Genomic DNA, 57,671 nt, shown 5'->3' with positions numbered 1-57,671 from the left:
GAAGAACAATAAGCATGCCGGAATGCAGGAAAGCGGGGGAATCCTCCCCCGCTTTTTGCGTTTTCCGGAAGACCGCCCCGTCCTTTTTCCGAAATATTTGTACGAACAGGCTTGTCACGCTTGGCTACAAAGAATATATGCCTGCTCCCCTCATATAATGTACCAAACTATCTCGAGTTGGGAGGCGGGAGCGTGCACGATTACATCAAGGAACGGACGATAAAAATCGGTCGATGCATCGTAGAGACGAAAAATACCGTTCGGACCATCGCCAAAGAGTTCGGTGTTTCGAAAAGCACGGTTCATAAGGATTTGACCGAACGGTTGCCGGAAATAAATCCCGATTTGGCGGATCAGGTGAAGCACATTCTCGAGTACCATAAGTCGATTCGCCATTTGAGGGGAGGCGAGGCGACGAAAATCAAATACAAGAAAGCTCCCAACAAAAAACGGGAAGTGCTGACGGCCGGAAAAAGCTGACGAATTTTCTACAAAAATAGAGGAATTTCGCCAAAGGCGGCGAATAATAACGTCAGGTATTTTTTGGGTGGCGGAGATGCGTCGGCCGCGTATCTCACTAATGGTGCTGGAGGACTTACGACATATGCTGAGCAAGGATATCGGAATCGATCTCGGTACGGCTAACGTATCCATTCATGTGAAGGGAAGGGGAGTCGTACTGGATGAGCCATCGGTCGTTGCGATCGAAAGCGATTCGAAGCGGGTGTTGGCGGTCGGAGAAGAAGCTCACCGCATGGTCGGAAGGACTCCCGGCAACATCGTGGCGATTCGGCCGCTTAAGGACGGCGTCATCGCGGATTTTGAAATTACGGAAATGATGCTAAAGGCATTTATCGAACGCGTGGGCGGCCGGACCTGGTTCAGTCGTCCCCGCATTCTGATCTGCGCGCCGACGAACATCACGTCCGTCGAACAGAAGGCGATTCGGGAAGCGGCGGAACGGAGCGGAGCCCGCGAGGTCTATTTGGAGGAGGAGCCGAAGGCGGCCGCCATCGGGGCTGGAATGGATATTTTCCAGCCCAGCGGCAATATGGTGGTCGATATCGGCGGCGGAACGACCGATGTCGCGGTGCTGTCCATGGGCGACGTCGTCACCGCTTCATCCATTAAGGTGGCGGGCAACAAGTTCGACGCCGAAATCATGAAATATATTAAAAATAAGTACAAGCTTCTGATCGGCGAACGCACGAGTGAAGAGATCAAGCTGAAAATCGGCACCGTGTACACGGACGGACGCAAGGAGTCGATGGATATACGCGGCCGCGATATGGTGACGGGCTTGCCGCTGACCGTCAACATTCGCTCGGAAGAAGTGCGGGAAGCGCTATGGGACTCCGTATCGGCGATCGTGCAGGGAGCCAAGGCGGTGCTTGAACGCACGCCGCCGGAGCTGTCGGCGGACATTATCGACCGGGGCGTCATTCTGACCGGCGGCGGAGCGCTGTTGGACGGGCTGGATGCGCTCATGTCTGAGGAATTGCGGGTGCCTGTCGTCGTCGCGGAGGATCCGATACATTGCGTTGTCAAGGGGACGGGAATTATGCTTGACAACCTGGATAAGGTGAGCGGCAAGAAGTTGGGCTGACCGGCCCGGGGGCCGAGCGTTTGGGGGAACGCGTCGGCAGGGCCGGCCGCAGCAAGGGAGGGGCGCCGGACCTATAAATCAAAGGCGCAGCCGAACCGATAAAGTATAGACCGGAATAAATCGGACAAGCGTAAGGAGTAGAGCGATGTTACGCGGACTTTATACCGCCGCGGCGGGGATGATGACCCAACAGCGGAAGCACGATACCGTTACCAACAATATATCCAACGCCAATACGCCTGGCTTTAAGCAGGTAAACGCAATCTCCCGTTCGTTCCCGGACATGCTTCTCGAATTGACGGGCGTCCAGGGAGAGAAGGCCAAACGCATCGGGATCTTGAATACCGGCGTATTCGCGGAGGAAAGCCTTTCGATCCACGCGCAGGGTGATTTGTCCGATACAGGGCGGGCCTCCGACTTTGCCATCATGTCCGACATCGAAGTGCCCGGGCTGACGTTCGACGCTTCCGGCAAAGCGGTAGCCGCGAACGGGGACGTTATGTTCCAGCCGCAGGTTTTCTTTACGGTACAGGACCGGGACGGCGAAGTGAGATATACCCGTGACGGTACGTTCACCTTGAACGAGGAAGGTTTCCTCGTCACTTCCGACGGCTCGAATGTGCTCGGCACGAACAACGCGCGGATTCAATTCGAGCCGGGAACGGCGATTGAAAACCTCACGCTAACGCGCGGCCAGCGGTTCATCGACAGCCGTACCGGGCTCGATACCGGCCGGCAGCTGCTCATGACACTTGTGGAAAATCCGAACAAGCTGGTCCGGGAAGGAAACAGCAAGTTCCGGCTGCAGGACGGGAGCTCTCCGGTAAGGCCGGTTGACGCGAATGACCGGTTCGAGGTGCGCCAAGGCTTTATCGAACGGTCCAATATCGATTCGGCCCAATCGATGGTGGATTTGATCTCCGCATTGCGCGCTTACGAATCCAATCAAAAGATGGTACAATATTACGACGAGAGCTTGAGAAAAGCGGTAACCGAAGTCGGACGCGTCTGATTTCGGTGAGAGAAAGGAGCCGGTTCGATGAACAGCTCGATGATTAATGCGATGGTCTCCATGGGCGGGCTTCAGCAGAAGCTGGACCTGCTCGCCGATAATATCGCCAATGTGAACACGGCGGGCTATAAGCGCAAGGATGCCACCTTCGAAGACCTTCTGACGAATATGAAACAGCAGCAGGAGGCGTTCGAGCAGCCGGTGCGCTTGACTCCGCTGGGCTTCAATCAAGGGTGGGGCTCGCGGATGGTGCTTGTGCAGCCGGACTTGTCGCAAGGGCCGATCCAACGCTCCGACAACGTGAACGACATTGCCATTCAAGGCAGCGCCTTGTTTGAAGTGGCGGTCGACGATTTGGGCAACCGCGCCTTTACGCGCAACGGCGCTTTTCAAATGACGATCAACGAGAATAACGATGCCGTTCTGACGAACGCCGACGGCTATCCGGTAATCGCCGAAACGGCGGCCGGGGAGGGCCGGGTCGTCATCCCCGACGGTTACACGATGCGGATCGATGCTTACGGCAACATTCAAGCCGTCTCGAGAGACGGCTTCGACGTCCGTGATGTCGGACGCCTGAAGCTGGTCCAGCCGATTAAACCGAGCGTGCTTACGCCTGTAGCGGACAACCTGTTTATTGTGGCGCAGGGACTGAACGAAGGCGATGTCGTTCGCCGCGTCGTTCCGGAGGAAGGCAATGACGTCCGGTTGATGCAGGGCTATTTGGAGCAATCGAACGTCGAGCTGGGCAAGGAGATGTCCGAGCTGATCATCGTCCAGCGGGCCTATCAAATGAGCGCAAGGGCATTATCGTCCAGTGACACGATGATGCAGCTGGCGAACAACTTGCGCGCCTGATGAATGCCATGAAGAAGCTGCCTTCGGAAACCGTCGGAGAATCGCAGAAGCCGGCAGGCGACGCTTCGCAAAAAACTGCCCGCCGCCGTCCTGTTGCCCTGCGGATCGTGCTTGGCATCCTGCGTTTCTGTCTCGTGCCCGCGCTTTGCGTTGCCGCTTTGCTCGGGGGGCTGTACGTCGGTTATGTCGTATTTGGCAAAGCGCCCGCCGGCGAGGTTTGGAAATGGGAAACGTGGAAGCATATGTACGACCTTGTTTTTTCCGAATCGTGAGCCTGCCCATAGCCAAATGAATGAGCCGTTCCTTGTTGGAACCGGCTTTTTTATTTGGAAAGAATATGGATGGCGGCCGGGTTGGTCCCCGACCTGCGGCAGTTTTTTTTTTCACAGGGTAGAGGTATAATGGTTGGGGAACTTGGGTAACGGCTCCACACAAAGAAAAAGGGGGAGAGGAGACGTTGAATCTGCCGAATATGCTCACGACCGTGCGCTTTCTGCTGATTCCCGTGTACCTCGCCGTGTTCGCGGGCGGGCATATGATTTCGGCGTTCCTCATTGTTGCGGCTGCGGGTTTGACCGACATTCTGGACGGGTACATCGCGCGTTCGAGAGGATTGATGACGGCGCTGGGAGCGATGCTGGATCCGCTTGCCGACAAAGCGATGCTGATCGCCGTTATCGTTTCCTTGCTCGTCACGGGCCACATTCCGTGGACCGCTGCGGCGGCGCTGTTCGCGAGGGATCTCGGCATGATCGCCGGGTCCGCGTTTTTCCATTTTAAAGGCAAGAAAACCGTGCAAGCCAACGCAATGGGCAAGCTGACCACCGTGTTTTTCTATGTGGCGATTCTGTTCATCTTCTTCGAGCTCGAGGGCGCCCTGGGCGTGCTCTGGTTTGCGATCGGCTTCTCGTTCCTGACCTCTGTCGTTTACATCGTTCAGTTCATGGCGCTCAACCGTGAGCGGATTTCCTGAACGGGGCGGGCCGGCGCGCCGCGCCGAAAAGGAGCCCATCCGCCGGAATGCTTCGATTCCGTCGGACGGGCTCCCTTATCTCAACCTCCATGATCTGCAGCACATGAAGGATGTTATTATGGTTTCTGGATTAAGGCGGTTTTATACCAAGCTGGAGCGAAGGAGCAACCAATCTGTGATGGATATTAACGAAATTCAAACGATTATTCCGCATCGGCAGCCTTTTCTGCTGATCGACCGCATTCTGGAAGCCGAAGCCGGCGTCCGCGCGGTAGGACTTAAAAATGTGACGATGAACGAACCGTTTTTTGCGGGTCATTTTCCGGGCTTCCCGGTGATGCCGGGCGTATTGATCGTCGAAGCGCTGGCGCAGGTCGGCGCGGTGGCGATTCTGATGGTGGAGGCCAATAAAGGCAAGATCGCGATGTTTGCGGGTATAGATAATTGGCGTTTCCGCGGCCAGGTCACGCCGGGCGATACACTGACGCTGTCCGTTGAAATCACCCGCCTGAAAGGGATGATCGGCAAAGGTCAGGCCACGGCCAAGGTCAGCGATAAGGTCGTGTGCGAAGGCGAGATCATGTTCGCGCTTACCGACCCGCAGTAAACGGAACATCATATCATTAGAAGGGGTTGGATGACGAATGGCGATGGAACCTGCCGTAATGAAGCGTTATCAGGCATGGATGGAAGACGCGCTGATCGATGAGGCGACGAAGAAAGAGCTGGCGGGCATTGCCGGCGACGAGAAGGAAATCGCAGACAGATTCTACAAGGAGCTCGAATTCGGTACGGGCGGGCTGCGCGGCGTAATGGGCGCGGGCACGAACCGGATGAACGCCTTTACGGTGGGGAAAGCGACGCAGGGGCTCGCCGATTGGCTGCTTGGACGCAAGGACAAGCCGTCTGTCGTCATCGCGCACGATTCCCGCAATCATTCGCCGGAATTTTCGCTCGTCGCCGCTTCTGTGCTGGCGGCGAACGGCATCACCGCTTATTTGTGGACGAGCCTTCGGCCGACACCGCAGCTTTCGTATGCGGTTCGCGCGCTCGGGGCGGACGGCGGCATCGTCGTGACGGCCAGCCACAACCCGCCGGAGTATAACGGCTACAAGGTATACGGGGCGGACGGCGGGCAGCTCGTGCCGGCGGACGCCGAGCAGGTGATCGCGAGCATCCAGCGGGTCGCGAGCTTTGCGGACGTGCGCCGGATGCCGCAAGAGGAGGCGGAGGCGAAAGGGCTTATCCGCTGGCTCGGCGACAAGGAAGACCAGGCTTATGTCGACGCCGTTGCGGCGGAAAGCCTGAATCCGGAGCTGCTCAAGGGCGGCGCGGGCGACGCGCTCACCGTCGTATACACGCCGCTGCACGGCGCGGGCAATATGCCGGTGCGGAACGTGCTGGCGCAAGCGGGCTTCGGCAACGTGATCGCGGTACCCGAGCAGGAGCGGCCGGACGGGTATTTCCCGACGGTCAAGTCGCCAAATCCGGAGGAGCGGGACGCATTCGCGCTGGCGCTTGAGCTGGCGAGGAAGCATGATGCCGACATCGTGATCGGCACGGACCCGGACTGCGACCGCATGGGGGCCGTCGTGAAAAATCGCGAGGGCGAATATGTGGTGCTGAGCGGCAACCAATCGGGCGCGCTCATGGTCCACTACTTGCTCAGCCAGAGAAAGGAACGCGGGACGCTGCCGTCCGACGGCGTCGTCGTCAAGACGATCGTGACGAGCGAGATGGGCGCCGACATCGCCGTCCATCATGGCGCGGAGGTCGTCAACACGTTAACGGGCTTCAAGTACATCGGCGAGAAAATGACCGAGTATGAGCGGACCGGTTCGCCTACTTTTCTTTTCGGCTATGAGGAAAGCTACGGCTATTTGGCCGGTACGTACGCGCGGGACAAGGACGCGGTGATCGCGTCCATGCTCATCTGCGAAGCGGCGGCCTATTACAAGAGCAAAGGCAAGACATTGTACGAGGTGCTTCTGGAGCTGTACGAGCAATTCGGCACGTACCTGGAGCATCTGGAGTCGCGCACGTTGAAGGGGATCGACGGCGTGCGGCAGATCGGCGCCATCATGGAGGATTGGCGCGGCAACCCGCCGGCGGACGTAGCCGGTGTGAAGGTCGAGCGCATGCTCGATTATTCGCGGGGACTGGACGGTCTGCCGCGCGAGAACGTTCTGAAATTTATTCTGGCGGACGGATCCTGGTTCTGTCTCCGGCCTTCGGGGACGGAGCCGAAAATCAAAGTTTATTTCGCCGTGCGCGGCGATTCGCAGGAAGAAGCGGCCCGGGCCATTGTGAAGCTCACCGGAGAAGTCATGGCGCGCGTAGACAATAGAAGCTAAGGAGTGGACAGCTTGCTTTCGACTTATCGACAATGGAACCGCCGCGCCCGGACTCTCCTCTGGGCGTTGACGGTCATCGGCGCGCTGGCGGCGCTGCCGCTCGGCTTCGCTCGGCACGCGGTGGAGCAAACCTCGCGGGAGGTCGAATTCGTGTTCGACTACCGCGACCTGGTGACGATCGCGGCCTACAAGGCGCGGCCGCAAGATTTTATTCGGGACGAATTGGTGAAAATGAAGGAAAGCGGCATCACGACAATGGCCGTGTATGAAGCCACCTTCGAGGAGCTGAGCTGGGCGGGCCGCCTGACGGTGTACAGCTCGGCGCAAGCCGCGGCGCTGAGCGGGAAACCGGCACCGCTCAATGAGAATTTTACGTATGTGCTGTTTGCGGATGGCGCGAGCCGCGGGGCGATCGAACCGCTCGTGCGGAACGCGTTCGCGAAGATCGATGTGGCCGTGCGGACTTGGTCGTTTGGCGGGCGGGAAGGGCTGGTGCTGGAGACGCCGGTCGAGAACGCGGCCGTCAGGCCGATGATGCCCGATCCCGTCGCGCTGGAGCAGCTGAGCCGCGAGGGGTTTCAAATTTTGCCGCGGCTCTCGGACCGCATGCAGCCTTATAATGCCGCCGAGATGGAAGCGGCAATGGGGCGATTCGCCGAGCTGGGCGTAAAGCGCATCCTGTTCGACGGGGAACAGGTGACGGGATACAACGATCAGGCGAGCCTGAAAAGCCTCGATCATTTTGCCTCGCTGTTGAATAAATACGATATCGGCGTCGCGGCCATCGAAAATATCAGCACCCCGCAATTGGGGTTGAATAAATTGGCTTATCTGACCGATTACAACGCTGTCCGTCTATACTCGCTGTCCGACGCCGACAGCGCGGCCTTGAGTCCCGCGACGATCGCGGACCGTTTCCTGCTGGCCGCGAAGGACCGTAACATCCGGTTGTTCTTCCTGAACGGCGCGCCGATCCGCAGCATTGACAAAGCGGCCGTCGTCGACCCGCTCGACAACCTGTACGAGGCGATAGGCGGCTCGGAGGAGGAGCCGGGGGCGGTCGCGAAGCTGGCCGCAGCCGGCTTTGAGACCGGCTCGGCCAAGCCGTTCGAGTATGCATATGCAAGCTGGCAGAAGGCGCTGAGGGCGGTTGTGACCGCCGGGGCGGTGGCCGTTGTCGCATTGCTGGTCGGCGCGTTTGCGCCCGGCTTGCTTCTGCCGGCCTTCGCGCTCGGCCTTATCGGAAGCGCAGGCTTGTATGTCTTGAACACTGCGCTGCTTGAGCAAGCGCTGGCGCTCGGCGCGGCAATCGCCGCGCCGACGCTGGCCATCATCTGGGCGCTAAGCCGCGTGCGCGCCCATACCGAAGGCAACCGCCGGACGGTCGGCGGCGCTTGGAACACAGCGGAGCCGGCGGATGCCGCCGCCGATCGCTCCGACCGGCTGTTCGGCGGCCGCTGGATGTTCGACGGCCTGCCGGCCGGCAAGCGCCTTGTTTCGGCGCTTGGCCTGTATGCGGTGACCGCCGTTATTTCGCTGCTCGGCGCCGCGCTCGTGTTCGGCCTGCTGAACAATATTACGTATATGCTCAAGCTTCAGCAATTCCGCGGAGTCGGCCTGCTGGCCTTGGCGCCCATGGCGCTTACGGCCGTATACGTATTTTTGTACACGGGTCAATCGGTCCGGGATAATTTCCGGAAATTGCTGCGTCTGCAGATCACGGTATTATGGGTTGCGGCCGCGGCCGTTATCGGCATGGTCGGCCTCTATTATCTGTCGCGTACGGGCAACGCGGGACAGGCGTCGACGCTCGAATTGATGTTCCGCAGCGCGCTGGAAAGCACCTTCGGCGTGCGGCCGAGAACGAAGGAGTTTCTTATCGCCCATCCGCTGTTCCTGCTCGGCCTGTTCCTGTCGCTTCGATACCGGGCGGCGTGGGTATTAATGATTGTAGCTTCCATGGGACAATTGTCGATTGTCGGGACCTTCTCGCATATTCATACGCCGATTGCGATATCCCTCATACGGGTGCTGCTCGGCCTGGGTCTCGGCGCCATCATCGGACTCTGCCTCATTGCGTTTTGGCAGCTTGCGGAAGGAGTATGGAAAGCATGGGCGGTCCGGTCTACGGCCAAACGTTCCGATTAGTTGTTTCGGGCTACTACGGGTTTCGCAACAGCGGGGACGAAGCGGTGCTGAAATCGATTCTGTTCGCGTTGGAGCTGGAGGCGGAGCGGCAGGGCGTGCGGATCGAGCCGGTCGTGCTGTCGATCGATCCCGCGTGGACGGCCGCCATGTACGGCGTCGAGTCGGCGCACCGGATGCGGCCGATGGACGTGCTGCGCGCCATTCGCGGCAGCGACGGGCTGATCAGCGGCGGCGGCAGCCTGCTGCAGGACGCGACAAGCGCCAAAACGATCCCCTACTACACGGGGATTCTGCGGCTCGCGCAGCTGCTGGGCAAGCCGACGTTCATCTATTCGCAGGGCATCGGACCGGTCAACCGGCGATGGATGAACCCGCTGATCCGGGGCGTCATGAAGCGGAGCCGCTATGTATCCGTGCGGGACGCCGAATCCGCGGCGCTGCTCGCGCGGATGGGCGTCGACCGCGGCCGGATCGAGGTCGTGCCCGATCCGGTGATGGGGCTTCCGCTGCCCGAAGGCGCGGAAGCGTCCGCCGTCGCAGGCGGCGCGCCCGCGGCCGAACCGGGCGGCGACCGCGTGCCGGTGGTCGGCGTCTCCTTGCGCGGATGGCGCAAGGATGCGTCCGACCTGGCCCGCGCGGCGTCGGCCTTGGCCGCGCTTGCGCGGCGGCGCCCGGTTCGCCTGCGCTTCCTGCCGTTCCACATGCCCGAAGACGCCGCGGTTTCGCATGCCGTGATGGCCCGTCTGGGCGCGATCGGCGCCAGTACCGCCGAGGTCGCCGCGCCGGGCGACGATCCGCAGCAAATGCTGCTGGAGGTCAGCCGGTGCGACCTCGTATTCGCGATGCGGCTGCACGCGCTCATCTATGCGGCCAATCGGCAGGTGCCGATGCTCGGGCTGTCGTACGACCCGAAGATCGACCGGTTTCTCGGCCGGCTCGGTCTTACGGCGATCGGGACGACCGAATCGCTGGACGATGAGGCTTTTGCCGACGCGGCGGAATCGCTGCTGGACGAGGCCGGCGCCGAGGCGTGGCGGAGCCGCCACAGGGACGCCATCCTGAAGCTGAAGGATGAGGCGGAGCGGCCGGCGAAACAAATTGTTCAATATTTGCGTCAAAAGATAGTGAGGTCGAGGTGACGAATCGTTTCATGAAAGAGACATCAAGGCCGTATCCGACGGTTACCCTGTTCGGGCTTCCGTTCTCCAAAATGAATATGCGCGAGACCGTCGACTATCTGGCCGGCGCAATCGAACGCAGGGAGCCGACGCAAGTGATTACCGGGAACCCCATCATGATCATGGCTGGGCTCGACGATCCGGATTATTACCGGGTAATGGCGGAGGCCGAGCTGATCGTACCGGACGGCGCGGGCGTCGTGTGGGCGGCGGAACGGGCCGGAGACCCCGTTCAGGAGCGCGTGGCGGGCTTCGATCTGCTGCACGAGCTGATGCGGGAGGGCGAACGCCGCAGATGGTCCGTTTATCTGCTGGGCACGACGCAGGAGACGATCGAAGAAGCGGCGCGCAGGCTGCAGGAAAGCTACCCGCTTGCCCGGCTTGCCGGTTGCCGCAACGGCTATTTCGGGCCGGATGAGGACGCGTCCGTCGTCGAGGGGATTCGCTCGGCCGCGCCGGATATGCTCTTTGTGGCCAGGGCGCTTACGACCCAGGAGCCGTGGATCGGCCGGTACAAGCAAGAGCTCGGCGTTCCCGTAATGATGGGCGTGGGAGGCAGCTTCGACGTCATCGCAGGCAAAACGAAACGGGCGCCGCTGCTTTTTCAAAGGCTCGGGCTCGAGTGGTTCTACAGGCTGATGAAGCAGCCCACACGGGCCGCCCGAATGCTTGCGCTGCCGAAATTCGCAGTGAAAGTGGTTCGCGCCGGAGAAAACCTTGCAAAACGCCCGCCCAGACCGTGAAAAATTCGTCTAAATCGTGAAAATCGAATGAAAACGGGGTTGGCGATTCCTTTTCGATCGGAGTATAATCAATCCGGTATGAACTTAAGGGGAGTGTCCAAATGCCAGTCAGCTTATATTACATCATCGGCTTTACTATTTCATTGATGATCGCGCTTTTGATGACACCGGCGGTTAAGAAGCTCGCGTTCAAAGTAGGCGCCATTGACAAGCCGAACGCAAGGAAAGTCCATTCGCGGATCATGCCGAGGCTTGGAGGCCTGGCGATTTATCTGGCTTTCGTCGCCGCGTTTCTGCTCTTGTTTCCGTTCCTGCCCGACGGGTTGTTGAACCGTTACGACATGAACCTGATCAAAGGCCTTCTGGTCGGCGGCACGATGATCGTGCTGATCGGCGCGCTCGACGACCGTTTCGAGCTGTCGGCCAAAGTGAAGCTGCTCGGCCAGATCGCGGCCGCGGCCGTCGTCGTTTTCGGCTTCGACGTTCAAATCAACCTGCTGAATATTCCTTTCGGAGAGTCTATGCAGCCTGTTGCGGAGTGGCTTTCCATTCCGCTCACGATTTTCTGGATCGTCGGCTGTACGAACGCCATCAATCTGATCGACGGTCTGGACGGACTCGCCGCGGGCGTTTCCGGCATCGCGATCGGCACCATACTGGTGATGGCCGGCCTGATGGGATCTGAACCGGTTATTCTGATGAGCACACTGCTGCTCGGCGGCATTATCGGCTTCCTGGTGTTCAACTTCCATCCGGCGAAAATATTCATGGGCGATTCCGGATCGCTGTTTCTCGGCTTCAGCCTCGCGGTTCTGTCGATGTTCGGCTTCAAGCAGGTGGCGATCGTCTCGTTCGTAACGCCGCTTCTGATTATCGGCGTTCCGATGGCCGACACATTCTTCGCGATCGTGCGCCGCATGGTCAACCGGAAACCGATTTTCGCGCCAGACAAAGGCCATTTGCATCACTGCCTGCGCGAGCTCGGCTACAGCCACCGCCGCACCGTTCTTATTATTTACGGGATCGCCGCCTTTTTCGGCGTGAGCGCCATCATCCAATCAACCGTCATTCAATCGTCCGCGGCCAACTGGGTCACCTTCGTAGTCATCGCCGTCCTGGTGTTTTTTATGCAGATCGGCGCGGAGCTTATCGGTCTTGTCGACAAATCGAAACGGCCGGTGCTGGACTTCATTCAGCGCTTGCGGATGAAGCTTATTGCGCAGTCGAGGGGCAAGTAAGCATCCCGCAAAAAAAATCACAAAACCCGAGAGCCTTACTCCCCCAAGGGATCGAGGCTCTTTTTCATTCCTCCGCCACTAAATTTTCGGATGCGGCCGGCCGATAACAATGGTACGGAAACTGTCGGTCACCATACATAAGACTGCGGTAAAAGTCAAGTTTTTTGACGAAAAAGTTTGAAGGGGTGATGCGCGAAATATAGATTTGAAGTGCCTTTGTAAGCATTCCAAACAGACCTAACTGTTTCAATAGGTAGTATGCTGAATATTCAGATTTATCTACTGATTACGCTGTTGGTGACGTAACGTTTTTGCTTGACTTGTGCTCCGTTTTTTCTTACATTGGATACAAGTGAAGTGTGTTACGAGCTGACTGCGTGTTCCTTCGGATGTTGAGTCCGTTGTGTTCCAGCCCTTTGTCGCGTAGACGACGTTGCGGCAGCCGTACCCTTCGCTTTTTTGTGTTCTTTTTTTGGAATAGGCTGTGGGATTGCAGTCGTGTTACCCACGGTATCCATAGTATCCACAAGCGGGGTTTCGGTAACGGAAACATTGTCCACAGGTGCAGGGGCGTTCGTCTGGTTATCCACCTCCTTGTTTCGCTTCATGCGTTCTTCCGGTGTCATGTAAAGTTGGTTTGTGGATAACATGGCATGGACGAGACGCACCAGCTTACGGGCTGTGAGCGACAGCGCTCGTTTGTGAGCATGGCGAGTGGCTTCTTTGAACTTCCGTTGGTAATAGTCGTTGTATTCGTCATTATGGTTGACCATACTCTGGGCTGCGATCATGAGTCCGCGTCGCAGATAGACATTGCCGGTTTTGGTCATAAAGGTTTCTTCTGCACGGAAGTTGCCGGACTGTTTGGTCCTCCAAGTAAGACCGGCATATTTAGCTAATTTGGATTCGACCTCGAATCGTGAAATATCACCGATCTCCGCGATGATGAGTGCGGCAGACACGGGTCCGATGCCAGGGATGGAGAGCAACGGATGCTTAATCCCTTTCATCGCTTTCTCGATCTGCTTCATAAGGCGATTCAAGTGTTTGTCCAATAGATCGAGCTGCTGCAAGGTTTGCTTAATGAGCAGATGGACGGAGTCGACAAGCCCTTGCGGAACAACAAAGGAATCCTGGACCATTTGAAGGACATCTTCCGCTTTCTGCTTCGGGTCCCGGAAGTGATTCTTACTGAAGTCCTTCAATAGGGTCTGCAGCTCGTCAGCGGTCACCTCGGCCATCTCTTCCGCCGATTTGTACTTCTTCATTAATCGGCAAGCGGTAGCTCCGTAACGGTCGGAGAAGGGCTTACAGCGAATCCATTCACTAAAGGTCAAATACAGGAAGGAACTCGCATAGTTTTTCAGATCTGTTTGCTGCTGAATCAGATGGACATAAAATCGCGTCAGGCGCTGCAACCCTAAAAATTGCTCATTGTGGATATGCTGAGGGGCAATGCCTCGTCCAAATCGAACACGGTCTGCAATGATCAACGCATCGACCTTGTCGGTTTTATCCACATCTGGATAAGCATGACGGAAACTCTCCACCAACTTAGGATTCATGGCCAGCAGTTGCGTGTTCCACTGCGCAATACGCTCATTCTGTTGGAGCGCATGGAACAAGGGAAACCAGTACAGTCCTGTGGCTTCCATGCCTAACGTTACGGAAGTCGCTTCCTGCTTGTGGATATGCACATCTAGATGCTCGACAAGCTGCTCCATGCCGGGGACATTGTTAGAAAACCGTTTCGGTTTGCCAATGGGATTTCCATCCCCGTCCATTGCATGAAAATGAAACTCTTTTAAACCGATGTCAATACCGCCGTATAACTTGCTCATGAGGTTCACCACCTGAATGAAGAATCGTATGATTTCGAAACGTTGCAGGATATAGAAATCCCTGAACTCTGGCTAGGTCAACAACCTCGCTGATACATGAACTCGAAGGAACAAACTGCGCGTTAGAAGTACATGCCAGAGAAGGGAACGCATTCTTAAAAAGAAGTCACCGAAGTGCAACAAGGAGGAGGTGCGTTTCCCCTATACCCGCTCGGGATATTATTCATGAATTTCACGGATCCTGCAAGTTCGAATTCAATTTTCAAAGAGATGTAAAGCCTTGTGGCGCAAGGGCCTAGGCCCTTGTTTAACGCTAAATCTATTTTAGTACGAGGAGGAGAATTTGTGGCAACCATGTGGAAAAGAAAGATCAGTCTCGTTCTCATCATCGCGCTGTTCGTCACGCTGGCACCCTGGAGCAAACCGGCGTCCGCGGCGTCCGACTCGCTATACTTCCAGTTCAACAATCTGGGGAGCAGCCAGGCGTCGGCGCCCGAGGTGGTCGCCAACCGGATCACCATCTCGGGATCGTTCACCGGCGTATCGTCGAACAGCATTTCTTATAAAATCGAGAAAATCGTCAACGGCGTGGCGGAAGAATCTTCGGTCGGCACAACCGCCCCGATCATCTCGAACGGCCAGAGCTTCTCGTTTCCGAACGTGCAAATTTTCGACGGCATGAACAAAATTACTGTAATCGGCAAGAACGATGCGGGGAACACGGTCGAAGGAAGCGGCTATGTTTTTTTCGGCAACAACCCGATGATCACACAGGTCAAGCTGTCGGACAACCGGGTTCTCGCGAGCGGCAAGCCGCTTATCGTGGGGACGGCCAGTCCGGGCGTTATCATTTCGGCCAGCAACGCGACGGAAGTGACCGTCAACGGCACGCAGGCGTTCAGCGGCAGCTCCGGAACGTATACAAGCACGACGCTCAACCTGACGCCGGGCCATAATTACCTGGTTATCGTAGCGAGCAACAACGGCAAAACCTATACGCTGACCCGGGAGCTCATTTACTACGCGAATGCGCCTACGGCATACGGTTTGACGGCAGGATCGTTCAGTCTGGACGGAAGCCCGACACTGTACATCACGGGTTCGCAGACGATTTCGGGCAAGCTGTCTTTTGTGAGACCGTCGCCTTCGCCGAGCACGGCACCGACGGTTATGCTTGAGGTTTCCAAAGGATCGACTTTGCTGTCGACATTGACCACAACGGTCAGCGCGGCCGTTTATTCGAATCCGGGCTATGTGGACTTTCCTTTCAGTTCCACGGCTCCATTCAATTTCACCTCCGGCGGCCAGGGCGTGTACAGCATTCGTGTAAAAAGCGACCCTTGGGGCTCGCAAAGCGCCGCCAACTTCCCGGTGACGTTCACAAACTCGGATCCGAACGCTCCTTATATCTCAAGCATCAGGCAATTATACGGGGTTACGGAATCAAGTCCGAACGTGACCTATACGGACAGTCCGATTTTCGCCGACAACATGACCGTGCTTCAAACGCCGCTTTATTTGATGATGCAGACGGTCAACGGTGTCGGAACACCGACATTGAAGGCTTTCGCCGACGGTGCGGAACTGACGTCCGCGACATTCAGCGCGACGCCGTTCACCTCTTCGCCGGGCAGCTACACGGTTTACCGGATCGATAAAATACCGGCTGGCGAAGTGCGGCTGGAGTTTTCCGTAAACGGTTCGTTAACGACGAAGTCGGTTACGTTCAATTTCTTGCCCGCTCCATCGATCCAAATCACCAATCTGACCAACGGCAAAGTGTTTACGAGCTCGGGTGCTCTGGCGCTTGCGGGCGGGGTACAAGGCAAGCTGGTGAACTTCAACACAACCGCCGGATCGCCGGACCTGACCGGCGTGAGCATTACGGTAAACGGCAAAACGGCTCCGATTCCGATATCCGCTTTGCCGGCTGCTCCGACTTTCGCTTATACGGACGCGACGAATCTCGCGCTCGTTGCAGGCCCGAACACGATTACGCTCTCGGGCACGGCCAACGGAGTGCCGGTCTCAACGGCGATAACGGTTTACTACTTGTCCGCGGATGAACCGTCGATCTTCGGTATCTTGCCGGTGCCGAGGAATGTGCCGCCGCAGGCGCCTAACAACGCGGATTCGGAAGACAAAATCGTTCAGCAAGGCAGCACCCAGCAATATACGACGGAAGAGCTCAACCTCGACATTCTGTTCGATGCGACCAAGGTGACCGACCTGACCATTCAAGAGGACGGCAATGTAAAAACGACCGCCAAGGATACCGGATCGGGCATGACGAGCATGGATACAAGCTATCTGATCGTTGAAGACAGCTCCGATACCGACGGCGATGCATACAGGCTGCGCGTGCTTGTAAGCCTGCCCGCTACCGGCGGCTCCAAAAGCATCACGATTTCCGGCAGAATCGGCACGGTAAGCGTCTCCCAGACGGTAACGATCTCGCGGGTGATTCCGCCTTACCGGATATTGTCGCCGAAGCTGCCGGAAGAAGCGGTTATCAACCAGAACTTCCTGGACGTGGTCATTCGGGCGGAAGGCGCCGACAGCATCGACATCGGCAAAGAGAGAATGGCGAAGGATCCGAACGATTATATATTCCGTTACCAGGTCACCAAGCTCAAAGCAGGCAAGAATAAGGTTGATTTCACGGTCAACCGGGGCAACCAGAAGGTCAAAGGGACCTTCGACGTCAATTACGCCGCCGACGATTCCGTCGGGGCGCAATTAATGGCGGAGCTTACGGCATCCGGCAAAATTTCCGCTTTCAAAGGCAATCTCACCTTGTCTTTTCCGAAAAATACGTTCCTGGCGCCCGCCAAAAAAGGGCTGAACGTAGACGGGTTGTTCGACTCGCAGAAGATCATGTTCGGTATCGCCGGACGCGACGGCCGAACGATCAAGACGGAGAATATCAACGGTACGATAACGCCGATCAGCACGAACCCGAGCGCGCAGAATTTGCTTACGCCCGTTGCGCAATTCGGATTGATGTCGGAGATGTACTGGATTGATCCCGGATACGTGAATATGGCGTCCCTGAACAATTACCAATTCGTCAAAGGCGAGCATCCGTATAAAGCGGGCGGAAACAATTTGCCGTTCTACGGACGCAACGAACCGGATTATTGGCTGGTCCCGTCCCAGCGGGGAACGATTACGATCAAATATGACGGAGCCCTTCGCAACGACGCGGCAAGCAATCTGGGCATCTGGCGGTTTGACGGCGTTCAGTGGATCAATCTCGGCGGCAAAGTGGACACCGGCAAGAAAACGGTCACGACCGACTTCGACGGCTTCGGCTTCTATGCCGTTCAGACGCTGCGCTACAGCCAGAACGATGTCGTGAGCCATGAATTCGCCCGCAACTCGCTTGAGCTCATGTTCGCCCGCGGCATCATGAACAAGAAGAGCGACAACGAATTCGGCGTATACGACAACATCACACGCGGGGAGTTCGCGCAGCTGATGGTCAAAATGCTGAAAATCCCGCTCGATTACGACGATAGCAATCTGACCTTCGACGATGTGCCGAATCTGGCAATCCCGGGCGCGCTGTGGGATTACAGGTACATCGAGACGGCTGTCCGCAAGGGCATCGTCCGGGGACGCGGACCGAGAATCTTCCTCCCCAACGAGCCGCTGACACGCGAAGAGGCCGCAATCATGATCGCGAGGGCGACGAACCTGCTGAAAGGCAAGGAAGATCCGAATAAAGACAAAGCGGCGCTCCAGAAGCTGTTCACGGATGCGAACCTGATCAATTATTATTCGATCAGCTCCGTGCTCGCCATCAACAAGGCGGGGTATATTACGGGCATTCCGAACCCGGTCAGCGGCGGCGCGAAGCCGACCTTCCGGTTCGACCCGCTGACGAACATGAAACGGGCGGAAGCCGCGGTGATCGTCGAGCGCGTGATGAAGAAAGCGAAGCTTCTATAATTAGTAAGAACCGAGTAAGCTAGAAGAAGATGAGCCGGCTGGAGAAGCCAGGCTCTTCTTCTTTTTTCTTGGAAAATGTTTCGCGTCGACGACGAGGGAGGACACAGGCTATACTAATCAAGCGACGGGAAAACGGACCGGCTCTGGAAGGCTTCGGATTTCGGCTGAACGGCGCAAACCTTTTTAAAACTTTTTTCCGCGGCTCGCAACTTTTTCGAGTAACATGCGTTTATATACATGTAACTCGAAACGGGAAGCGGAAACGAGGAGAAGGCATACATAGAACTTTCTCTTTACGGTAGAATTTGCCCATTGTATAATGTTAAAGTGTCGGGTCGAATCTACCAGATTTTTCTTCTTGGTTTTACGAGTTTCTGCGACATGTTCTTACATAGGGTTTAACATGTACGCAGACACATTCTATATGTATCGCGCTCTACTCTGGGAAGGGGGTGAATCGGCCGATGAGGGAAACGAGCCATCACATTTTTCATCAAAACTCTCAACAACCGAAGGATTTTAGAGGAGGAGAAAAAAAGGTTATGAAGAAAAGTTTATCCCTGCTCGTAGCCATCGCTATGGTGTTCTCGATGTTCGCATCCGTAGCGGCTGCAGCCACGGACACGCAAGGCAATTATGATGTACTTAAAGAGGCAGGCATCTTTACGGGCTTCCCGGACGGATCCGCAGGTCTCGACAAGCAAATGACACGCGCAGAGTTCGCGGCGGTTATCGCTCGCGCAATGAAGCTCGACACGACGGCGAAGGCTTCTTTCGCTGATGTTCGCACAGCTTACTGGGCATCCGAGGAAATCGCGGCAGTTGCTAAAGCGGGCTACATGGAAGGCGTCGGCGCCAACAAGTTCAACCCGACTGCCCAAGTATCCGTTGAGCAAATGGCAACGATCGCCGCTCGCCTGGTGGGTCTGGAGAAATCCGACGCAGCAGTAGAAGGCAAAGTAAGCGGTTGGGCTAAAGGCTGGGTAGCAGCAGCTGTTGAAGCGAAGCTGATCCCTGCTTCCACGAACTACACGGTTATCGCAACGCGCGGCCAACTGGTTGACGCTACGTTCGCTGTAGTAAGCCAATCGGGCGCACTGATCTCCGTAACGGGCTACAAAGTCGTTGACGCGAAGAACGTTGAAGTATCGTTCTCCGACAAAGAAACGGAGAAAGTAGCTCTGACGGAAGCGCTGAAAGCAGGCGACAACACGATCAAAGTTACGCACAAAGGCAAAGAGTACAGCGTAACGGTCAAGTTTGAAGGTCTGGCGATCTCCAAAGCCGAGCAAACGAACAACCGTGAAATCACGGTAACGTTCAACCGCGCTCTGACGGATGCCGACAAAACTGGTCTGACTTACGAAGTAAAGAACGGCCTGGTAACGTACACGGTTACGCCTACCTGGTCCGCTGACAACACCTCCGTAGCTCTGGCTTCGAACTTCCTGCCGGCAGCTGAGTACGACGTGACGGTTAAAGGCTTTGCACCTGTTAAAGTCAAGGTTGAAGACGAGAAAGCCGCGAAAGTTGAAATCACGGCTACCTCGCTGCAAAAAGCAAACAATCAGGATCTTGGCGTGAAACTGTTCAACCAGTTCGGTAAAGAAATCGCCAACCCTGGTCTGAGCATCTCGGTTTACAACGCTACTCAAGGCAAGACGATTGCAGCTGACGCTGACGGCAAGTACGACCTGGCTCTTGACGCAGACGCAAAAGTAGACGACAACTTCGTTGTTACGGCTACGCATGCTTCCTCCGGCCTGAGCGCAACGAAGACGTTCAAAATCGTGGCAGGCAGCGCAGCAACGAAAATCGTTCTGGGCACTGTAGCGCCTTTGAAAGACAAAGTCCGCATTTCCGCCGGTGAAGACGGTCTGGTTCTTCCGATCGAACTGACGGATCAATACGGGACGAAAATCAAGCTGACTCAAATGGCGAAACAAACGCTTTCCGCAAATACGTTTACGCTGGACGGCATCACGTTCATGCTGAGCGAAGCCGGCGTAATCGACGCAGTTGAAGTCGACAAAGACGGCGTTCTGAAAATCGACGTTGCAAAAGCGGCTACGCTGGTAGTTAACGCAGTTAACCCTTCCACGGGCGCAGTAGGCAGCACGACTATTAAAGTTGAAGGTCCGGCTGTTGTCAAGACGCTCCAACTGAGCAACCCTGGTATCGTAGTTGTTGCAGGCGAAGAAGTTAAGATTCCTTTCGCAGCAGTTGACAACTTCGGTGGTCAAGTAGCAGGCAAAGACGTTAAACTGGGTGCTGGTACGGACCAAGTTAACATCACTTCCAATGTAGCATTCGAAGCTGGTTACCCGCGCATCAACGGCAAAGGCGAACTGCTTGTTAAGTTCAACAGCACCCTGGCTGCAAAAACGACCGCTTACATCTACGCCTATGTTAACGGCGGCCAAGTTGGCTCCCTGCAACTGACGGTTGAAAAGAAAGCTACGGATGTTAAAATCAACGGCATCAAAGACGTTCAAGTAAACCTGGCTAAAGGCGCGAAGGTTGACTTCGACCAAGACAACATCACTAAACTCGATAGCTACAACCGTACGACGACTGTCGCTGCAGCCACGTACTCGGTAACCTCGAGCAACGCTGCAATTGTGAACTATGTTGGCGGTCAATTGGTCGGCTTATCGGAAGGTACTGCCGAAATCACGGTTAACTTCGCAACTGGCGGAACGACTGACACGGCTTACAAGTTCAACGTAACTGTTGTGAAAGCTGACGACATCAAAACGTACGCAATCAAAACGATCAACACGATTTACGCTAAATCTGATCTGAATGCTTCTTCCGCTCATGCTGTAACTGTACAACTGGTTGGTAAACTTTCCAGCGGCACGGAAGTAGCATTGGATCAAGCTACTGCATTCAGCTTTGTGACAACTTCCGACAGCACGAAGATCGGTGTTGGTACGGGCGCAGACGCGAAGAAAATCTTTGGTCTTGACGAAGGTAAAGCAACTATCGCAGCTTATAGTACAGCTGGCGTAAAACTTGCCGAACAAGAAGTAACGGCATCCAAAGCTGCACCTGTAGCGGCTAAGGTAGAATTCGCAAAATCCGAGTACGCTGTTGTTGACGGCAATACGATTACGTTTACTGTCAACTCGGGTACGGACAACAAGATCTCCGTTAAAGACCAATACGGTGTAGACATCAACCCGTCGGCATTCTTGACGTCTGGCGACGCTAAGATCGCAATGGTTGGCGCCGGTACGCTGGTTGTAACGGCTGTTGATCCTGGTCAAGTAACGCTGACCTACATCACGGCTAACAACGTTACCGGTTCCACTACACTGGTAGTTAGCGCTACGTAATTTATGCTCTTAACGAGAACGGACAGGAGTTTACTCCTGTCCGTTCTTTCTTTTTATCATTTTTCCTTCTGGGGGAACTTCTTATACCTATTTCCGAAACAAATATGGAAAAACCATCGTCTAATACAGTATAAAGAAACCAGGAGGAGTCATCGTGAATCGGAAGCTCATCAAACAAGGTATTATAGCGGCGACATCATTAACATTATTGCTCCATCCCTCAATCGCAGGCATGCCATATCATTCAACTGTTTCGGCGGCTCCTGAGGTTAATACGTCTTTGGTAAATAAAGTTGTTCGATTGAATCCGGCCAGTACGCTTTCTATCCGTGATGCCAAATTACTGATGCAAGATAAAGGCCTTTTGCTGGCCTATACTGTCGCGATTACGAACAATGGAAACTCTACTTTGGATATTCTAGATTATTGGATTCGGGTAAAAGGTAAAAACGGTAAAACGTTCAGTACTCTCCTGTCAGAAACGGACAAACAAAAAACGAAGGTCGCGCCAAAGACAACCGTCAATATTACATATTATACGACCGTCGATAGCTCTACCAAGCTTTCCGACCTATCATTTGATGTAGTGAAATGGGACTTCTCTGCGCCTAATTATGAACGCAAACTGGGCACAGTGAAATACCCGGCTAATTCGACCGGTAAAACGCCTGCTTTTCAAGGCAGTGTAATGATTTTCAACAACACGAAGATCAAAGGCGCCCTGAAGCAGTATTATATTACGCAAGACCAGAGTGCGATGTATCTCACGGTCAGCTTTTTGCTTGAGAATGTCGGTTACAGCAGTGCCAGTATGGCCAACATGGGTTTCGCCATACAAACCGACAGCTACTCCGTATATGATGTGAATGCCGCTGCGTTGGCCCAAATGACCATTCAGCCGAAGGAGCGCAGAATTATAACGATGCAGGCCAAGCTCCCGATGGCCGTCGCCGGCAAGAGCGTTGCCATTGTTCCTTATACAAAGGATGACACGAACAAAGTCAAGCTGCCGAACGGTTCTTTTGCCATCCCGCCGTTGAAACCAGCGGTGGCCGCGCCCGCAGGGGCAGCAAAAAGTGTGTACATGGAAGGCCAACCGGTTGAAACGACTGCCGGTCAGGCGATTCTCAATGAAAATGACGGAAGCACTGATGTAAGCATGGAGTTTGTGCTGAAAAATTCGGGGCTATCGGCATTGAAACTTCCGGGGCTCGAATTCACCATTCGAACAAAAGATGATATTTCGTATCCGCTTGGCTACACAAAAGAAGAGAATGCCGTTATTTTGCCGAAAATTCAGAAAACATTGGATCTAACCGGCTCGATTCCTTCCGCCGTCGACGGAAATACTTCCGAGTTGATCGTTAAAACCGTCGCCACAGAGGGACAGGAAGGGTATGTAATCGGTAAATATAAGATACAAGCAGCCAACCAGCAAGGCAGTGTCGGCGGATCCTTCAGTTATAACAAGGATTACCGCATACAGCTGCGATCGATCCAACGACAGCCGCTGGAGAGCGATGACGTTATTATGGCCGAACTCAATATCGTCAATATAAGCAATTCTTCCAAAAAAACACCGATTAACCTTAACGGGTACTTTCTGATCAACGGCGTGAAAGTGGAAGCGCAGAGTACGGCGGTCGGACTGGACCAGATTATAAATATCGCGCCAAACGGGACTTATCAGATGGTCGTATATACCAAAATCCCTTATACGACTACTGTCGACAGGATCGCTTTCGTTTTGACGGAAGGCGAGAAAGATAAGCCTGCCAAAACCCTATTCCAGTTTTCCGGACAAAGCTTGAGCCCATACACGGCTTATTCGCTGCGAGAAGGGTATGCGGTCACAAATATCGGCGGAAAAGCCGGTATAAAGCTTTTAAAGAGCAATATTTTCAATGGTGACAAAACGAGTTACTTCTATACGGAATTCGAAGCAATTAATTTAGAAACACGTGCAGCAGATCTGGTTAAGCTTGGCGGTTACTTGCTGGACGATCAAGGTCAGACAGCTCCGCTCAAAGTGGCTGAATTCAAAGAAAAAGTGATGTCGAACGGCAAGGTGCTTATTTCAGCGACTGCGGAAATCGGCAAGTCGTTCAACATGCAAAATTATCAATTGATTTTCGGACAGTCGGTGGTTTCAGCCGGGGCCGCGCCGGATACCAAGCCTGAGACTGTAGTTGTGAAGCCAGTGGCTTACAAGATGGCAAACGCAGAAACAGCGGTTGAAAACAAACTGACCGATATTCGTTTCTCGGCTTATACGTTGTCGCTGAAAAATGTGACCTCGCAGCTCAGCGTTTCGGGCCAGTTCAATGTCGAAGGCGTTAAATTGTACCTGGATTATGATTTGGCGGTAAATAAAAGCTATGATTATATCGCAGGCGAGCACAAGGTGCTGCTGGAATTCGTCGATCAGGAAACAACGAAAGCTACTTATTCGAAAGAGTTTGCTTTAATTAAAGCGGCAGAGAACCAGACAGCACTTAAGGAAGGGAAAATGATCCCGCTCGAAATCGTTTATAACGATACAGATATTCAAAACAAGGTGCGTGACTATAAAACGTATAAGTTGAATGTATATGATGTGGTTGACAATGCGAAAGTTCTGGTTGCGTCCAAAGAGTTGAGGTGGTTCACAAGGGAGCCTTGAGACTATGGTGGTGCTATCGCTCTAAATCTAGTATGCTTACCTCATAAGTACCAGCGAGAGGAGAAACACGACAATTGAAATTAAAAATTAAAAAAACGGCCGCGGCGGCCGGTTTAGTCGCTGTCGGCGTGTCGCTCGGTTCGATGTGGTTGTCTAATACGGCTTTATGGGCTGAGTCCGACGCCACCCCCGGCTCCATCGACGACCCAGTCGTGACCAAAAGCTATGTCGACAAGCTGGTTGGCGGCGGGAGCAGCGACAGCGCACAGAAGGAATTGCAGGCCATGATGGACGCCTTCAAGAAAGAACTGGAGGCGGGCAAAGCCGGAACCTCGTCCGAAGTCGTCATCGTGAAACCCGGACAGACATTGATGGCTGCGGCAGGCGCGCAGTTCGTGCTTCGCGCCGGCAAAGGCGTCGCGTACAGCTCGGACGTGAACGGTATTTCCAACGTCACCGCGGGCACCGATATCAAAAGCGGCCAAGCGGTCCCGAACAACCACCTGATCATTTTCCCTCGCGAAGGTCGGGGCGTGATGCCCGATCCGAACCAAACGGGTCCTCTGACGGTGCTGGTGCTGGGCGGCTATGAGCTGAAATAAACGACGGTGTCATCATAATTCTTCCCTGTCTGACAACAAGTGATACGCTTCAAAGCGAAAAAGCCTCGGCATACTAAGACCACTAATCCACAGGAGGTGCACAGTATGCCGAGAAGATCGCGTAACATCAAAGTCGTACCGGAATCGAAGCAGGCGCTGGAGCAGATGAAGTATGAGATTGCAGCAGAGTTGGGGCTTGTCACGCCGGGCATGAGCGGTGCCGATCACGGCTCCGAATTTGCCGGCGAACTGGGAGCAGGCACGGCAGTGGCAGGCGCAGGGCAAGTGCAGTGGCCGAACCTGGCGACCCGCGATGCGGGGGCGGTCGGCGGTACGATCACCCGTCGGCTGATCCAACAGGCCGAGCAGCTGCTTGGACGTTTGTAGCCGCTTGGCGTTTACATTGACATCATCCGACATATCCGGTATCATACTGTCCTAGAAGCGTTGTCTAACAACCTTTTCCACCTCGGAAAAGGTTCATTTTTTGTCTAGAGCAACCGACATTATTTCATACTATGCTTATAGGAGGTCGATACGGAATGGCGACGACAGGTCGGCACTTGTTTACGTCGGAATCGGTTACGGAGGGGCACCCCGATAAAATATGCGATCAGATTTCCGATGCGGTTCTTGATGCGTTTCTGGAGGTGGATCCCCATGCGCGCGTAGCATGCGAGGTTTCCGTTGCGACAGGCCTGGTGCTTGTCATCGGCGAAATCAGCAGCCGCGCGGATTATGTCGATATCCCCGCCATCGTGCGGCGCACGATCAAGGACATCGGCTATACCCGCGCCAAATACGGCTTTGACTCGAGCACTTGCGCGGTGCTGACTTCTTTGAACGAGCAGTCCGCAGACATTGCGCAAGGCGTCAACGCAGCGCTGGAATCGCGTGAGGGCAAAGACGTGCATCAGGAAAACGAAGACATCGGCGCGGGCGACCAGGGGCTGATGTTCGGATTTGCGGCGAATGAAACGCCGGAGCTTATGCCGCTTCCGATCGCGCTGGCGCACCGCATCTCCCGCCGACTCTCGGAAGTCCGCAAGGACGGCACGCTGGATTATCTTCGTCCGGACGGCAAAACCCAGGTGACGATCGAATATGTGGACGGCAAGCCGGTACGCGTCGATGCGATCGTCGTTTCAACCCAGCACGCCGAAGAGGTTGCGTTGGAGCAGATTCAGAAGGATATCCGCGAACAGGTTATCGCGCCGGTCGTACCGCAGGAATGGCTCGATTCCGAAACCAAATATTATATCAATCCGACCGGCCGATTCGTCATCGGCGGACCGCAAGGCGACGCCGGACTGACCGGCCGTAAAATCATCGTCGACACCTACGGCGGATACGCCCGCCACGGCGGCGGCGCTTTCTCGGGCAAGGATCCGACGAAGGTGGATCGTTCCGCGGCATATGCGGCGCGTTACGTCGCCAAAAACATTGTGGCCGCGGGCCTTGCCGACAAGTGCGAGATCCAGCTGGCTTATGCGATCGGCGTCGCGAATCCGGTATCGATCAACGTCGATACATACGGAACCGGCAAAGTAAGCGAAGACAAGCTTGTGGAAGTGATCCGCAGCAATTTCGACTTGCGTCCGGCGGGCATTATCAAGATGCTTGACCTGCGCCGTCCGATTTACAGCAAAACGGCCGCTTACGGTCATTTTGGCCGCACAGACATCGATCTGCCTTGGGAGCGTGTGGACAAGGCGGATAAGCTGAAAGCCGATGCGCTTGCCTAAATCATTGCAGCCATAGGGTTTCCGGCATTCATCAAGCCTGCTGAGGAGCGTTTGCTCTTCGGCAGGCTTTTTGCTTGAGCACTAAACTTCACCGCCGATTGAACCGAAAACTATGGTAGGACTGCATAGATTAGGGAGTGGTACTTCTCATGACCCGGAGACGAAAAGGCATTATTCTTCTTCTCGCGACTGTACTTCTGATTCAACCGGCTTTCGCCGGACTGCAAACCGGCATTCGTCCGGTGCATGCCGCACCCGGCGGACCGCTGCTGATCGGCTACTCGCCGGCCGATAACGCCGCGTCCGTCGGGCCTAGCGCCAATTTGGCGCTGACTTTCGATGAGAATGTTATAAAAGGAACGGGCTCGGCCGCCGTCACCATTTACAAAGTAGCGGACAATACGGCGGTCGAATCGTTCGTCGTCTCAAGCAGCAGCCGCGTAACCATTAACGGTACGGCGAAAAATATCGTGACGATCGATCCGGCGGCCGATTTCATTGCCGGGACCAGCTATTATGTTTTGATCGACGCGGGTGCTTTCAGAAGTGAAACGGAGGGAGCCAACTATGGCGGCTTGTCGAGCGCGACGGGTTGGAATTTCACGGCGGCCGCTTCGGACACGACAGCGCCCGTCATGGTGGGCCGTTCAACATCGGTTGACGTCGGACAGCCGGTTTCGCTGACGTTCGACGAACCGGTATATGCGGCAAACGGAACGGTCACTTTTACCAATACGAGCGATGCAAGCGACACTCAGGCCGTCAGCGTGGTCTCCCCGCAGGTAACGGGAAGCGGTACGCCTTCGATTCTGGTCAACCCGGGCACGCCGCTTCGCGCAAGCGGTACATACATCGTAACCGTGTCTAACGGCGCTTTGCAGGATTTCGGCGGCACCGGCTTCCCCGGCGTTTCGTCGGGATGGACGCTGACCGTGAATGCGCCTCCGATGGCGATGCCCTCCTTCGCTCCGGCCGACAACAGCTCCGGGGTCCCCTTGAACGGGAGCTTCACGATGACGTTCGGCATGAACGTGCTGCCGGGAGGTTCCGACAAGCAAATCCGGATCAAGAAAATCTCGGACAACAGCACCGTGCAATCAATCCCGGTTACGAGCGGCGCGGTCTCAGTCACAGGGGCGACGGTTAACGTCACATATTCTGGGGCTTTAGCCGCCGACACCGGCTATTATATTCTTGTCGACCAGGGCGCATTCAAGGATGCGGCTAGCGGAAACGTCTGGTTTCAGGGCATCACGGATGCGTCCACCTGGAACATCTCCACATCTTCCGGATCCGACAGCGTGAATCCGACGGTTACGGAACTTGTGCCGGCGGCCAATGGAATCCTTAACGCGTTATCGTTTCCGCTGGAGATGACATTTTCGGAACCGGTCTATCCGGGTACAGGCAATGTCGTGATCCGCAACACGCAGAACGACATGTTATTCGAAACGATTCCGGTCACTTCGTCCCAGGTTGTCGGCGGAGGCACGGCCAAAATTAAAATTACGCCGTCCGGAACTTTCGTCAATAATTCCACTTATTATGTGCAAATCGGAAACCAGGCATTCCGCGATTCGGCTGGCAACCGCTACGCCGGCATTGCGGATACGGACAAAACGAGCTGGCGCTTCACGGCGACCCAGGATACCGCCGTGCCTACCATAGCGTCCCTGTCGCCGGCGAACAACACGCAAAGCGTGCCGCTCAGCGGCGGTACCTTTGCGGTGACGTTCAGCGAGCCGGTCAGGCTTGGCGCGGGCGCGATCGTCATCCGCAGGGCGGGGTTGCCGGCAGCGGCAATTGCGACGACGGCCGCTGTGGATAGTGCGGACAGCAGGAGGCTGGTTATAACGCCGACGTCGCCGCTCGTCAGCGCAGCCTCATACTATATGGAAATTCCGGCAGGCGCGGTGGAAGATCTGGCCGGCAACGATTTCGGCGGCATTCTGAACGAATACGGCTGGGCATTCAAAACGCTCGGTTCCGACACCACCGCTCCGGCATTGTCGGGCGCGGCCATGTCGGGAAGCGGCAAAATCGTATTGAATTACAGCGAAGCGCTCGATACGGAATCGGTGCCGGCACCCGGCAGCTTTTACGTGACGGCAAGCGATTCTGCCAGGGCGGTCACGAATGTCGCCGTCAGCGGGCAGACCGTGACGCTGACCTTGCAAAGCGGCATTGTTTTCGGCCAGGCCGTCAAGCTGTATTATTCACAAGGCACGGCGCCGATTCGGGATTTATCGCTTAACAAGGCGGCGAATCTGACGGCTTACACCGTTGCGAACTCGTCCGGCTCGGCGCTCCCGGCGCCTACTTCCGGCAGCGTGGCCGGCAATGTCGTCACCTTGATCTTCAGTGAGCAGCTGCAGCCGGTGCCGGCAAACGCCTATAACCAGTTTGTCGTCAACGCCGGCGGCAGCTCTTATCAGGCGACCGGCTCGACGAGCAGCGGGGACAGCCTGTTCCTGACGATCGGGACGGCGGTGACGGCCGGACAAACGGTATCGGTCAGCTACTCGCCGGGATCGTATCCGCTCAAGGATAGGTTCAACAATGCGGTCTCGGCCTTCAGCGGTTATTACGTGCGCAACACGTTGGATGCGACCGCTCCTGTTCTGCAAACGGCCACGGTATTCGGCAGCACGCTGACGTTGAGCTATAACGAGGGGCTGCGTACGACCGCGACACCGGCTTCTTCCCAGTTTGCCGTTGCCGCGGCGGGCGCGGCGAGAACGGTTACGGCGGTGACCGTCGCCAATACGCAGGTAACGCTTACGCTGGGTTCCGCGGTTACGGCGGGGCAAACGGTGACGGTCAGTTATTTGGGCGGGACGCCGGCATTGGCCGACCTGTCCGGAAATCCGGCGCCGGCTTTCAGCGGCACGCCGGTGACGAACGTCTCCACCGCCAACGGAGCGAGCATAACGTCGGCGACCGTCAAAGGCACTGCGCTTACCCTCTCGTTCAACCAGACGCTCAGAACAACCGCCGTCCCGTTGTCGGGCCAATTCAGCGTAAAAGAAAACGGGACCGTTCGATCGGTCACCGGGGTGAGCATCGACGGCTCCGGGGTAAAGCTGCAGCTGTTCCAGGCGGCCGGCATCGGCGCGACGGTGACGGTCAGCTATTTCAATAGCGCCGGTACGGCTCTGCTGACGGCCGCAGGGGAAACGGTTCAGCCGTTTACGGATTATCCGGCCTCCAATCAAACGGCCTGGACGGACGGCCTCGGAGGCGACTTCGAGGCCGCGGCGGGCGGAGGGATCAATTTGAAGACCGGCTCGACGGCTTCGACCTCGCGGGCCACCTCTTCCGGCGGTTTATCCGTGAATCAATATTCGTTGTACGGCGACAAGATAACCGCGGCTTACAATGCATTTCGGACGAGCGGCGCCGACGGCAGTCCACGGGTTGTATTTACCGTACCGTCGTCCGAGTCCGCCGCGATCGTATCCGTGCCGGTGACGACGCTGGATAACGTCGGCAGGCAGACGACGAACGCTTCCTTTGCCGTTAAGCACAAAGACGTGACGTATGAAATTCCGCTGAACGCCATCGATTATTCGGCAATGGGGCAGTTGGTTCTGGCCGGCGGAGGCCAAGGCAATCTGGCGGTTGAAATCGACAGCGGCTCGAACGGAACGACGGCCCAGCTTCAATCCGCGATCGCATCGAAGGGCTTGCAGATGCAGGGTGCGCCCGTCGATTTTCAGGTGTCGTTAATCAGCGGCAGCACAAAGACGGCTATTAATTCCTTCGACAAGTATGCGACCCGGACGATCTCCACCGCCGCGGATCTCGACCCGAGGCAAACGGCGGTCGTATGGCTCGATCCGCAAACCGGGATGCTGTCGTATGTGCCGACCCGGGTGACCAAGGCGAACGGCATCACCACGGTAGCCTTCCGGCGTAAAGGAAACAGCGCATATGCGATTGTTAAAGGAAATATCGGATATAACGACGTCGATAAGCATTGGGCCCGCAACGACATTCTTCTGCTGGTGAACAAGCTGATCGCAGAAGGGCGGTCCGCCGCTGCGTTCGAGCCGGCGAAGCCGATTACGCGCGGCGAATTCGCCGTTTATATCGCCCGGGGCCTCGGGCTTGGCGGCAGCAAGCAGGACGCCGCCAAGTTCAAGGATGTGAGCTCGTCAACCGCGATGGGCGCCTATATCGGCGCAGCGTCGGCGGCAGGCATCGTTACCGGCATGCCGGACGGCACGTTCAAGCCGAACAGCCCGGTTACGCGGGAACAGATGGCGGCGATGCTGATTCGGGCGGTCAAGGCGGCCGAAGCCGACGTTCTGCCGTCGCAGAGCCAGGCCGGCTACCTTGCCCGTTTCAAGGACAGCGCCAGAATCTCCGGATGGGCGCGTACGGACGTGGCGAAAGCGGTCGAAGCGAAGATAATCAACGGCGGAACGAACGGCAATTTCAGTCCGGGGTCCAACGCGACGCGGGCCGAGGCGGTCGTCATGATCAAGAGGCTGCTCGTTTACGTCAAGTTTATGGATGAATAGATGGTTGATGGGACGGCGGCGGAGCTTTGGGACGCGTGCTCCCTGATGCGAATTCGGCAGGGATGTGACCAGGTCGAAACTTAGTCCGAATGGGATTTTAATATGATATAATTAAGGCAACAAAATTCTGTTCGGAGGTGGCGATATGCGTTGGGAAGAAGTGCGGGAACAATTTCCTGATGAATGGGTCGTTTGCGAAGCTTTGGCCTTACGTTCCGAAGATGGTTACTGCTTCATTGATGAAGTAGCTGTTATTGACCGATTTGACGATTCTAAAGTCGCCATGAAGCGATACTACGAGTTGCATCGGGAGAAACCGAACAGGGAGTATGGTTTTTTTCATACTTCCCGAGTAACGCTGCAACTACGCGAGAAATGGGCCGGGGTGCGCGGGCCTAGATGAATATAGATTTGAGATGCGGATTGCCCTTTGTTACTTTAACCGTCTGTTACCGAGACAGAGAGCTTCTGCTGAAGCATGTACTGCTTGATACAGGTTCGGCAGGGACGATTTTTAATGCAGATGTTGTAAATGAGATTGACGTTCGGGTAGAACCAGGAGATTTTCTGAATAGGATTAGAGGGGTAGGCGGTGTGGAGATCGTTTATTCGAAGCGCTTTGATTTTGTACGAATCGGGGAAGCTTCGCTGGAGGGATTTGAAGTGGAGATTGGTGATATGAACTATGGAATGCAAATCGATGGGATTCTGGGATTTGATTTTATTCGCGCCGCCAATCTGATTATAGACTCCAAGGATTTGCGAATTACAGTGCAGGGGTGACAGTGCGGAACCGCCCCAAATTCAGAGCAGCACGGATCTGCGAATTGTGGATTTGCCGCATCGCGTTTTGCCTCCCTAAATAAGACCCCGACCACACGTGGTTGGGGTCTTATTACATGTGCCTCCCAACGCTCGCCGCACACTCTTCGACAGCAGCAATCTTAAGATATTCTCATTTTCCGTAACTTTTCGACCTGTCTAGGAGTCTATTACTAGTAGACTTTCAGATGGGAGAGATCATAGAACGATGCGCAGAACGATTCACGGCAACCGGAAAACCGGACGAACGGGACGAGCGAACGATCGTCGTCCGCTGAGAAACGTGCTGGTATGGGTCATTGGGGGCACGCTGCTGCTGCAGCCTGCGGCCATGGGAAAGGCTTGGGCGAGCGGGGACGGCGGCGCGGGCGCGGCGGCGGCTGTAGCGGCCGCTAATGCGGAGGAGTCGAAGCTGACGGCGGTATCCGAAAATATCATCACATCCGGGGCGGTACGAAGGGACTACTTGTGGTCCGGGGTGCGGGGCGGCACGCCGGTCACCTCGCTCGTGCATGCCATCGAGATCGATTTGACGAATCCTTATATTTCATTGAATGCGATGAACGGCAATGGAGGCACGCTGCCGGGCAAGGCGCCGGTGTCCTCCATGGTGAAGGAAACGGGGGCGGTAGCCGGCATTAACGCCGACTTCTTCGATACGGCAAGCGCGGAGGCGGTGCCTTTCGGCGCGGAAATCATGAGCGGAGAACTGATAAAGAGCCCGAGACAGCTGGGGGGCATGTTCATGTTCGCCGTGACGGCCGACCGGACGCCGATGATCGACCGGTTTACGGTGGAAGGCTCGGTAAGGACGGCCGGCGGGGCGGAATTCAAGCTGGCGGGGCTTAATGAAGCGGCTTACCGCACGGAACCGGACGGCGGCTACAGCCATGTGAATGCATTACATATGTACACCGATGCATGGACGGCGGCCGAGCGGCCGAACACGGCGAGCAGCGCCAGCACGCCCACCGAAGCGCTTGTCGTGGACGGCGTGGTGACGCAAGTTGCCGACAACGCGACGCTGAACGTGCAGCCGCCGGCGAACGGATATATTTTGCGCGGACATGGAACGGCGGCGGCGTTCATTCGCGAACAGTTGACGGTCGGCACGGCCATAACCTCGGACCTGCAATTGAAATCGGCCGCCTCGGGCCAAACGTTCGCTCCGTCATCGTTCCGGATGATGGTCGGCGGCCATACGATACTGGTCAACGAGGGCAAGCCGTCTTCATTCTCGCGCAATACGGGCAGCCTGAGCCCCTCATCCGGCAGAGCGCGTACGGCGGTCGGCTATTCGAAGGACAACAAGACCGCTTACCTGATCACGGTGGAGGACAGCAGCGTCAGCGCGGGCATGACGCTTGCCGAGCTGCAGCGGACGATGGCGTCGCTGGGCGTCTGGAAAGGCATCAATCTGGATGGCGGCGGCTCTACGACGATGGTCGACCGGCCGCTTGGCGAATTCGACGCGAAGCTGTCCCACCCGACTGAGGACGGAAGCGCCGGCACCTATCAACGTCCGGTCGTGAATGGGATCGGCGTTTATACGAACGCTCCGCAAGGCACGCTCAAAGGCATTAAAGCGAGCGGGAAAGGCGTCCTTTTCATCGGCGAGCAGACCGAATACGCCTTGAAGGCATACGATACGTATTTCAATCCGATCGATCCGGCAGGGATCGCGGCGCAATGGAGCCTGGACAAGCCGGCGGTCGGCAAGCTGTCGGGCGGCGTTCTGACGGCGGCCGCGCCGGGGCGGGCGACGCTGACGGTCAAGTCCGGTCCAGGCTCGGACAAGCTGCCGATCGAGATTATCGGAGAGAGCAGAATCGTGAAAATGAGCATCGAAGCGGGCCCTGCCGAGCTGAAGGCGGGCACGGTTGTGGATGTTCCCGTGAAAGCGACGCTTAACGACGGCTCGGCCTATACGATTCCGGCCGGCTCCGTCGATTGGGAGCTTCGCGGATTCACGGGCAGCGTGCAGAACGGCTCCATTCGCGTCGATGCGGTGACGGCCGGCGCGACGGCCGGCTATGCGATTGCGCGATACGACGGATACTCGGCGGTGCTTCCTTTTGCGACAGGCAGCATTGACAAGGCGTTCGAGCGCTTCGAGACCCTGGCTTACGGCATTACGGCTTCCACCGTTCCGGCAGCGGTGACGGGCACAGTGGATATTGTCGGCGGCCTGCCCGGCGGCGACGGCTCCAATGCCCTGCAGCTGCGTTACGATTTCTCGACGAGCGCCGAGAACCGGACGAAAGCGGCCTATGCCGTATTCAACGGCACCGGCGTCGCTTTGCCGGACAATCCGACCGGGATGACGCTGGATGTGTACGGCGACGGCGGCCGCAACCTGCTGCGCGCGACCGTGGTCGATGCGGCGGGCAAGGAATTTATGGTCGATTTGGCGAAGTCGGTCGACTGGACCGGATGGAAGACGGTCAAGGCCGATTTTACGGCGTATGCCATGAACTATCCGATCAAGCTGAAAAGCTTGTACATCGCCACCCTCAAGGAAGGACAGGACGAGCGGGCACTGTCCGGCGAGCTGGCGTTCGACAATCTGACGCTGCAAACCGCGGCCCCGGCCGCGCCGGCGAGCAATGCCGAAATCGTGCTGACGCTGGGCCGCAAGTCGGCTGTTGTCGACGGCGCAGCGGTTAAGCTTGACGTGGCCCCGCTCGCGTTGAACGGTGTAACCTATCTGCCGTTCCGTTTCGTGGCCGACGCGATGGGCGGCCAAGTCGGCTGGGATCAGACCGCCAAGCGCGTGACCGCGCTGCGCGGCGGCAAGCTGCTCGACATGTGGCTCGGCCGCGGCGACCTCGTGCTGAACGGGGAACGCAAGCCGGTAACGGCGGCGCCTATCGTGCGCGGCGGCCGGACACTGGTCCCGCTGCGGCTCGTCTCTGAGCAATTGGGCCTGGATGTCGCATGGGACGGAAAAACTAAAACAATTACCATTCGATGAGTAAGGCGGCTTTGTTTTGTTTTATGATATAGTAGTGGTTAGTTAGTGAACGCTGATTCGGGTGGTGTGGCTGATTCCGTGGATTATCGAGTAAACGACATCGACCGCGTCATCAAAAACGCGATTAACGTGATGGAAGAAAGCAAATATCAAATCTTTGAAATCGCGGAATCCGCGCGCGAGGAATTGCTGAAGATCAGCCGGGAGCTGGAATCGGTCATGAAGGAGACGGCCGAGACGATCGACAAAGTCGATCAGCTGGAGCTCGATTACCGCCGCGCTCGGATCCGCCTTACCGAAGTGAGCAAGGATTTCATCCGTTACAAGGAAGCAGACATCAAATCGGCGTACGAGACGGCGACACAGCTTCAACTCGACCTGATGGTATTCCGCGAGAAGGAAGCGTATTTAAAGGCGCGCCGCGACGATTTGCAGAAAAGGGTCAAAAATGTCGAGCTTTCGATCGAGAGGGCGGAAACGATCAGCTCTCAGATCAATGTCGTGCTGGATTATTTATCGGGCGATTTGAACCAGGTGACCCGTATTCTCGAATCCGCCAAAAACCGCCAGTTGATCGGGCTCAAGATTATTTTGGCGCAAGAGGAAGAAAGGAAGCGGATTGCGCGGGAAATACACGACGGTCCCGCCCAATCGCTTGCCAACTTAGTGCTTAGGACGGAAATTGCCGAAAGAATGCTGGCCAAGCAGGAATTCAGATTGGTGCAGGACGAATTAATAGATTTGAAAAGGCAAGTCCGCAAAGGCCTCGAGGAAATCAGGAAAATTATTTTCAATCTGCGACCGATGGCCTTGGACGATCTGGGACTTGTGCCCACGCTCCGCAAATATGTGCAGGACTTTGAAGAAAAAACGAGAATCCGCACCCTATTCGAGACGGTCGGACGGGAAATCCGCCTGCCCTCCGCCATGGAAGCGGGGATCTACCGGTTGGTGCAGGAAGCCTATACGAATGCGATGAAGCACGCCGATCCTACTTTCGTCTCATTGGAAATCACGTACCAGCCGGATAGGGTCAAAATCGTTGTTCACGACAACGGTGCCGGTTTTCATGCCGACTTGATCGAAGCCAAGGCGAAGGACAGCTCCCATTTCGGCTTGATCGGAATGCGCGAGCGGGTGGAGCTGTTGGAAGGGAGGATGGAGATCGAATCGACAATCGGAGAGGGAACGAAGATCGCGATTCATATTCCCGTCAACGCTGAGCAGCGAAAGGAGTAGATGACGAGATGGACCAAAAGCCTGCAGGCAATCGTAAAATCAAGGTGCTGATCGCCGACGACCATCAGCTTTTCCGTGAAGGCTTGAAGCGAATTTTAAATATGGAAGACGACCTGGAGGTTATCGGCGAGTGCGGCGACGGCATCCAGGTGCTTGAATTCTGCAATCATACGAAGCCGGAAGTCGTGCTGATGGACATCAACATGCCGATCGAGAACGGCGTTGCGGCGACCGAGCGGCTGCGCGATATTTTCCCGGAAGTGAAGGTGCTTATTTTATCGATTCACGACGATGAAAGCTATGTTTTCGAGACGCTGCGCAAAGGCGCTTCGGGCTACCTGCTGAAAGATATGGAGGCGGAGTCGCTGGTTAACGCCATTCGCTCGGTTGTGAGCGGGCACGCTTATATCCACCCGAAGGTGACGGGCAAGCTCATCAACCAGCTGCGCCGAATGACCTACCTGGATGAAATCGGCGTCGTGTCCGGCGCCGCCGCCACGAAGGAGGCCGGCGTGAAATTCATCGCGGGCGACAACAATCCGCTTACGCGGCGCGAGGCGGATGTGCTTCGTTTGATGGCGGAGGGCAAGAGCAACAAGACGATCGGGGAATACCTGTATATCAGCGAGAAAACGGTCAAAAACCATGTCAGCAGCATCCTGCAGAAAATGGAAGTGGACGACCGGACGCAAGCGGTCATCCATTCGATCAAGAACGGATGGGTCACGCTGTAACGGTTGTTTAGGTAAAATGGTGAATGCGGATCGGGAACCGTCACCTCCTCTTCGGGGAGGGACGGTTTCAAACTCATGGTGTGTGAAGGATGCCACGATTTGAAAATGGTACCGTACAAGTCCCTGCTGTGCCGCCGCAGTTCACGTGCGAAGCCTGTGGAGGTTCCATGTACCCGGAGCACTACAACGGTGTCCACGGATACGAGTACAACATTTCAGATGTGCGCAAAACGTAAAAGGACCGTCAGGGCGTTGTTTCCCTGACGGTTTTTCTTAAAACGTGACTGTGGGTAGTTGGACATCCGAGCAACATCTCATCGGCTTCTGGATATTGGTTAGGGTAACTGTTCCGAACTTCATGCCATAGCATCGTATCCACACCCGATCAAGACATTTTACGCTTTCTTATTTTGCCGCACATGTTTGAGCGCTGTAATTGTATATGTTGTACCATCCTTAGAAGGTCGGAATGAAACAATGAATTGATCGATATAAACGATAAAGGTGTCTTTATAATGGCGAGATTTGAAAATGGTTCCCGTGCGCAGTATTTTTTCTTCAATCCGCTTAACTAAATTGATCTTGTATTCATCAGTTTCCTCATTTGAAAAATACTTGCTCTTAATTTGAGAAATGCGCTTAAGGGCAGGAACCGTCCATTCGACATTCATTAGATTTCTCCGTTTTTTATCATCTCAATCACTTGTTTTGTCGAGAAAACCCGACCCTTCTCAATCGCTCGTTCGGACTCTTCCATCATCTGCCGAATCTCCGGGTCAACATCAAAATCGGCTATGAGGGCAGACATGAAATTGTTGTCATTATCGTTGTCGGAGGGCTCAATAATTTCGTATTCTTTATCATTCAGTCTAATGACCGGTTTTTGGTCAGCATTAATAAAAGGACTAATGATATTGCCATTTTGGTCTTTAAGTTTAAAATGCATGTTACTTCAACCTCCTGTTCAAGCTTTATATTTACAATTATACCCTACAAGTGAACTAATGGGTACTGCCAAGGGCGTACGAAATGCATTATTGAATACTTGTATCAACCGTTATCGGTGTCTTGGTTTACATGTTAAAATCGTTTCAAATTTGTTAGCAGCAGCTTATCAGCAGATTGGAGAGCAAACCCAATCCTGGAACCTGAGTCGGTAAGGGAATCACTGAAAAATCAGTTAAGTGAATGGAACCAGATGTATAAATAGAAATTGATTGAGGCCCCTTATGGGGCTTTCTTTATTATACGGGCTTGTCGGCCGATGCCCGTAACGCATGGGCGTCCGGCGGCATATAGTGACACAAAACGTTGATCGAAACGAAGGAAGGAGGCGGCCTCGGTGATTTCCATACTGCTGTTGGTCGTTTGTTGTTATTTCCTTGCCGCCTTGACGGTTTATGCGATTCGCCGCATGTCGGCTTCACGGAAGCGTAACCGGAGGCATTATTTTTTGCTGGCCGGGAATGGGCAGGATCATTTGGAGTGGGTGATCCGCTCCATCCGGCGTTATGCCAGCCGCACAGGGACCGAGGTAACGGTGACCGTCATTGATTGCGGTTCAAGGGATGAAACGATGTCGATTGCAGCCTGCCTCGCCAAGCGGGACGAGAGCATCCGGATCTCGCAGCGGGCGGCGGATGCAGAGGAGGAGCCGTGGGGCGGTATAGGGGAGGCGGCCGGTGAGCGGGGCGGATCGGCGGTGATGCTCGATTTGCGGAGCCCGGACCGAAGCTGGAAGCTTAAACTATAGCAAATGGCTGCGGCTTGCCGTAACCGATATGTTCATGCGGATGGTATCGATTGAAAACATGTCGGTATTGCTGCCGGTAAAGCCTCGAAAAAAGTTGTGCGTTATGCGGGGTTTTGTTACGATATAGGCAAGGTTAACCTGCTTGAGCGGTCGGAGTGATGAAAATCCGGCTGCGGCTGATAGGTGGAAATTCCGGCGTGAAGCACACCCGGACGGCGATGGACCGCCGTCTTGGCGTGCTTTTTTGTCGTTGTGCCGGTGTACGAGTTGAGATGGGAGGGGAATGCCATGAAGGCTTGTTTGTATACGGCGCTTACGGCCGGCGGGGCGCAAACGTTCGTGTCGATCGATCGGGATACCGATTGCCTGTTTTGGCTGGATGCCGATTATCGGGAGGGAGTCAGGCGCGCAATGGGACATGCAGGTGCGGGGCAGTGGGGCGGGGAAGGATGCGGGACGGGAGATGGGATTGCGGGGCCGACAGCGGAAGGGCTCCTTATGTGGCCTGAGCCGCTGCCCCTGGGGCTGGCACTTGAGGCGGCCGGTTTGTGGGGGGCCGCGGGAGGCAGCCGCGCGCGGGGCATAGCCGACGCCGCCGACGCGCTCGCTCGCTGCGTTGGTCGCGCGTTGGCCGGCGCAGGGGAGGTCGCCGCGGATTGCGCCGATGCGGGCGCAGGAAAGGGAGGTGCGGGCCGCGCACGGATCGGCGGCGAGGAGGGGGCTCCGGGCGGCGCACGGGTCAGCGCGGAGAGACGGGGTGGCGAAGGGGCGCGCCGCCCGGTGTGGGTGACCGGCTTCGGCGTGAGCGGGTTGCGTTGCGCGCCGGAGCCGGCGGCAGAGGCGGCGGCCTGTGCCGAGCGGATCGCCGCCGCCCTGAAGGGCCGTGCGCTGCTGCTGCCGGAAGCGCAGGCCTTGTTTGCCGCTGCCGGCGAGGGCCGGTCAGGCGAGGCAAGCTGGACCGCCCCGCTCCAGCTTGCCTCGCTGCTTGGCCTGGTTCGCCTGGCGAGCGGCGTCGCCGCCGAGCTGCGGCCGCGTCTGCTGCGCCGGCCGCACCGGCAATGCCGCTGCCTGCGCTGCGGCAGCGGCGAAGAGCGTTTGCGCCGCTCGCCATGCGCGGCATGCGGACGGCAAGCCTGCGCCTATTGCGAGGCTTGCTTGACGATGGGGCGCAGCCGCGAGTGCGAGCTGCTGGCGCTTGGCGCGCCTGAAACCGGTGCCCGCGCCGCAGGCTCCCGCCCGTTCCCGCTCCCTGCGCCGCAGCTTCGCCTCGCCCGTTGGGGACTTAGCCCCGCGCAGCGGGAGGCGTCTTTAGCGGCTTTGCGGTATGTCGAATCGGAGCTGCCTAACCAGCCGCCTCCACTTAAGTCCAAGCGGGAGATGCTGATTTGGGCCGTTACGGGAGCCGGCAAAACCGAGATGCTGTTCCCGCTCCTCGAATCCGTTTGCGGGAGGGGCGGGAAGGCGCTGATCGCAACCCCGCGCCGCGATGTCGTGCTGGAGCTGGATCCCCGAATCCGCAAAGCTTTTCCGGAGCTTTCGGTCGTTACCCTCTACGGCGGAAGCGGGCAGCGCTGGGAGAAAGGGGACATTACGATCGCGACCACTCACCAGCTGCTGCGGTTTCAGCAGGCGTTCCGGCTTGTCGTGATCGACGAGCTGGACGCCTACCCGTTCCACGGCGACCCTATCCTGCACTATGCCGCTGATCGGGCGGCCGCTCCGGGCGGAACGACCGTGCTGCTGTCGGCCACACCGCCCAAGGACATGCAGCGGCGGGCCGGAAGAGGGAAGCTGGCCCATGTCCGTGTGCCTGTCCGCTACCACAGGCATCCGCTGCCGGTGCCGCAGCTGCTTCGCGCGCCAGCCGTCAAAGACATGCTGCGCCGCAAGCGCATACCGCCGGCACTGCGCCGGGAGCTGCAGCGGTCGCTAAGCAGAGGGGCGCAAATTTTCGTGTTTGTCCCGTTCATCAAATATGCCGAGCCTATGGCCGGCTTGCTTGGAACGCTTTTTCCCGGCATGTCGATTGAAAGCACTTCATCCGCGGACGCGGGACGCAAGGATAAGGTAGACGTTTTCCGGAGCGGCGAGATCCGGATGCTGGTGACGACGACCATTCTGGAGAGGGGCGTCACGATCCCCCGAAGCGATGTCGTCGTCCTGGATGCGGACGCGCCGCTGTTCGACGAAGCCTCGCTGGTGCAGATGGCGGGCCGGGCGGGACGCTCGGCGGACGATCCGGCCGGCCGCGTCGTCTTTTGCGGCCGATCCCGGAATCGTCCGCAAATCGCGGCCGTTCGGCACATTCGCAAGATGAACCGGCTGGCCGTCCGGAACGGCTATCTGTTGCGGAGGAGGCTGTAAGTGTCCTGGCGCAACTTAGCGGGGGAGCGGGAGGTCGTGAGGGAAGCCATGACGAGTATGGGAGGCTCGGGAATGCGGCAATGGATTCGGGGCGTGAAGCGGATACTTGCGGGTAGCATGAACCTTTTGAACCAGCGGGAAGCCGGCTGTTTGCTCTGCGGCAAATCTATCGTCAATGCTGCCGGAAGGCGGTTCCATTCAGGCCGTATACGTGACATTGAAACGTTATGCCGGGATTGCTCGGCGTCCGTTCCTTGGATCACCGCCGTCAAATGCGCGGTATGCGGAAGGGCCGAGGCTTGCGGAGACTGCGCCAGGCGCGCAAGCACCCTGTTTGCGTGCAACCGCAGCGCAGTAAGGTACGATCCGTTCATGAAGCGGATGCTGGCCCTTTATAAATACCGCGGACACGAGAGGCTGGAGCCGGCGCTGGTCGATATGCTGTCCGCCGCTTATGAAGCGTTGACCGACGAAGTGCTCGCGAAATCCGAACGGCCGCGGTCCGTCCGCAAGCATCCGTGGGACGGCGTTACCTACGTTCCGGTCAGCGAGGAGCGGGCGGCGGAAAGAGGCTTCAATCAAGCGGAAAGGCTGGCAGCGGGACTCGCCCGCCGCTACGGCCTTCCCTTGGCGCCGCTGCTTGTCCGCACAAAGCACGGCGCGAAGCAAAGCTTTAAAACAAGAGCGCAGCGGATTCGGGATATGCGGCACGTATTTGATGCGGACGAGGAAGGCATGGCAAAGCTTCGGTTGATGATTAACATGGACGGCGGAGCGGAAGGACGGGGCGGGCGCGCGCTGCAACTGCTGCTGGTCGACGATATTTATACGACAGGCAGCACGGCGCAGGCTTGCGCCCGCATACTCACCGGCCGCCTGGGAGCGGGCACGGTTGTGTATGTCCTGACATGGGCGCGGTCGTGAAAGCTTAGGCGTCGACTTTTTGCATGACGATTCAACAAATATAGTGAAATTTTCGCCAAAATCCGCTAACATAGAGATATTCCAAGTGATGGAAGGGCGGTATTTTTCGATGAAATTGGAGAATTGCCCGCGCTGCGGCAAACTGTTTGCGAAGGGCATCCAAGATCTTTGCCCGGCTTGCATGAAGGATATCGATAAAGAATACGATAAATGCGCTGCCTTTTTGAAAGACAACAGACAGTGCTCGATGCAGGAGCTTTCCGACGGCACAGGCGTGTCCGTCAGGCAGATCACCCGATTTATCCGGGAAGGGCGCATATCGATCGTCAAATTGCCGAACCTGGCCTACGCGTGCGAATCCTGCGGCGCGCCGATCCGCGACAATACGTTGTGCGTTGAATGCCGCAACAGGCTTGCCGCCCAAATGAAGAGCCAAATGAACGAATCCCGCAAGCCGCCGGCGAAGCAGGAGCACCGGTTCGGAGGGTATCAGATCGGCGACCGGATGCATGACCGTCCATGAGGATGATTGGGCTTCCTTCATGCAATCCGCTATAAATAATCCATTTGGGGAAACCGATAATACCTGTAGAAGGTTTATCGGCTTCTTTTTTATGCCGGAATAATGGGGTGATCTCAAGTGAAAATAAGCCATACGAACCGGATCGGCGCAGTCAATTCCTATCAGAAGCAGCATGAACAACGGACGGGCGGAACCGCGAACCCAAAGAAAAAAGACGAAGTCCAGATTTCGGCGGAAGCCCAGGAGCTTCTGTCCACCAGCCGGCTGAATGAGGCGGAGCGGGCGGGAAGAGTCGAACAGCTGAAGGAATCGGTGTCGACGGGCAGCTACTACGTGGACGCCGGGAAAATTGCCGACAAGCTGCTTCCGTATTTGAAATAAAACGATTGAGGACAGGTGGAAATCATGGCACTTGCGGGCATTATCGATACGCTGGAAGAACAGACGAAGCTCTATGAACAACTATTGCATTCGGCGAAAGAAAAGACGCCTGTCCTCGTCCGCAACGATGTCGACAGCTTGAATACGATCCTGCAGCAAGAGAGAAAGCTTCTGGTCCGCGCGGACGAACTGGAGAAAACCCGTCTCGCCCACACCTACCGGTATTTTCACGAAATCGGATACAAAAGCCGGCTGCATAATCTTACGGAATTGATCCGCTCGGTGTATCAACCGCAGGACAAGCAGGCATTGATCGGAAAACAGCAGGAGCTGTCCGGCATGCTGAAGGAGCTTCAGCAGATCAACGAACTGAACCAGCAGCTTATTGCGCAGTCGCTGGCTTTTATCAATTACTCCATCGATCTCGTGGTGGAAGACCCGGCGGAAGATGTCACGTATCAGCATCCGCACAACAAGCCGGGCGGCAGCGGCCGTACCGGTATTTTCGATACAAGGGCATAAGGAGGTGCTTCTGCCGTGAGATCAACATTCCATACGCTGGAGACCGCGAAACGAAGCCTTTTCACGCAACAGGCGGCCATCAATACGGTCGGGAACAACATAGCGAACGCCAACACCAAGGGGTATTCCCGTCAAGTCGTCAATATGGTGGCCGCTCGGCCGATCGAGGCTTACGGTTTGATGCGTTCCAACACGCCCGGGCAGCTGGGAACCGGTGTCGAGTTCACGTCGATCGAGCGGGTGCGGACGACGTTTCTGGACGATCAGTTCCGCAACCAGAATAAATATTTGGGCAGCTGGTCCGTTCAATCCGATACGCTGGATAAGCTCGAAGCGATCGTGAACGAGCCGGGAGATACGGGCATCCGCAAGGTCATCGAGAATTTCTGGAATTCATGGTCCGATCTCAGCAAAGACCCCGATAACGTCACCGGCCGCAAAATTGTCCGCGAGAACGCGCTGGCCCTTGTGGACACGTTCAACCAGACAAGCAGGCAGCTGACGGACTTGAGCGGGGACTTGACCGAGAACATCTCGGTGAAAGCGACGCAGATGAACACGATGATCGACACGATTGCTTCGTTGAACACCGAGATCCGGCGTATCGAAGGATTGGGCGATCAGGCGAACGATTTGCGGGATCAGCGCGACCTGTTGACGGACCAGCTGTCCGAAATCGTCAACATTCAGGTGGTCGAGAATGAGCAGGGCTACAACATTACGATGGGCGGAACCGCGCTCGTCGCGGGACCGACGGGGACTCCCGTCACGGCGGACATACTGACGGCAGCGGCCGCATCGGGCGCGTTGACCGGCGGCGAAGTGTACGGCATGATCGTCTCCCGGGACCGCTACGTCAAGGAATATCAGCAGCAGCTGGATTCGCTTGCGAATACGCTCGCGAACGGCGAACTGGAAGTGATCGTTCCGGCCGGTTCCGTGCTGCCCGGAGAAACGGCGCCGCTGTCGGAGCCCAGGGCGGTCAAGGTCAACGGCATCAACGGCCTGCATAGGCTCGGCTACACCCTGGAAAGCCCGGCAACCACCGGTCAAGATTTCTTCACCTTCGGGGCCGGCGCCGCAGGCATAACGGCGGCAAGCATACAGCTGAATCCGGCCATCGCCGGCGACACGAACAAAATCGCAACCTCTCTGCGCACGGAGACGAGCGGCGGCACGACAACGGTGGTTAAAGGAAACAATACGTTGGCGCTCTTAATGGCAGAGTTGAAGGACATTAAATTTACATTTGACGAGACTGCGATCGGCAAAGGCGTCTCGCAATCGACCGTTTCCGATTATTACAACTCGGTGGTCGGAGCGCTCGGCGTTCAGGCACAGGAAGCGAGCCGCCAATTGCAGAACACCAAGTCGCAGCTCGATCAGGTGGACGCCGGCAGGCAGTCCGTCAGCGGGGTTTCTCTCGATGAGGAAATGTCCAATCTTATCAAATATCAGCAGGCTTACAACGCGGCTGCAAGATTAATGTCGACGTTCGATGAGATGTTGGATAAATTAATCAACGGGACGGCGTAGGCCGGCCGTTGAAACAGAGGGGGATATACAATGGCGCTGCGCGTAACGCCCGGCATGATGCATATGCAGCTCACCCGCAACCTGACCCGTAATTTGAATCAAATGAGCGAGCTTCAGAATCAAGTGACGACGGGACGTAAAATCAACAAGGCGTCCGACGACCCGGTCGGCATTACCTATGCGCTCCGATACCGATCGGAGCTGGCTTCCAACGAGCAGTATCAGAAAAATGTCAACTCCGCGTTGTCGTGGCTCGATTTCAACGACACCGTGCTCTCCCAGGCAACCGACGTGCTGAAGCGGGCGAAGGAGCTGGCCGTGCAAGGCTCGAACGGTACCAATCCTCAGGTGGCGCTGGACAATATCAGGGATGAAATGCAGCAATTGAAAAACCAGCTGTTGGACGTGGGAAACAGCAAGCTGAACGGCAAGTTCGTGTTTAACGGCCAAAAGTTCGATGAAATGCCGTACGATGCGACCAAACCGGGTTTTGATGCCAAAGCGGTCGATACCGACGATGCTCAAGTGAATTATACGGTGGGAGTCGGCGTGACCTTGCCGGTTAACTTATCCGGAAACCAGGCTTTCGGCGACCCCGGCGATGCGGACAATGCGTTCGCGGTTTTGGATCGGGTCATCACCGCCCTGGGTGCGGGGGAGCAGCGGGATGTGGCGGGCGAGCTTGATAATATCGAATCGAGGCTGGACAAGCTCCTTAATGCCAGGTCGGAGATCGGCGCGCGGGTCAATCGGGTGGAGCTTATGCAGAACAGGCTGAAGGATCTGGAGATTAATCTGACCGACCTGCAGTCCAAGACGGAGGACGCCGAGTTCGAGAAGCTTCTGATCGACTCGAAAATCAATGAAAATATCTACCAGGCTTCGTTGTCCGTAGGCGCGAAAGTGATTACCCCTTCGCTCGTCGACTTCCTGCGATAGGGAAAAGCGTCTATGAAGCTGCCGATTCTTAGAGCTGAACAAACTTTCGGTCGGATAGATGTGGAATCGAGTTCGGGGCAGTACCGCATCCAAACCCGTCAGGCCGACCTGCGAATTGCAACGACGTCCGCACAAATCAGCGCGCCTACTCCGCAGCCGACTCTCCATATCGATCAAAGCCGCATGTGGCGCGCCTTTAATGGAGGCAAGACGGTCGAATTCATGTCGAATATTTACTCGCAGATGCCCGCTGTTGCGCTCCGGAGTATTGAGAAGATCGTCCAAAAGGGAAATCGGCTGGGCGATATCCGCGATGGGCAAAATCCGATACCGGAAATGGCGATGCAAGGCATGCTCGACGGGGCGCCGGATATTCAATATTTAGGCCGGCCCTCGTACGACAACGTAGATATCCATTTCAACATCCCCAAGCCCGACGCGCAGATTGAGCCGGGCGGGGTTGATATTGAAGCCCGGATCTATAAGCCGGATATTCAATATCAACGAGGCGGCGTCGATGTATATATGATTCAGAAGCCAGGAATCCGGTTTCAAGTCGCCAATCTGGATGTGCGAGTGTAAACCACAATAAAGCGAAGCTGCTATAGGAAACCGCGCCGGTTCTCTATAGCCTTTTTGTTTCTTATCCACTATGATGGCAATAGAACAGGAGCGTGTGTGGAACAATGATAATCAAGACAGGCCGTTTCGGCGAGCTCGAAGTTTCGGATAGCGAGATTTATACATTTCCTAAAGGGATCCCGGGCTTCGAAGAACAAATGTTGTTTTTCATTGTCTCCCCCGAAGAGGACGAGCCTTTCTCCTTTCTGCAGTCGGTCGCGGACGGTGATTTGGTGTTTGTAATCGCCGATCCGTTTCTCTTTCGGTCGGATTACGATATTGAACTGCCTGAATCGGCGCTTGCCGAGCTGCAAATCGAATCGGCCGATCAGGTATTGCTGCGTTCGATCATTACGATTCGTGAAGATCTGGATAAGGCGACGATCAATCTGGTCGCGCCGATCGTGTTCAACGTCGATACCAAAGTCGGCAAACAGGTGGTGCTGGCCACGTCGTCTTATACGACGAGGCATCCGTTATTTCCCGCAATGGAGAAACGATAAGGGGGAGTGGTTTCGTGCTGGTTCTGTCGCGAAAAAAAGGCGAGTCCATCATATTGCAGGACAATATAGAAATCACGATTCTCGAGGTGAACGCGGATACGATTAAAATCGGCATTAACGCTCCCAAAGACATTGAAATTTTGCGCAAGGAGTTATATGTTTCGATAAAAGAATCGAATCGTGAGTCCGTGGGACCGTCCGTGAGTCTCCAGGATTTGCAAAATAAAATGAAAAAAATCAAAAAAAATGACGGTAAGCTATAAAGCAAATAAAGAATCGAACCGATATTAATAGCATAACCGGTTGAGGGCGGCCGACCTCAAACCGGTAACCACATGGATGTGGGAACTTATATCGTTTCAGGGAGGAAATATCAATGCGTATTAACAACAATATCACGGCTTTGAACACCCAGCGCAACCTGGCTCTGAACAACACCGCAACAGGCAAGTCCATGGAGAAGCTGGCTTCCGGTCTCCGCATCAACCGTGCGGCCGATGACGCTGCAGGCTTGGCGGTATCCGAGAAAATGCGCGGACAAATTCGCGGTCTCGAGCAATCGCAGCGCAACGTGCAGGACGGTATCTCCTTCGTGCAAACGGCAGAAGGCGCGATGAACGAAGTATCCTCGATGTTGACCCGGATGAAAGAGCTGAACGTTCAGAAGCTGAACGGCACTTACGCTTCCGGCGACAAATCGAACATCAACCAAGAGCTTTCCGCTTTGGGATCGCAGATCAACTCCATCCTGACGAACACGAAGTTCAACGGCAAGCTGGTCACGTCCGGCGCCACGATCCAAACGGGCGACGTATCCGGCGTAACGATCTCCATCGGCGCGATCACCAAAACCGGCATTTCCGGTCTTACGGCCAACAGCACGCTGACGCAGATCGAAACGGCGATCACGAACACGTCGACGGAACGCGCCAAGCTGGGTGCTCTGCAGAACCGTCTCGAGTACACTTCGAACAACCTGGGCACGACGATCGAGAACCTGACGGCTTCCGAATCCCGTATTCGCGACACCGACATGGCGAAAGAGATGGTCAACCTCACGAAAAACAACATCCTGCTTCAAGCTTCGCAAGCGATGCTGGCGCAAGCCAACTCGCAGCCGCAAGGCGTACTGTCCTTGCTCGGCTAATCGGTTTAATAAGCCAAAAGACCTTAGTTTATCTAGGGTCTTTCTTTTTTTTATAAAGTCCTACTCACGCACTAACATGTTCACTCCGCAATGCCGATATTTAGAATAGAATCATATTGTAATCGGGGTGAAGTACATGTCCATGAGTATTTCATCAGCACGGAACTCGGCGGGAATTCGGACGGATAATCAAGTGAACGGCAACGGACCGGTGAAGGCTAATGACGAACCACTCAGCAGTTATAAGACGATGGAGGCTCTGCAAGAAGCGGACCGCAAAGGCGTCAGAGTAACGATCGGGGAGGCGCAGAAGGTAAGGAGCATCGAGCGTGCGCTTGATGCGGTTAAAGGCCAGCAGACGGAGCTCGAAATGTCCGTTCACGAGAAGACGAACGAAGTCGTGATCAAGGTGCTGGATAAGGAAACCGGCAAACTGATCAGGGAAATCCCTTCCGAGAAAATACTGGACATGGTATCGAGCTTCATGGAAATGAACGGCATGCTCTTCGACGAGAAGGTCTAGAAGGAGGCGGCATTATGAGTATGAGGATTACGGGTATGGCATCCGGTCTGGATATAGACAGCCTGGTTAAGGAAATGATGAAGGCGCGCAAGGCATCTTCGGACAAGCTGTTCCAGAAAAGAACGACGCTGGAATGGCAGCAGGAGACTTACCGAGAGGTCAGCACCAAAATTGTCGATTTCCGCAATAATAAACTGAGTTCTTACAGCTTATCCAACCAGATCAACGCCAAGAAAGCCGAAATAAGCGGGAATCAGAATGCATTGACCGTGAACTCCGTAAGCTCCACAGCGGCGGGCAGTTTAAACGTACAGGTGACGAAGGTGGCCACGGCTGCCACTTCCGTGTTTACGTATGACCCTGACAATAACCCCGCAACGACTAACAGTACGGACGGAATGACGTTGAGCAGCCTTGGATTTACGAGCGGCACGCTGACGGTCAATGGCAAAGCGGTAACCTACGCGGGAACCGACACGCTCCAGAATCTTGCCGACAAAATCAATGCGGATAAAGACACGAAGGCGACAGCTCTATATGACAAGGTTAGAGGCCAATTTTCCATTACCAATACCGAAACAGGCGGCGGAACGGCATCGATTGCAGGCTTTCCGGAGAGCACGACAACCTTCGTCAGGGCGAACTCCGGCGGCGACAACGCTACGGCTGTTATCAACGGAATCACTTACACGCAGAGCAGCAACAAGTTTTCCGTTAACGGTATCGACTTTACCGTTAAACAGGAATCCGGTGCGGCCGGTGCGACGACGCTGACGACGGTTACCGATACCGATAAAATTTTATCGACGATCAAATCATTCGTAAGCGACTATAACAGCTTGATCGACAAGGTGAACGGCGAACTGAATGAAGAACGTTTTCGCAGCTTCACGCCCCTCACCGATGTGCAAAAGGAAGAAATGTCGGACAAGCAGGTTGAGTTATGGGAAGAGAAAGCGCGCAGCGGCCTGCTGAGGAACGATTCGATTTTGAGCAAATTCGCGTCGGACATGAGGATTGCTTCGACGGCCGATTTCGCTGCCAATGTGAATATCGCCACAATAGGCATCACAACCGGCACCTGGCAGGATAGAGGAAAGCTCGTCGTAGATGAGGAAAAGCTCCGCAAAGCGATCACCGATAATCCCCAACAGGTTGCGGATATTTTTACAAAGGCGGGAGACGCCTCCCAGCCGGGCAACGCTAATGTCGGCATTTTCAACAAAATGACCAAAATTGCTATGGATACGCTGACCCAATTGTCGGAGCGGGCCGGCACATCGGCGGTAAGCGCGGACCCTAAGGGCAAATTTCTCGAGAGCTCGCTGATTAGCGGCCAGATTCGTGAGTATAAGACGAAGGAATCCGACATGCTTGCCAAGCTGACCGAGATGGAAAACCGTTATTACAAACAATTTGCGGCTATGGAGGCTGCGATCAACAAGTTTAATTCACAAGCATCCAGCTTGTCCAGCTTCATGAGTTAAAGGAGTGAACGTTCTTGTTACAATCGCCGCATAAAGCCTACCAGCAAAATTCCGTTCAAACCGCTACCCCGGGTCAGCTTGTCATTATGCTTTACGATGGAGCGATCCGGTTTACGAAGGCGGGAGTGGAAGGGATACAACGACGTCAATATATGATTGCCAATACAAATTTGAAGAAAGCGCAGGCTATCGTGCATGAGCTGATCGCTTCTCTCAACCATGACTTTCCGATTTCGAAGGATCTTGTCCGAATCTACGAATATATGCTTCATCTGCTGATACAGGCGAATGTGAAGAAAGATGTCAAGCCGGCGGAAGAGGTGCTTGAACATTTGCAGGAGCTGAGAGAGGCCTGGAAGCAAACATTCAAAACGGGCACCGGCGCGGCAACTTCGATCGAAGGACGCGTCTAATGGCAACGAAGTTGGAACAGCTTCATTCGGCCACTATCCGAATCGCTGAGCACGGCGTTGACGGTGATGCGGAAGAGTGGAACAGCTTGCTGGCTCTGCGTGACGAAGCATTGGAGGAGCTGACCGCTTTGTCTGCTTTAACCGGCGCACAGGAGCAAATGGTGAGAGAAATAAGCGCCTATGATTCTGTTCTGGTGGAGCAGATGGAATTACTTAAAGAACAGGCGGCTGCATCTCTGGAGAAATTGAATCAGTCGAAGCTGCAAAAAAACGTATACGAGCAAAGCTATGCCGCGGGCAGCTATTTTATAGACAAGCGAAAATAGTGTTTTCTCGACATTTATTTGCAAATAATGAACCGCTGGGTGAATTTTACCTTGCGGTTTTTCTCATGTTTGGTCAAAATATAGCCGATATAAGGAGTAAGAAGTGAAGGAGGCTTGACGATGAGCGCGAATTCGACATTATCTATAGATGAGATTTTGGAAGATGTGAAAGCTTTTTTACCGAGGCTCATTGAAGCCTGCGAATCGGTTGCGGAGCTGTTGTACAAACCGATGCACGATGAAGCATGGGCGATATTCGGAGAGCTGGTCCAAGGTATGGATGATTTATACCGGACGTTGAATACGGTTAATTGCCAATGGTTGGCGGAACGATCGAATCATGTACTGCAACAGGTTATCGCCGAGTTTTTGCCTGGAATGGCGAGCAAGTTTGAAGTCATGAACCGGTTCGTGGATGACGAGGAATTCATGGAGGCCGGGGATTATATCCGTTATGAATTGGCGCCGCACTTCTCCGAGCTTGCGGTTGTGCTGGGCGAAGAATCGGATGTACGCCACAATCGTTTGAAAATGAATCTTGCATATCTTCAGAATCGCTTCCCGCGGGCCTACGAGCAGCTACGTATCTTAACGCTCAATCCGCAGCGGTACCAAATTATTTCCGCCAAATTCGGCTCGCAGAACTTGTATGTTACGCCGGAAGAGGGAGCTCCGGTATACCTTTACAGCCGATACGCCCCGGAGTCCGAGGCTGAGCGTTGGACCGCGTCGGTAACCGACATCGTGACCGGCAAAAGTAATGTGATGTTTTATGGCTTCGGACTGGGCTATCATCTGATTAAATTTCAAGAGCAATTTCCGGAGCATAATCTGTACGTGTATGAACCGGACCCTAATATATTTCTGGCCGCCATGGAAGTCATCAACCTTGCGCCGATTTTTGACCGTCCGCAAATGAAAGATTTCGTTGTGGGTCAAGATAAGGATCATCGCGACGGGCTGTTTTATCGATTGCTGAAATACGGAAAAGGAGACACGGCTACGATTCCCCTGCCGATTTACGATAAATTCAGCGCACAATTTAAACAGATGTTTTTTGAGGATGCCAAAAATGCGATTTATAATTATGCGGCTTCGGAGAACGTATATGAGAAATTCGGTTTGGAATGGACCAGAAACAGTCTGTACAATATGGCCTACAACGTAACTACCCCTTCTATCGCCGGTATGAAAGGCGCAGCGGCGGGGCTGCCGGCTGTAATCGTCGGAGCGGGGCCTTCCCTTGAGGCGGATATTGAGCGGCTTCGCGAGTTGAAGCATCATGCGATCGTTATTGCGGCTGGGTCGAGTATTCAATCGCTGCAGCACTTCGGGATTGAACCGCACGTGATCGTGTCTTTTGACGGCGGGGAAGCGAATTATAATGCTTTCAAACACGTCGACATTAAGAATATCCCCTTGTTATATGCGCCTCAGGTGGAATATCGGGTAATTGAGGAGACCTCAAACAAGCTTTTCCATGTTTTTCTGAATACGGATATTACGACGATCTACTTAGCCGGATTAACCGATGAGGATCCGATGTTTAAATCGACACATTCCGTCACCGGCACGGCCATTCAGGCGGCCGCGTTTATGGGATGCGGGGAAATCATTTTTGCCGGTCAGGATCTGTCCTATCCGGAAGAGCGGGTTTATGCCGTTGGTGCTCAACACGTCGAACCGACTCATGACGCGTACATCATGAACCGCGCGCTCCAGCAGGTGGAAAATGTGTCGGGCTCCTTTAACCGCACGACCGATTCAATGAAGTTGACCTTGGTGGATATTGAGGAGATCATCGCAATGTTCCCGGAGATTCGTTTCGTTAACACAAGCCGGAATGGCGCGAAGATCAAGAATACGACATGGGAGCCAATTGAAGATGTTATTTCCAGATTAAGAAGCTGCACGATCGTACCGGGTTTTGTATCCGATGCAATGGTACGAAGTCTCGTTCCCTATCCCGCCGCACGGCGGGCAGAGATGGTGGAACGGGTAATCGGCTTGCCGAAGCTGCTTGCGGAGTTTGAAGAAAAAATCAAACGCATCAAGAGAAATATGGAGAAGCTTCCTGAGCTCAGCAGAACGAAGCCGGATAAGTGTATCAATACGATGATAGATATAGAGACGGATTGGGAATTCGCCGTAAAGTCGCGAATCTTCAATACATTCTTTATGATGCTACTCAAAAAGGAAGTATCGTCCTTTGACCGAGATCTTCCGGAAGTGGCAAGTGAGAATAATCTGATTAAAAAAGCCGGCCTGTTCGTAGAGGTGGTAGGAAAGCTTGTCAGTGCGATTGATGAGAAAATCCCTACGGTAAGAGCGTTGTTTGAGGAATCCATTCGACGCATTCATTTGCGGGCGGGACACATTGAGGGTGAGCAGATTGTATCGAAATAAGAAAATATTGATTACCGGCGGCACCGGCACAATCGGATACCAGCTTACGCGAAGGTTGCTGCAGGACAAACCAGCGGTCATAAGGATTTTCAGCCGTGATGAGTACAAGCAATATGACATGAGCCTTGAATTCGAGGAGCACGCTTCAAGAATGCGTTATTTGATCGGCGATGTGCGGGATGAACAACGGTTGATAAGAGCAATGGAAGACATTGATTATGTCTTCCATTTAGCGGCTATGAAACATGTGCCGTTCTGTGAATATAATCCGTTCGAAGCTGTAAAAACAAACGTAATAGGCACGCAAAACGTCATACAGGCGGCCATCCAGACCGGGGTTAAGAACGTTCTATTCACCAGTACGGACAAGGCGATTTCACCGACCAATACTTACGGGGCAACAAAGCTGACGGCCGAGCGCCTGATTTCCGCCGCAGAGTATCAAAAAGGGCCCAAAACGATGATCTTCTCGTCGGTGCGATTCGGTAATGTAATGGGTTCGCGAGGCTCCGTCATTCCGCTGTTTAAAAAACAGATCATGGAGGATCGGCGCATAACGGTAACCGATTTGAATATGGTCAGATACATGATGACCGCCTCTCAAGCGATCGATCTTATGCTTTTGTCCAATGAGCTTGCGCAGGGCGGGGAAGTATTCGTACTGAAGATGCCCGTTGTCAGGCTGTCGGATTTGGCCGAAGTCCTGATTGACGAGGTAGCCAAAAAGAATAATATAACAGAGCCTGTAATCATCGATGAAATAGGCGTGAGGCCCGGGGAAAAAAGGTTCGAGGAGCTGATGACGGACGATGAGGCTCTGGTTGCCGCGGAGACTCCCGAAATGTTCGTCATTCCGCCCGCATTCGGCCATACGACATGGAAGCCGAATGAGGAACGTAAAACGGCAGGTCGCTATAGTATCGCCTCAGAGCAATGCATCTCCAAAGAAACATTGCGTGATTGGCTACTCATGGAAAATTTGATCTAAGGAATGCGGTATATGGATACTATTCTGATTACCTGTATTGGAAAGCGAGTGCAGTTGGTTCGGCATTTTGCGGATGCGGGCTACCGGGTGATCGGAACCGATTCGAACCCGGCAATGGCACCGGCCAGCCACTTCGTTCACCGTGTATATCCGGTTCCTAAAGTCAACGACCCTGCATATATCCCTACCCTTTTGGACATTGCCGCACAGGAGAAGATCGGGTTTGTCATTCCGCTTTTTGAACCCGAATTGCGGCCTCTATGCCAGCATATTGATTCGTTCAGGAATATCGGTGCGGAGGTCATCGTTTCCGGCGACAAAGCGCTGCAGATTTGCCTGGACAAGTATCTGCTGTATTCGCTTTTTCGTGACAACGGAATAACCACGCCCGACACCTTCGTGCCGGAATCGTTGAAACCGCACGATAGCCATCATAAGTGGGTTGTGAAGCCCAGGAGCGGGATGGGGAGCAGAGATGTTCACATTCTGAATAACGGGCAAGACGCATTGGCGGTATCGCGGGATGTGCCCTCGTCCATTATTCAACAATATATTGATGGTACGGAATACACCATCGACGCGTTCGTGGACAGGCACGGCACGACCAGAAGCATCGTTCCGCGCGAGCGTCTCGAGGTTCGGGCCGGCGAAGTAAGCAAATCGGTCACGAACAGGGATGCCGCCATCATGGAGGCTGCGCAGGCCGTTTTGCGGCTGCTACCTTTTTACGGTCCGATCACGATACAAGGAATAAAGGAAACCCGTTCGGGCAAGTTTTATTTCACGGAAATCAACCCCAGGTTCGGAGGCGGCGTGCCTCTTTCAATCGAAGCGGGAGTATCCTACGCGAATTTGATCAGGGAGACGGGTACCAAAGAGAAGGGGCTCGTACCGTTTCGGGACGGTCTGTTGATGCTGAGATACGAAGAGGCTGTTTTCGTCAATGGAAAACAAATTCATAATCTAAATCAAGAGAAGGAGGGGCGCGAGTAATGGTGCCTGGAACAGAATTTCGCGGATTTCTGGAGGCTGTGAATGATAGTTTTAAATTGGATGATATTGATTTTGCCGCACTCTCAGACTTCAGGAACTTATTGGTTATAAGATCCGGTAGCCTTAGGATATTCACTAAATTCATTAGATCGGTGCAGGCAGTTAATCCTTATATTTATTTTACGGTCATTTCACATGCGAGAGATCGAGTGGAGATAGAGGAAATATGCGGGAGAACGAATTGCAAGGTAATGGAGTATGCGGAGCCCGGTAACTATGATATCAAGTTTATGTTAGATATTGTGAGCGAATTAAAAAATCAAATTTTTGATAGCTATATTTTATTGTTTAATAATCGCTCAGGGATAGATTACGCTAATACGATAGAAATTATGATTGAGCTAACCGACGGTCCGTTGCTTGCTTTTAATGGATATCATGAGTTGCTGCTTATGAATAAACCTCGATTTTACTTGAAAAGTCTAGCCCTTATAAGAGCGGTAGCCGAGTGGAACTGGGAGCAAACGACTCCCTTTGATGAATCAATAACACACATGTCGAGGGGATTATAATGAGCCGGATTGGTGTTGATTTGCGTATTCTTGATAACGGGAATCGTGCGGGCTTGGGTCGCTATGCATACAACGTTACAAAAGAAGTTCTTAGTCTTAACAGTGACAGCTATGAATTAATAGGCTCTTTCACGGATCCTTTGTTGGATCAGGCAAATCGATATCGAATTGATTTGCCTCACCATGACTTGGATTATGCCAACCAGATTCTGTCTCTAATAGGTCGTGTGAATGATTATCGCGTCTTATTTTCTCCGTTCTACCCGATACCGGAAAGGAGAACGTTTGCTGGAGTACTCACCGTATTGGACTTGATTCCCTTAAAGCTCCCTGAAATTTTCCAGCACACATTTATCTATGAGTTTTATGACAAATTCATTCGCCATTCGGTTAAACACGCTAACCATATTCTAGCGATATCTCAGTGTACAAAGAATGATATTGTTGATTTATTTGGTGTAGATGAGTCGCGGATAACGGTCACTTTTTTAGCGGCAGATCCTTTGTTTTTGGAAAACCGACACAAGATGCCGACTGATGTAACCATATTAGGAAATTATAACATCGCTGTTCCGTATATATTGTCTGTTTGTACGATCGAACCGCGAAAAAATTTGAAAAGAACTTTGCAAGCCTATGAGCTTCTTCGCTCGAGAATCAGACAACGCATTGGCCTGGTCCTCGTAGGAGGGTTGGCTTGGAAATCGAATGAACTTGTCGAAGAAATCAGAGCCAGTGAATACGCCGATGACATTGTTATCACTGGATATGTGAAAGATGAGGAGCTCCCTGTCCTTTACCGAAATGCAGAAATGTTCGTATATCCTTCTCTCTATGAGGGATTCGGGCTGCCTGTTTTGGAAGCAATGGCGTGCGGGGTGCCGACGGTTACATCCAACATATCCTCTATGCCTGAGGTGGGCGGTGACGCTGCGGTTTACTGCGATCCTTATGAAATAGACTCGATTGCCGAGGCCTTGGAAAAGGTATTGTGCGACCCGACGTTGAGAACAAATCTGGCTAAAAGGTCAGTCGAACGAGCAAATTCAATTACATGGAATAAAACGGCAGTGAAAACCAGAGAAGCTTTGGAAGCATTTCTATGACGAAGGCATTAATCCGTCTCCTCTGTATCGAACAGATCGAGACATAAATTCAAGGTGGGTAGAGATATGCAAAATAAAAGACAAATAGCTCTTGGACATTTGGAAATTTCAAATACGGCAAAAGAATATGTAATGAACACATTGGATGAAAATAGACTGTCAACTGGAAAGTATGTAAAAAAATTCGAGACTGAATTTGCAAAATTACATCAAAGGGCTACTTCTGTATTTACAGCAAGCGGAACATGTGCATTACAAATCGCATTGGCTGCATTAATAGAGAAGCATGGATATAAGGAAGGTGATGAAGTATTAGTTCCAGCGATAACGTTCATAGCAACATCCAACGTTGTCCTCCAGATGAAATTAAATCCAGTATTTGTAGACGTAGATCCTTATACTTACAATATTGATCCGAACCAAATTGAAAAACATATCACTCCTAGAACGAGAGTAATAATTCCTGTTCATCTTTTCGGTTTACCATGTGATATGGATTCTATAGTAATGATTGCTGACAAGTATAATCTACACATAATAGAAGATTCATGCGAAACAATGTTTGTAAAGTATAAAGGAAAATCAGTTGGTACTTTTGGTGAGTACGGTTGCTTTTCTACATATGTAGCCCACTTATTAATAACAGGGGTGGGCGGTATTGTTACAATGAAAAACGAAGAGGATGAAAAATTATTAAGATCGATTATGCAACATGGTAGAGATACAATCTATTTAAATATAGATGATGACGATGGAATCGATGAAGAATTGATGAATTCATTGGTACAGCGTCGTTTCTCTTTCGTTAGAATGGGCTTCTCCTACCGGATCACAGAGTTAGAGGGCGCACTTGGTGTGGCAGCCCTTGAAGAATCAGGTGAGATGATGGAAAGAAGAAAAATTATTGGTGAATACTACACGAAATACATGAAGAAATTTAATGACGTATTGCAGCTTCCAACAATTCCTAAAGGATCGGAACATGCTTATATGATGTATCCAATAGTATTAAAAAAAGGAAACAGAGATAAATATGCGCTTTGGTTGGAGAAGAATGGTGTTGAAACGAGATACATGATGCCTCTAATCAATCA

Annotated in this window: 50 protein-coding genes (1 of these 50 running past the window's edge); 47 read left to right on the top strand and 3 right to left on the bottom strand. The window is 54.4% G+C overall.

The annotated features are described in order from the left end of the window. The 13 genes from RWM61_RS02385 to RWM61_RS02325 form a co-directional block, all read left to right on the top strand. Positions 1–12 carry the final stretch of a M23 family metallopeptidase gene (locus tag RWM61_RS02385; RefSeq protein WP_313996988.1) on the top strand. Its footprint begins 723 nt before the window's first position, so only the last 12 of its 735 coding nucleotides appear in the window; its start codon lies beyond the left edge, outside the window; the stop codon is at positions 10–12. A 180-nt stretch (positions 13–192) separates the two neighbouring features. Beyond that, positions 193–480: a sporulation transcriptional regulator SpoIIID gene (gene spoIIID / locus RWM61_RS02380; RefSeq protein ID WP_313996986.1), complete on the top strand. Its 288-nt coding sequence runs from the start codon at positions 193–195 to the stop codon at positions 478–480. A gap of 124 nt (positions 481–604) precedes the next feature. Continuing rightward, positions 605–1,606 (top strand): rod shape-determining protein, encoded by a 1,002-nt coding sequence (locus RWM61_RS02375; protein ID WP_313996984.1) that lies wholly within the window; start codon positions 605–607, stop codon positions 1,604–1,606. A gap of 145 nt (positions 1,607–1,751) precedes the next feature. Then, positions 1,752–2,618 carry a flagellar hook-basal body protein gene (locus RWM61_RS02370; protein ID WP_313996982.1) on the top strand — a complete coding sequence of 289 codons (867 nt, stop codon included), beginning with the start codon at positions 1,752–1,754 and terminating at the stop codon, positions 2,616–2,618. Positions 2,619–2,645: 27 nt separating this feature from the next. Continuing rightward, positions 2,646–3,476, top strand: coding sequence for a flagellar hook-basal body protein (locus RWM61_RS02365; protein WP_313996980.1), 831 nt, complete (start codon positions 2,646–2,648; stop codon positions 3,474–3,476). A gap of 8 nt (positions 3,477–3,484) precedes the next feature. Then, positions 3,485–3,748 carry a DNA-directed RNA polymerase subunit beta gene (locus RWM61_RS02360; protein ID WP_313996978.1) on the top strand — a complete coding sequence of 88 codons (264 nt, stop codon included), beginning with the start codon at positions 3,485–3,487 and terminating at the stop codon, positions 3,746–3,748. A 185-nt stretch (positions 3,749–3,933) separates the two neighbouring features. Next, the gene (locus RWM61_RS02355) at positions 3,934–4,449 is read left to right on the top strand and encodes a CDP-alcohol phosphatidyltransferase family protein (protein WP_313996976.1); all 516 of its coding nucleotides are present in this window, start codon (positions 3,934–3,936) and stop codon (positions 4,447–4,449) included. A gap of 178 nt (positions 4,450–4,627) precedes the next feature. Continuing rightward, positions 4,628–5,056, top strand: coding sequence for a 3-hydroxyacyl-ACP dehydratase FabZ (gene fabZ / locus RWM61_RS02350; protein WP_399537745.1), 429 nt, complete (start codon positions 4,628–4,630; stop codon positions 5,054–5,056). Positions 5,057–5,093: 37 nt separating this feature from the next. After that, positions 5,094–6,803 carry a phospho-sugar mutase gene (locus RWM61_RS02345; RefSeq protein ID WP_313996972.1) on the top strand — a complete coding sequence of 570 codons (1,710 nt, stop codon included), beginning with the start codon at positions 5,094–5,096 and terminating at the stop codon, positions 6,801–6,803. Between the two features lie 12 nt (positions 6,804–6,815). Next, positions 6,816–8,951: a DUF5693 family protein gene (locus RWM61_RS02340; protein ID WP_313996970.1), complete on the top strand. Its 2,136-nt coding sequence runs from the start codon at positions 6,816–6,818 to the stop codon at positions 8,949–8,951. After that, the gene (csaB, locus tag RWM61_RS02335) at positions 8,915–10,090 is read left to right on the top strand and encodes a polysaccharide pyruvyl transferase CsaB (RefSeq protein ID WP_313996968.1); all 1,176 of its coding nucleotides are present in this window, start codon (positions 8,915–8,917) and stop codon (positions 10,088–10,090) included. The genes RWM61_RS02340 and csaB overlap by 37 nt, the downstream gene beginning before the upstream one ends. Positions 10,091–10,101: 11 nt before the next feature. Then, positions 10,102–10,872, top strand: coding sequence for a WecB/TagA/CpsF family glycosyltransferase (locus RWM61_RS02330; protein WP_313996966.1), 771 nt, complete (start codon positions 10,102–10,104; stop codon positions 10,870–10,872). 101 nt (positions 10,873–10,973) lie between these two features. Continuing rightward, on the top strand, positions 10,974–12,110 hold the full coding sequence (locus RWM61_RS02325; RefSeq protein ID WP_313996964.1) for an MraY family glycosyltransferase: 1,137 nt from the start codon (positions 10,974–10,976) through the stop codon (positions 12,108–12,110). Positions 12,111–12,472: 362 nt separating this feature from the next. On the opposite strand, the gene RWM61_RS02320 is transcribed toward RWM61_RS02325, so the two are convergent. After that, positions 12,473–13,951 (bottom strand): IS110 family transposase, encoded by a 1,479-nt coding sequence (locus tag RWM61_RS02320; RefSeq protein WP_313996962.1) that lies wholly within the window; start codon positions 13,949–13,951, stop codon positions 12,473–12,475. Positions 13,952–14,305: 354 nt separating this feature from the next. Between RWM61_RS02320 and RWM61_RS02315 the strand changes: the two genes are divergently transcribed. The 12 genes from RWM61_RS02315 to RWM61_RS02260 all read left to right on the top strand — a co-directional run bounded on the left by RWM61_RS02315 (position 14,306) and on the right by RWM61_RS02260 (position 36,550). Next, the gene (locus RWM61_RS02315; protein WP_313997133.1) at positions 14,306–17,905 is read left to right on the top strand and encodes an S-layer homology domain-containing protein; all 3,600 of its coding nucleotides are present in this window, start codon (positions 14,306–14,308) and stop codon (positions 17,903–17,905) included. Positions 17,906–18,369: 464 nt separating this feature from the next. Continuing rightward, positions 18,370–21,246, top strand: a complete 2,877-nt coding sequence (locus RWM61_RS02310; protein ID WP_313996960.1) for an S-layer homology domain-containing protein — start codon at positions 18,370–18,372, stop codon at positions 21,244–21,246. A gap of 154 nt (positions 21,247–21,400) precedes the next feature. Further along, positions 21,401–23,908: a hypothetical protein gene (locus RWM61_RS02305; RefSeq protein ID WP_313996958.1), complete on the top strand. Its 2,508-nt coding sequence runs from the start codon at positions 21,401–21,403 to the stop codon at positions 23,906–23,908. 74 nt (positions 23,909–23,982) lie between these two features. Beyond that, the gene (locus RWM61_RS02300; protein WP_313996956.1) at positions 23,983–24,510 is read left to right on the top strand and encodes a hypothetical protein; all 528 of its coding nucleotides are present in this window, start codon (positions 23,983–23,985) and stop codon (positions 24,508–24,510) included. Between the two features lie 105 nt (positions 24,511–24,615). After that, complete coding sequence (locus RWM61_RS02295; protein WP_313996954.1) at positions 24,616–24,897, top strand: alpha/beta-type small acid-soluble spore protein; 282 nt, start codon at positions 24,616–24,618, stop codon at positions 24,895–24,897. A 155-nt stretch (positions 24,898–25,052) separates the two neighbouring features. Continuing rightward, positions 25,053–26,255 (top strand): methionine adenosyltransferase, encoded by a 1,203-nt coding sequence (gene metK, locus RWM61_RS02290; protein ID WP_313996952.1) that lies wholly within the window; start codon positions 25,053–25,055, stop codon positions 26,253–26,255. A 149-nt stretch (positions 26,256–26,404) separates the two neighbouring features. Further along, positions 26,405–30,781 (top strand): Ig-like domain-containing protein, encoded by a 4,377-nt coding sequence (locus RWM61_RS02285; RefSeq protein ID WP_313996950.1) that lies wholly within the window; start codon positions 26,405–26,407, stop codon positions 30,779–30,781. A gap of 145 nt (positions 30,782–30,926) precedes the next feature. Continuing rightward, positions 30,927–31,184 carry a hypothetical protein gene (locus tag RWM61_RS02280; protein ID WP_313996948.1) on the top strand — a complete coding sequence of 86 codons (258 nt, stop codon included), beginning with the start codon at positions 30,927–30,929 and terminating at the stop codon, positions 31,182–31,184. Continuing rightward, on the top strand, positions 31,181–31,564 hold the full coding sequence (locus RWM61_RS02275; RefSeq protein WP_313996946.1) for a retropepsin-like aspartic protease: 384 nt from the start codon (positions 31,181–31,183) through the stop codon (positions 31,562–31,564). The genes RWM61_RS02280 and RWM61_RS02275 overlap by 4 nt, the downstream gene beginning before the upstream one ends. A 247-nt stretch (positions 31,565–31,811) precedes the next feature. Then, positions 31,812–34,577 carry a stalk domain-containing protein gene (locus RWM61_RS02270; protein WP_313996943.1) on the top strand — a complete coding sequence of 922 codons (2,766 nt, stop codon included), beginning with the start codon at positions 31,812–31,814 and terminating at the stop codon, positions 34,575–34,577. Between the two features lie 78 nt (positions 34,578–34,655). Beyond that, positions 34,656–35,816, top strand: a complete 1,161-nt coding sequence (locus tag RWM61_RS02265; RefSeq protein ID WP_313996941.1) for a sensor histidine kinase — start codon at positions 34,656–34,658, stop codon at positions 35,814–35,816. An 8-nt stretch (positions 35,817–35,824) separates the two neighbouring features. After that, complete coding sequence (locus tag RWM61_RS02260) at positions 35,825–36,550, top strand: response regulator transcription factor (RefSeq protein ID WP_313996939.1); 726 nt, start codon at positions 35,825–35,827, stop codon at positions 36,548–36,550. A gap of 395 nt (positions 36,551–36,945) precedes the next feature. Here RWM61_RS02260 and RWM61_RS02255 read toward each other — a convergent pair whose 3' ends face one another. Next, a complete protein-coding gene (locus RWM61_RS02255; protein WP_313996936.1) occupies positions 36,946–37,221 on the bottom strand; it encodes a hypothetical protein in 276 nt (91 codons plus the stop codon). Further along, entirely contained in the window at positions 37,221–37,496 is a 276-nt protein-coding gene (locus RWM61_RS02250; protein ID WP_313996934.1) for a hypothetical protein, read from the bottom strand. The genes RWM61_RS02255 and RWM61_RS02250 overlap by 1 nt, the downstream gene beginning before the upstream one ends. Positions 37,497–37,892: 396 nt before the next feature. On the opposite strand from RWM61_RS02250, the gene RWM61_RS02245 reads away from it, so the two are divergent. The 22 genes from RWM61_RS02245 to RWM61_RS02140 form a co-directional block, all read left to right on the top strand. Beyond that, a complete protein-coding gene (locus RWM61_RS02245; protein ID WP_313996932.1) occupies positions 37,893–38,303 on the top strand; it encodes a hypothetical protein in 411 nt (136 codons plus the stop codon). Positions 38,304–38,591: 288 nt separating this feature from the next. Next, complete coding sequence (locus RWM61_RS02240; protein ID WP_313996930.1) at positions 38,592–40,667, top strand: helicase-related protein; 2,076 nt, start codon at positions 38,592–38,594, stop codon at positions 40,665–40,667. Then, a complete protein-coding gene (locus RWM61_RS02235; protein WP_313996928.1) occupies positions 40,668–41,591 on the top strand; it encodes a ComF family protein in 924 nt (307 codons plus the stop codon). Between the two features lie 109 nt (positions 41,592–41,700). Then, positions 41,701–42,114 carry a TIGR03826 family flagellar region protein gene (locus tag RWM61_RS02230; protein WP_313996924.1) on the top strand — a complete coding sequence of 138 codons (414 nt, stop codon included), beginning with the start codon at positions 41,701–41,703 and terminating at the stop codon, positions 42,112–42,114. 117 nt (positions 42,115–42,231) lie between these two features. After that, positions 42,232–42,495 (top strand): flagellar biosynthesis anti-sigma factor FlgM, encoded by a 264-nt coding sequence (gene flgM, locus RWM61_RS02225; protein ID WP_313996920.1) that lies wholly within the window; start codon positions 42,232–42,234, stop codon positions 42,493–42,495. Between the two features lie 24 nt (positions 42,496–42,519). Beyond that, the gene (locus tag RWM61_RS02220; RefSeq protein WP_313996918.1) at positions 42,520–43,017 is read left to right on the top strand and encodes a flagellar protein FlgN; all 498 of its coding nucleotides are present in this window, start codon (positions 42,520–42,522) and stop codon (positions 43,015–43,017) included. 15 nt (positions 43,018–43,032) lie between these two features. Then, the gene (gene flgK, locus RWM61_RS02215; protein ID WP_313996916.1) at positions 43,033–44,553 is read left to right on the top strand and encodes a flagellar hook-associated protein FlgK; all 1,521 of its coding nucleotides are present in this window, start codon (positions 43,033–43,035) and stop codon (positions 44,551–44,553) included. A gap of 30 nt (positions 44,554–44,583) precedes the next feature. Next, positions 44,584–45,492, top strand: a complete 909-nt coding sequence (gene flgL / locus RWM61_RS02210; RefSeq protein ID WP_313996913.1) for a flagellar hook-associated protein FlgL — start codon at positions 44,584–44,586, stop codon at positions 45,490–45,492. 12 nt (positions 45,493–45,504) lie between these two features. Next, positions 45,505–46,074: a DUF6470 family protein gene (locus tag RWM61_RS02205; protein ID WP_313996911.1), complete on the top strand. Its 570-nt coding sequence runs from the start codon at positions 45,505–45,507 to the stop codon at positions 46,072–46,074. A 104-nt stretch (positions 46,075–46,178) separates the two neighbouring features. After that, positions 46,179–46,616, top strand: coding sequence for a flagellar assembly protein FliW (gene fliW / locus RWM61_RS02200; protein ID WP_313996908.1), 438 nt, complete (start codon positions 46,179–46,181; stop codon positions 46,614–46,616). 14 nt (positions 46,617–46,630) lie between these two features. Next, positions 46,631–46,879 carry a carbon storage regulator CsrA gene (gene csrA, locus RWM61_RS02195; protein ID WP_313996905.1) on the top strand — a complete coding sequence of 83 codons (249 nt, stop codon included), beginning with the start codon at positions 46,631–46,633 and terminating at the stop codon, positions 46,877–46,879. A gap of 113 nt (positions 46,880–46,992) precedes the next feature. Then, positions 46,993–47,763, top strand: a complete 771-nt coding sequence (locus tag RWM61_RS02190) for a flagellin (protein WP_313996902.1) — start codon at positions 46,993–46,995, stop codon at positions 47,761–47,763. Positions 47,764–47,905: 142 nt separating this feature from the next. After that, positions 47,906–48,286 carry a flagellar protein FlaG gene (locus tag RWM61_RS02185; protein WP_313996900.1) on the top strand — a complete coding sequence of 127 codons (381 nt, stop codon included), beginning with the start codon at positions 47,906–47,908 and terminating at the stop codon, positions 48,284–48,286. A gap of 14 nt (positions 48,287–48,300) precedes the next feature. Then, the gene (fliD, locus tag RWM61_RS02180; protein WP_313996898.1) at positions 48,301–49,773 is read left to right on the top strand and encodes a flagellar filament capping protein FliD; all 1,473 of its coding nucleotides are present in this window, start codon (positions 48,301–48,303) and stop codon (positions 49,771–49,773) included. A 14-nt stretch (positions 49,774–49,787) separates the two neighbouring features. Next, the gene (gene fliS / locus RWM61_RS02175; protein ID WP_313996896.1) at positions 49,788–50,186 is read left to right on the top strand and encodes a flagellar export chaperone FliS; all 399 of its coding nucleotides are present in this window, start codon (positions 49,788–49,790) and stop codon (positions 50,184–50,186) included. Further along, complete coding sequence (locus tag RWM61_RS02170) at positions 50,186–50,512, top strand: hypothetical protein (RefSeq protein WP_313996893.1); 327 nt, start codon at positions 50,186–50,188, stop codon at positions 50,510–50,512. The genes fliS and RWM61_RS02170 overlap by 1 nt, the downstream gene beginning before the upstream one ends. Positions 50,513–50,632: 120 nt before the next feature. Then, positions 50,633–52,918 (top strand): 6-hydroxymethylpterin diphosphokinase MptE-like protein, encoded by a 2,286-nt coding sequence (locus RWM61_RS02165; protein ID WP_313997131.1) that lies wholly within the window; start codon positions 50,633–50,635, stop codon positions 52,916–52,918. Next, positions 52,905–53,906, top strand: a complete 1,002-nt coding sequence (locus tag RWM61_RS02160) for a UDP-N-acetylglucosamine 4,6-dehydratase family protein (RefSeq protein WP_313997129.1) — start codon at positions 52,905–52,907, stop codon at positions 53,904–53,906. Before RWM61_RS02165 ends, RWM61_RS02160 begins: the two co-directional genes overlap by 14 nt. 12 nt (positions 53,907–53,918) lie before the next feature. Continuing rightward, positions 53,919–54,899 carry an ATP-grasp domain-containing protein gene (locus RWM61_RS02155; RefSeq protein WP_313996891.1) on the top strand — a complete coding sequence of 327 codons (981 nt, stop codon included), beginning with the start codon at positions 53,919–53,921 and terminating at the stop codon, positions 54,897–54,899. Next, a complete protein-coding gene (locus RWM61_RS02150) occupies positions 54,899–55,471 on the top strand; it encodes a hypothetical protein (protein ID WP_313996888.1) in 573 nt (190 codons plus the stop codon). Before RWM61_RS02155 ends, RWM61_RS02150 begins: the two co-directional genes overlap by 1 nt. Beyond that, the gene (locus RWM61_RS02145) at positions 55,471–56,577 is read left to right on the top strand and encodes a glycosyltransferase family 1 protein (protein WP_313996886.1); all 1,107 of its coding nucleotides are present in this window, start codon (positions 55,471–55,473) and stop codon (positions 56,575–56,577) included. Before RWM61_RS02150 ends, RWM61_RS02145 begins: the two co-directional genes overlap by 1 nt. A 66-nt stretch (positions 56,578–56,643) precedes the next feature. Further along, the coding region (locus tag RWM61_RS02140; protein WP_313996884.1) for a DegT/DnrJ/EryC1/StrS family aminotransferase at positions 56,644–57,671 on the top strand (1,028 nt) is incomplete at its 3' end.

Origin of the sequence: uncultured Paenibacillus sp. (assembly GCF_963515335.1) — a bacterium.
Taxonomy (GTDB): Bacteria; Bacillota; Bacilli; order Paenibacillales; family Paenibacillaceae; genus Paenibacillus_I.
The sequence above is the reverse complement of the archived record's forward strand: the minus strand, read 5'-3'. Positions and strand labels throughout refer to the sequence as shown.

Coding starts and splice junctions, on each gene's coding strand:
- RWM61_RS02375 (WP_313996984.1), top strand. CDS start 605: ATGCTGAGCAAGGATATCGGAATCGATCTCGGTACGGCTAACGTATCC.
- RWM61_RS02370 (WP_313996982.1), top strand. CDS start 1,752: ATGTTACGCGGACTTTATACCGCCGCGGCGGGGATGATGACCCAACAG.
- RWM61_RS02365 (WP_313996980.1), top strand. CDS start 2,646: ATGAACAGCTCGATGATTAATGCGATGGTCTCCATGGGCGGGCTTCAG.
- RWM61_RS02360 (WP_313996978.1), top strand. CDS start 3,485: ATGAAGAAGCTGCCTTCGGAAACCGTCGGAGAATCGCAGAAGCCGGCA.
- fabZ (WP_399537745.1), top strand. CDS start 4,628: ATGGATATTAACGAAATTCAAACGATTATTCCGCATCGGCAGCCTTTT.
- RWM61_RS02345 (WP_313996972.1), top strand. CDS start 5,094: ATGGCGATGGAACCTGCCGTAATGAAGCGTTATCAGGCATGGATGGAA.
- csaB (WP_313996968.1), top strand. CDS start 8,915: ATGGGCGGTCCGGTCTACGGCCAAACGTTCCGATTAGTTGTTTCGGGC.
- RWM61_RS02330 (WP_313996966.1), top strand. CDS start 10,102: ATGAAAGAGACATCAAGGCCGTATCCGACGGTTACCCTGTTCGGGCTT.
- RWM61_RS02325 (WP_313996964.1), top strand. CDS start 10,974: ATGCCAGTCAGCTTATATTACATCATCGGCTTTACTATTTCATTGATG.
- RWM61_RS02320 (WP_313996962.1), bottom strand. CDS start 13,951: ATGAGCAAGTTATACGGCGGTATTGACATCGGTTTAAAAGAGTTTCAT.
- RWM61_RS02315 (WP_313997133.1), top strand. CDS start 14,306: ATGTGGAAAAGAAAGATCAGTCTCGTTCTCATCATCGCGCTGTTCGTC.
- RWM61_RS02310 (WP_313996960.1), top strand. CDS start 18,370: ATGAGGGAAACGAGCCATCACATTTTTCATCAAAACTCTCAACAACCG.
- RWM61_RS02295 (WP_313996954.1), top strand. CDS start 24,616: ATGCCGAGAAGATCGCGTAACATCAAAGTCGTACCGGAATCGAAGCAG.
- metK (WP_313996952.1), top strand. CDS start 25,053: ATGGCGACGACAGGTCGGCACTTGTTTACGTCGGAATCGGTTACGGAG.
- RWM61_RS02285 (WP_313996950.1), top strand. CDS start 26,405: ATGACCCGGAGACGAAAAGGCATTATTCTTCTTCTCGCGACTGTACTT.
- RWM61_RS02280 (WP_313996948.1), top strand. CDS start 30,927: ATGCGTTGGGAAGAAGTGCGGGAACAATTTCCTGATGAATGGGTCGTT.
- RWM61_RS02275 (WP_313996946.1), top strand. CDS start 31,181: ATGAATATAGATTTGAGATGCGGATTGCCCTTTGTTACTTTAACCGTC.
- RWM61_RS02270 (WP_313996943.1), top strand. CDS start 31,812: ATGCGCAGAACGATTCACGGCAACCGGAAAACCGGACGAACGGGACGA.
- RWM61_RS02260 (WP_313996939.1), top strand. CDS start 35,825: ATGGACCAAAAGCCTGCAGGCAATCGTAAAATCAAGGTGCTGATCGCC.
- RWM61_RS02255 (WP_313996936.1), bottom strand. CDS start 37,221: ATGAATGTCGAATGGACGGTTCCTGCCCTTAAGCGCATTTCTCAAATT.
- RWM61_RS02250 (WP_313996934.1), bottom strand. CDS start 37,496: ATGCATTTTAAACTTAAAGACCAAAATGGCAATATCATTAGTCCTTTT.
- RWM61_RS02240 (WP_313996930.1), top strand. CDS start 38,592: ATGAAGGCTTGTTTGTATACGGCGCTTACGGCCGGCGGGGCGCAAACG.
- RWM61_RS02230 (WP_313996924.1), top strand. CDS start 41,701: ATGAAATTGGAGAATTGCCCGCGCTGCGGCAAACTGTTTGCGAAGGGC.
- RWM61_RS02220 (WP_313996918.1), top strand. CDS start 42,520: ATGGCACTTGCGGGCATTATCGATACGCTGGAAGAACAGACGAAGCTC.
- flgL (WP_313996913.1), top strand. CDS start 44,584: ATGGCGCTGCGCGTAACGCCCGGCATGATGCATATGCAGCTCACCCGC.
- RWM61_RS02205 (WP_313996911.1), top strand. CDS start 45,505: ATGAAGCTGCCGATTCTTAGAGCTGAACAAACTTTCGGTCGGATAGAT.
- fliW (WP_313996908.1), top strand. CDS start 46,179: ATGATAATCAAGACAGGCCGTTTCGGCGAGCTCGAAGTTTCGGATAGC.
- RWM61_RS02190 (WP_313996902.1), top strand. CDS start 46,993: ATGCGTATTAACAACAATATCACGGCTTTGAACACCCAGCGCAACCTG.
- RWM61_RS02185 (WP_313996900.1), top strand. CDS start 47,906: ATGAGTATTTCATCAGCACGGAACTCGGCGGGAATTCGGACGGATAAT.
- fliD (WP_313996898.1), top strand. CDS start 48,301: ATGAGTATGAGGATTACGGGTATGGCATCCGGTCTGGATATAGACAGC.
- RWM61_RS02170 (WP_313996893.1), top strand. CDS start 50,186: ATGGCAACGAAGTTGGAACAGCTTCATTCGGCCACTATCCGAATCGCT.
- RWM61_RS02165 (WP_313997131.1), top strand. CDS start 50,633: ATGAGCGCGAATTCGACATTATCTATAGATGAGATTTTGGAAGATGTG.
- RWM61_RS02155 (WP_313996891.1), top strand. CDS start 53,919: ATGGATACTATTCTGATTACCTGTATTGGAAAGCGAGTGCAGTTGGTT.
- RWM61_RS02150 (WP_313996888.1), top strand. CDS start 54,899: ATGGTGCCTGGAACAGAATTTCGCGGATTTCTGGAGGCTGTGAATGAT.
- RWM61_RS02145 (WP_313996886.1), top strand. CDS start 55,471: ATGAGCCGGATTGGTGTTGATTTGCGTATTCTTGATAACGGGAATCGT.